This is a genomic window from Microlunatus kandeliicorticis (genome assembly GCF_014137855.1).
Taxonomy (GTDB): Bacteria; Actinomycetota; Actinomycetes; order Propionibacteriales; family Propionibacteriaceae; genus Microlunatus; species Microlunatus kandeliicorticis.
The window spans coordinates 400,096-457,766 of record NZ_JACGWT010000005.1; the positions used below are offsets into that span (position 1 = coordinate 400,096).

Here is a 57,671-nt window from a genome sequence, read left to right on the forward strand (position 1 = left end):
TGCGCGCCCCGGAGCGGAGCGCAGCCTCCACGACCACCGTCCCGCCGGTGAGCGCCGCGATCAACCGGTTGCGGGACAGGAACCGCACCCGGGTCGGATGGGCCCCCGGCGGCAGCTCGGACACGATCAGGTGGTCGCGGGCCATCGCGGTGAAGAGGGCCGCGTTCCCCGGCGGGTAGGCGACGTCGACCCCGCAGGCCAGCACAGCGATCGTGTGGCCACCCGCGGCGGCCATGGCCCCGCGGTGAGCCGCCGCGTCGATCCCGAAAGCGCCACCCGAGACGACCGTGACGCCGGCGGAGGCGAGGTCGAGTGACAGGTCACCGGCCACGGTGTCGCCGTAGGCGGTGGAGGCACGCGAGCCGACCACGGCGGACGACCGAGCCGTCCAGGCGTCCAACCGGCCCGGTCCGCTCAACCAGAGTCCGAAGGGCTCGCCACCCCGGCGCTGCACCGTGCCGCAGAAGGCGAGGTCGCCGAGCGAGTCGGGCCACTCCGGGTCCCCGGGGACGACGAACCGGAACCGGCCACGGTCGACCTGTCGTCGCAGCGGGGCCAGGTCGAGCCGCGCCGCCCGCTCGGCCGGGGCGGCACCGTAGCGAGCGCGGCGGAGCTGTCGCCAGACCTCCGGTGCGCCGAGCCGGCCGACCTCGGCAGCGAGCTCGGGGTCTCCGGCCTCAGCAACACAGCTCAGCCCCATCCGGGCCATCCGCTCGTCCTCGGGAACAGCGGTCGGGGCCTCCGAGCCGCGGGTGGAACCGGCAGCGCAGGCGGTCGCCCGCGCCGCTCCTTCGGTCCGGCCGGTCACGGGAGTGCCTCCTCGACCGGAGCCCACGACTCGTCGAACGCCGCACCGGGTTCGGTGGCGACGTCCTCCGCGGCGGAGATCCCGCCCGGCAGGACCGCCGGAGTGTCCAGCCAGCTCTCGACCAGCTCGGACGACACGGCTCGGCCGTCCGCCGACGGGTCGCCCGAACGGAGCGCGAGCGCCGTGCGGACGTGGGCGCGGTTCGGGACGTCGCAGCCGTCGAGGTCGGCGAGGGTCCAGGCCACCCGGAGCACCTTGTCCACCCCGCGGGCGCTGAGCCGTCCGGACTCGCTGGCCCGGTCGATCAGTTCGGTGCCGTCGGGCAGCGGCAGGCGGCCGCGGAGGTAGGGGCCGGCCACTTCGCCGTTGCAGCTCCAACCGGTGCCGCGGAGCCGGTGCCGCTGCCGTTCGCGGGCCTCCTGCACGCGTTCGGCGACCGCAGCGGTCGTCTCCCGCTGGGCGAGCGCGGCGTCGAGCAGGGCGCGTCGGATCGGAAGCAGGGTGATCTGCAGGTCGAGCCGGTCGCGGATCGGCTCGGACACCTTCTCCCGGTAGCGACGGATCGCCTGCGGCGCGCACCGGCACCGGGCCCCGGGTGTGGCGGCGAGCCCGCACGGGCACGGGTTGGAGGCGAGCACGAGCTGGAACCGGGCCGGATAGCGCGTCTGGTTCTCACTCCGCCAGATGCTCACGGTGCCGGACTCCAGCGGAGTGCGCAGCGAGTCGAGCACCTTGCTCGGGAACTCCGGCGCCTCGTCCAGGAAGAGCACGCCGCGGTGCGCGAGCGAAACCGCTCCCGGCTTGGCGATCCGCGGGCCGCCGCCGACGATGCTCACCATCGAGGCCGAGTGATGCGGATCCGCATACGGCGGCACCCGGATCAGACCGCTCTCCAACGGACGACCGGCCAGCGAGTGCAGCGCCGACACCTCCAGTGCCTCGGCCACGCTCAAGCGCGGCAGCAACCCGGGCAACCGCTCGGCCAGCATCGTCTTCCCCACCCCGGGCGGCCCGAGCATGCCGAGATGATGCCGACCCGCGGCCGCCACCTCCAGCGCCCAGCGAGCCTCCGGCTGGCCCACGACGTCGAACAGGTCGAGCGGTTCACCGTCCTCGACCGCGGCCGACTCCGGGTGCGGCTCGTCCGGTGCCGCCTCCGGCACCGGCTCGCCCCGGAACAGCGCAATCAGCTGAGTCAGCGTCGCGATCCCGAAGACCTCGAGCTCACCGACCAGAGCCGCCTCCCCCGCCTGCTGCTGCGGCACCACCGCCCGCCGGAACCCGGCCCGCGAGGCCGCCAGCAACGCCGGCAGCAACCCCCGGACCGGACGCAACCGCCCGTCCAGACTCAACTCACCCAGGAACACCGTCCCCGCCAACTGCGCCTCGGGCAGCACGTCATCGGCGGCCAACACCGCCGCGACCACGGCCAGGTCGTAGTGCGCGCCCGCCTTCGGCAGCGCAGCCGGGCTCAAGTTGATCGTCACCAGCCGGTCGGGCCAACGGTGCCCGCTGTTGCCGATCGCCGCCTTGCACCGGTCCCGGGACTCGTACAGCGCGGTGTCGGGCAACCCGACCATCACCGTCCGCGGCAGACCCGCACCGATGTCGGCCTCGACCTCGACGATCCGACCCTCCAGACCCAGCAGCGCCACCGACCAGCTCGACGCCAGCCCCATCAGCCGACCGCCTTCACGTGATCGATCTCCGGGGTGCCGGTGCCGCCGTCGAGCAACACCCCCACCACATCGAGCCGGATCTCCGCCCACTCCCCGCCACCAGCCCGCCCACCCCGAGCCTCCAGCCAGTGCCCCGCGAGGCGGCGCAGCCGCTGCAGCTTGGCGTAGGTGACGGCCTCGAGCGGCGACCCGTAACCGCGGCCCGAGCGGGTCTTCACCTCGCAGAAGACCAGTCGCCGCCGGCCGTCCGGGACCGGCTCGGCGGCCACGATGTCGATCTCGCCCCACCGGCAGCGCCAGTTGCGGTCGACGATCGCGAGGCCCTCGGCCTCGAGGTGGTCGACCGCCAGCTGCTCGCCGCGAGCCCCGAGCGTCGGTCGGTCCGCGGGTGGCTTCCGATGGGGACCGGGTGGTCTGGGAGTGCTCACGACTGCACCTTGGGCAGGTGTGGCCGGCGGTGCCGACGGAGGCGGGGGGTCTGTGGACGGAGCTCCAGAGCGGCCCGGGTCTGTGGACGGGGCGGCGCGGCCGGCAACACCCCCGGCGCTTCGACAGGCTCAGCGCGCGTGGTGGGGCTCAGCGCACGTGGAACCGCCGCTTCGACAAGCTCAGCGCACGTGGAACCGTTGCTTCGACAAGCCCAGCGCACCTGGTCCGGCCCGGCGCACGTGGGACCGGCGCTTCGACGGGCTCAGCTCACGTGGGACCGGCGCTTCGACGGGCTCAGCGCACGTGGTCAGGCCCAGCGCACGTGGGACCGGCGCTTCGACAGGCTCAGCGCGCGTGGGCGGGCGCTTCGACAGGCTCAGCGCACGTCGTCGGGCGCTTCGACAGGCTCAGCGCACGTGGTCAGGCTCAGCGCACGTGATCAGGCTCAGCGCACGTGATGAGGCTCAGCGCACGTGATCAGGCTCAGCGCGTGCGGCCAGGCTCAGCGGCCGTCAGGAGTCCTTGGGGACCTCGAGGTCGCTGTGGGCGATCTCCTCGATCGAGACGTCGTGGAAGGTGAGGACCTTGGCGCTCTTGACGAAGCGGGCGGGGCGGTACATGTCCCAGACCCAGGCGTCGGCCATCGAGACCTCGAAGTAGGCGTCAGCGCCCTCGGTCCGCACCTTCATGTCCACCGCGTTGCACAGGTAGAAACGCCGCTCGGTCTCCACCGCGTAGGTGAAGATCCCGACGACGTCCTTGTACTCGCGGTACAGCTGCAGCTCGAGTTCGCTCTCGTACTGCTCCAGGTCCTCAGCACTCATCGCGGATCACCTTAACCATCGGCGGATAGACCCCTCGCTCCCGTCCGACCGCGGCGGTGCGGGAGACGTTCTCGTAACGCATGCGGTGGATGGGGCTCGGCCCGTAGGCGTCGAGCCGCTCCTGGTGCAGCGGCGTGCAGTAGCCCTTGTGCACGTCGAAGGCGTACTCGGGGTAGGTCTCGTGCAGCTGCGCCATCATCGCGTCCCGGGTCACCTTGGCCACGATCGACGCGGCCGCCACGCAGGCCGCCACCCGGTCGCCCTTCCAGACCGCGAGCCCGGGCGCGCCGAACCCGTCCACCGGGAACCCGTCGGTCAGCACGTACGCCGGCTCGACGTCGAGCCGGAGCAGCGCCAGCCGCAGCGCGGTGATGTTGGCAACGTGCATCCCCATCGCGTCGCACTCGCCGGGCTCGATGCTGACCACCGCCCAGGACAGCGCCTTCTCGACGATCTCGGCGTAGCACCGCTCACGCTGCGCCGCGCTCAGCAGCTTGCTGTCCCGGAGCCCCCGGATCTGCTTGCTCTTGGCGTCGGACAGGATCGCGGCGCCGGCGACCAGCGGCCCGGCGCAGGCACCGCGCCCGGCCTCGTCGGCCCCGGCCACCGGTGCGAGCCCGACCCGCTTGAGCGCACGCTCGTAGCCGTACAGCCCGCTGTCCTTGCGCACCACCACCCGGGGGACCTCGGTGATCGCCATCAGCAGCCCGCGTTCGGGGTGTTGATCTTGGGCTCCGCCGGCGCCGGGGAGGCTGGCGCCGGGACGCCGTCGAAGGTCGCCGGGGTGTGCAGGATCGTGGCCCGGCTGAACGGGAAGACGATCGCGAACGCGGGACCGACCACGTCGGTCTCGGGGACGAACGCGTTCGATCCGCGGATGCCGTCGAGCGAGACGTCGTTGAGGTGACACCGGGAGTCCGCGCTGTCGTCGCGGTGGTCGCCCATCACCCAGATCCGCCCGGCGGGCACCACCACGTCGAAGCGGGTGTCGGAGGGCCTGACCTGGTCGTCGCCGTCGCGGTAGAGATAGCTGGTCTCGTTCAGCGGGTAACCGTTGACCGTGATCCGGCCCCGGCTGTCGCAGCAGACCACGTGGTCACCCGGCATCCCGATCACCCGCTTGATCAGGTGGTTCGTGCTGGTGTCGGGCAGCACGCCGACGAACTCGAGCGCCTTGCCGACGGGGCCGCGGGGCTGGGCCTGCTCGTCCGCGCCCAGCCAGCCTCCCGGGTCGGCGAAGACGACGATCTGACCGCGGTGGAAGTGGGTCACCTTCTGCACGGCGACCCGGTCACCGATCTCGAGCGTGTGCTCCATCGAGCCGGACGGGATGACGAACATCTGCCCGAGGAACAGCCGGATCAGCGACGAGATGATCACCGCACCGACCACCACGATCAGCAGTTCCTTGATCAGGGACCCCACGCCGCGGCGCGGTGCGGGCTCCGCAGCGGTCTCGGCGGTGACGGTCTCCTCCGGACCGCGGCTCAACAGTCCGCGTCCGGTCCGGCCTGCACGCTGGCCCGTGACGGCGCCGGCGTCTGACCGGCGGGGACGTCCGCGAACGTCGACGGGATCTTCAGCGTGTCCAGGTGGGACAGCGGCCAGTAGATCGCCACCGCCCGTCCCACCACCAGGTTGATCGGCACGAAGGCATTATCTCCCCGCGGCTGACCGGGTCGGCGGTCGTCGAGGTGGCAGCGGGAGTCGCGGCTGTTCGAGCGGTGGTCACCCAGCACGAACACCCGGCCCGCCGGGACGACCACCGAGAAGCGGATGTCGGAGGGCCGGTCCTGCCGGCCGTCCGGTGCCGCGTAGAGGTAGGCGTCCTCGTTCAGCGGGTGCTCGTTGACCGTGATCCGGCCCCGGCTGTCGCAGCAGACCACCTGGTCGCCCGGCAACCCGATGATCCGTTTGGTCAGGTGGTCCGTGCCGGTGTCGGGCAGCAGCCCGACGAACTCGAGCGCACGGCCGACCGGCCCGCGCTCGTGGTGGGTGGTGGGCGGTAGCCAGCCACCCGGGTCGGCGAACACGACGACCTCACCGCGCTTGACGTCGCTCAACTTCTCGACGACCACCCGGTCGCCGATGCCGAGCGTCCGCTCCATCGATCCCGAGGGGATCTCGAAGGCCTGGCCGACGAAGGCACGCACCACGGCGGAGACGATCAACGCCCCCACGACGACGACCGCGATCTCCTTGACGAAGGTCAGCAGCCAGCGCAGCGGACCCCGAGGTCGGGTCCGCCCGCTCACCCCACCACCGCCGCGTCGCGGCGCGGTCGGTGATCAGCTCGCGTTGTCGCGCTTCTCCTTGATCTTGGCGGCCTTGCCGCGCAGACCACGGAGGTAGTAGAGCTTGGCCCGGCGGACATCACCACGACGGTCGACCTCGATCTTCTCGATGATCGGGCTGTGCACCGGGAAGGTCCGCTCGACCCCGACCCCGAAGCTCACCTTGCGCACGGTGAACGACTCGCGGACGCCGTCGCCGGAGCGCGCGATCACCACACCGGTGAACAGCTGGACGCGGGAGCGGTTGCCCTCGACGACCTTCACGTGCACCTTGACGGTGTCGCCGGGTCGGAAGTCCGGGACGTCGGTGCGCAGGCTCGCGCCGTCGAGCTCGCCGATCAGGGAACCGGTCGCCAACTTGGCCATGATGTTGTCCTCGCCGGGTGCCACAGGTCACCACAAGAATGTGTCCGACACGACAGTCGTCGCGCTGCGGACGATCCCCCTGTGGCAGGAGCCGCGACACGACGACAACAGCCGACCAGTCTGCCACAGCCGACCGGAGGCGACGAAATCGTCGTCGCCCGCCCCGATGCCGCCCAGCCGGCGCCAAGGTATTGACTTACCTGATCGGTGCCGCTTAGGTGAAAAGGCAACATGCCACAGCCGCCGGTTGTCGGTCCACGCGACGGCGGTGCCCGCGGGGGGATGTGGCGTGTGCCGTGCGGCGGCGGCGCACGGGTCCGGCCTGAAGGTGTCGACGGGGGTCGACCGGTGGTCCGGCGCCGTCGCCCGGCCACGGTCGAGCCGACCGACACCACCTTGACGACCTCCGGCTGCTCAGTCCGACCGCCGGAAGCTGCGCTCCTCCACGTCGTAGCCGACCGTCGTGGTGATGCCGATGTCCTCGAGGAACCGGGGGTCGTGGCTGACCACCAGCAGCGCGCCCGGGTAGGCCCGCAGCGCGCCGGTCAGCTGACCGAGGCTGGCCAGGTCGAGGTTGTTGGTCGGCTCGTCGAGGATCAGCAGCTGCGGCGCCGGCTCGGCCAGCATCACCGCCGCCAGCGTGGCCCGGAACAGCTCGCCGCCGGAGAGCGTGGCCACCCGCCGGGTGACCACGTCGGCGCCGAGCAGGAACCGGGCCAGCCGGCCGCGCAGCGTGGCGGTGTCCGCGCTCGGGGCGAGCGCGCCGACCGCCTCCAGCACCGTCCGCTCGGCGGGCAGCAGGGTCAGCCGCTGGGGCAGCTCGCGCCACGGCACCCGTAGCTCGGCCCGCCCAGCGACCGGCTCGAGCCGACCGGTGAGGGTGTCGATCAGGGTGGTCTTGCCGGACCCGTTCGGGCCGACGAGCGCCAGCCGCTCCGGCCCGCGGACCGGGAGGTCGGCGCGGACGCCGTTCCGGAGCACCAGGTCCTCGGTCCGGAGCACCTCCCGCCCCGCAGGCAGCTCGGAGGCGGCCAGGTCGACCGAGATCGCGTCCTCGTCGCGGAGCCGCTCCTCCGCCGCGGCGAGCTCCTCGCGGGCGTGCTCCACCTCACCGCGGTGGGTCTCGGTCAGCTTGGCCGCCGAGACCTGGGCCGACCGCTTGAGCGCGTTCATCGCGATCCGGGGCTGACGCTTCTCCGCGTACGCCTTGTCCGCCACCTTCTTGCGCCGGGCCAGCTTGGTCTGGTTCTCGATCAGCTCGCGCCGCTGACGGTGCAGCTCGGCCTCGGCACTGCGGACCATCCGCTCGGCGGCGGCCTGCTCGAGCTCGACCTGCTCGGTGTAGGCGACGAAGTTGCCGCCGTAGGTCGCGGCGCGGCCGTCGCGGAGCTCGACGATCTGGTCGCAGCGCATCAGCAGGTCGCGGTCGTGGCTGACCACCACCGCGATCCCGGACCACCGGGCGAGCCCGGCGTACAGCCGCTCCCGCGCCCCGGAGTCGAGGTTGTTGGTCGGCTCGTCGAGCAGGATCGCCGGGCAGCCGCGGAGGAACAGCGCGGCCAGCGCCAGCAGCACCGCCTCGCCTCCGGACAGCGTCCGGATCGGCCGGTCGAGAACGAGGTCGTCGAAGCCGAGAGCTGCGAGCTGCGCGGTGGCGCGCTCCTCGACGTCCCACTGGTCGGCGACCCGGTCGAAGTCCTCCGGACTCCCCTCGCCCGCCTCGATCCGCCGGAGCACCCGCCGGGTCTCGGCGATGCCGAGCACGTCGGCGACGCTGCTGCGGACGTCGAGGACGAGGTCCTGCGGCAGGTGGCCGAGGTCGTCGGGCCGGGTGACCGAGCCCGCGGTGGGCGTGAGCCGGCCGGTGAGGAGGCCGAGCAGGGTGGTCTTGCCGCTGCCGTTGGCCCCGATCAGCCCGGTCAGACCGGAGGGGAAGGCGAGCGTGAGGTCGTGGAGGACGGTCTGGCCGTCGGGCCAGCCGAACCCGAGGTGGTCGACGGCGAGCGCGGACAGCGCGGAGTGGCCGGAGGGCATGGTGCTCCTGAGGTCGATCGACGAGTGCCCGGGCGCAACGGCACCACGGGCGAGGTCAACGGGCCTCAGACCAACACCGGCGACTCCTCGGTCGACAACAGGACGGGGACGACGTTAGACCCGCCGCCACCGCCCGGCAACGGGTTTTCGCTCCGGACGCAGCAGAGCCCGGCGGAGGTCCGCCGGGCTCTGCTGGGAATGCGTGTGCTGGACTGCCGCTGCCCCGGTCAGCCGCGCGCTCGGTGGCGCCGGCTCACTCGTCGCCGCCGCGCACCAGTGCGCCGAGCAGGTCGCGGTTGAGCCGCGAGATCGTCTCGAGCGGGATGCCCTTTGGGCAGACCGCGGTGCACTCCCCGATGTTGGTGCAGTTGCCGAAGCCCTCGGCGTCGTGCTGGCCGACCATGCTGAGCACCCGCGACCGCCGCTCGGGCTGGCCCTGCGGCAGCAGCCCGAGGTGGGTGATCTTGGCCGAGGTGAAGAGCATCGCCGAGCCGTTCGGGCAGGCTGCCACGCAGGCGCCGCAGCCGATGCAGGTGGCCGCGTCGAACGCGTCGTCGGCGTCCTCCTTGCGGATCGGGGCGGCGTGCGCGTCGGGCGCGGCACCGGTCGGCGCGGAGATGAAGCCGCCGGCCTGGATGATCCGGTCGAACGCGCTCCGGTCGACGATCAGGTCTTTGAGCACCGGGAACGCCTCGGCCCGCCAGGGCTCGATGTCGATGACGTCGCCGTCGGAGAAGCTCCGCATGTGCAGCTGGCAGGTCGTCGTCTGCTGCGGACCGTGGGCCTTGCCGTCGATGACGACGCCGCAGCTGCCGCAGATGCCCTCACGACAGTCGTGGTCGAAGGCGATCGGGTCCTCGCCCTGCGTGGTCAACCGGTCGTTCAGCACGTCCAGCATCTCGAGGAACGACATGTCCTCGCTGACGTCCGGCACCTCGTAGGACACCATCCGGCCCTTGGCGGTGGCGTTGGCCTGTCGCCACACCCGCACCGTGATCTTCATTGTCTACTCCTTCGTCCTCGCTCGCGCCCGCTCGGCGCCTCACGTCTCCGTCTTCCTCGCTGCGCCCCGGGTTGTCCCGACCGGCTCCGCGGACGGCAGCTGCTGCTGCCGGGCCCGGGACCCGGGTGCTCACTCGTCCAGACGGAGCCCGGCGCCTCGCTCACCGACGCTCGCGAGGAGTGCTCCAGCACCTACTTGTAGCTGCGCTGCTTCATCTCGACGTACTCGTAGTGCAGGTCCTCCTTGTGGAGGACGGGCTTGCCCTCCCCGCCGTACTCCCAGGCCGCGACGTAGGCGAACTCGTCGTCGTGACGCAGCGCCTCGCCGTCCTCGGTCTGGCTCTCGGCGCGGAAGTGCCCGCCACAGGATTCGCGCCGGTGCAGCGCATCGATGCACATCAGCTCGCCGAGCTCGAGGAAGTCGGCCACCCGGCCGGCGCGCTCGAGGGCCTGGTTGATCTCCTCGTTGGCACCCAGCACCTTGACGTCGGACCAGAACTCGTCACGGAGCTCGCGGATCCGGCCGATGGCCTTGCACAGGCCCTCCTCGGTCCGTTCCATGCCGCAGTAGTCCCACATGATGTGGCCGAGCTCCTTGTGGAAGGAGTCGACGGTCCGGGTGCCCTGGATCCCGAGCAGCGTCTCGATCCGGCCCTTGACCGACTCGACCGCCTCGACGACCGCCGGGTGGTCCTCCTCGACCTTCGGGTACGGACCGCTGGCCAGGTAGTCGTTGATCGTGTTCGGGAGCACGAAGTACCCGTCGGCCAGGCCCTGCATCAGCGCGCTGGCGCCGAGCCGGTTGGCCCCGTGGTCGGAGAAGTTCGCCTCGCCGGCCACAAACAGACCCGGGATCGAGCTCTCCAGGTCGTAGTCGACCCACAGACCGCCCATGGTGTAGTGCACCGCCGGGTAGATCCGCATCGGCGTCTCGTACGGGTTCTCGCCGGTGATCTGGGCGTACATGTCGAAGAGGTTGCCGTACTTGGCCTCGACCGCCTTGCGACCCATCCGGTCGATGGCGTCGGCGAAGTCGAGGTAGACCCCGAGCCCGCCCGGCCCGACCCCGCGACCCTCGTCGCAGACGTTCTTGGCGGCCCGGCTGGCGATGTCGCGCGGCACCAGGTTGCCGAAGGCCGGGTAGATCCGCTCGAGGTAGTAGTCGCGCTCGTCCTCGGGGATCTCCCGCGGGTCGCGCTTGTCCTCGCCGCTCTTGGGCACCCAGATCCGGCCGTCGTTGCGCAGCGACTCGCTCATCAGAGTCAGCTTCGACTGGTAGTCGCCGCTGACCGGGATGCAGGTCGGGTGGATCTGCGTGTAGCAGGGGTTCGCGAACAGCGCGCCCTTGCGGTGCGCGCGCCACGTGGCGGTCACGTTGCAGCCCATGGCGTTGGTCGAGAGGTAGAAGACGTTGCCGTAGCCGCCGGTGCACAGCACCACCACGTCGGCCAGGTGCGTCTCGATCTCGCCGCTCACCATGTCGCGGACGACGACGCCGCGGGCCCGGCCATCGACCACGATCAGCTCGAGCATCTCGTGCCGGGTGTGCATCTCGACGGTCTTGGCCGCGATCTGCCGCTCGAGCGCCTGGTAGGCGCCGATCAGCAGCTGCTGGCCGGTCTGACCGCGTGCGTAGAAGGTGCGGGACACCTGGACGCCGCCGAAGCTGCGGTTGTCGAGCAGGCCGCCGTACTCGCGGGCGAACGGGACGCCCTGCGCGACGCACTGGTCGATGATCTGGGTGCTGACCTGGGCCAGCCGGTAGACGTTGGACTCCCGGCTGCGGAAGTCGCCGCCCTTCACCGTGTCGTAGAACAGCCGGTAGACCGAGTCGCCGTCGTTGCGGTAGTTCTTCGCCGCGTTGATGCCGCCCTGGGCGGCGATCGAGTGCGCCCGGCGGGGGCTGTCCTGGTAGCAGAAGCTCTTGACGTGGTACCCGGCCTCGCCGAGGGTGGCCGCCGCCGAGGCCCCGGCGAGCCCGGTGCCGACGATGATGACGCTCAGCTTCCGCCGGTTCGCCGGGTTGACGAGCTTGGCGTTGAACTTGCGCTCATCCCAGCGCTTCTCGATCGAGACGTGCGGCGCCTTCTTGTCCTCGATCGGCGCCCCGGCCTCGAAGACGCTGTCGGCGTCCAGCGAGCGGAAGCTGCTGCTGCCGTGCGAGCCGGTGGCCTGCGTGGAGGTCTCCATGGTGGTCCCCGTCCCCGAGTCGGTGGCGGTTGCGGTGCCGCCGCCGGTCGCGTCGCCGTCGTGGTGCTGCGCGAAGTCCTGCGCGGGTTCGCGGCGGTGCCGGTGCGGCAACCCGAAGCGACGACGCTGCTCACCGGTCGGAGGTGTGCTCATCATGACCATCCCTTCACTTCACGAGCCCGAAGACGATGCTGTAGGGCACCGACAAAAATCCGATCGTGATGATCGCGGTGACCACGTGGGCCAGGATGTTGAGCCGCTTCCGCGCCAGCGCCGAGGCGTTCGCGCCCAGCGTGGTGAGCGCGCTCCACACCCCGTGCCGCAGGTGGAAGCCGACCGCGAGCAGCGCCACCGTGTAGGCGAGCACCACCCACCAGACCTGGAAGCCCGCCACCAGCCGGCCGTAGGGCGTGTCCGCCGGGCCACCGGGGTTGACCACCCCGAAGGTCAGCTGGAGCAGGTGGAAGATGACGAACAGGATGATGACGATCCCGCCCCAGCGGAGCGTGAACGAGGCGTAGGTGCGCTGGACCCCGCGCTTGGCCTTCGGGCTGTGGTAGCGCTGGACGCCCCCGCGGGCCCGGGTCGAGCGGGCCCACAGCCGGAACGCCGAGAACATGTGCGCCAGCACCGCCGCCACCAGCACCACGCGGATCACCCAGAGGGCGCCGCCGTAGGGCAGGATCGGCTCGCCGATCGTGCGCAGGTGGTGGGAGTAGTCGTTGAACGCCTGCGCGCCCGCGTACGCCTTGAGGTTGCCGTACATGTGGGCGAGCAGGAACAAGATCATGATCACGCCGCTCACGGCCATCAGCACCTTGAGCACCACGGTCGAGCGGGCCGCTCTCTGATGAGCGGTCAGGGTCATCGTCGCCACGAACGTCAACATTAGCCCCAGGCTTCTCAGCCTCCCTCATCGCGAGGCGCTCAGCGCGGGCGGTGTGGCGAACGCCTCACTCCCGGTGGGCGCACACCTCACCCCGGGTGTGGCGCGGGTCTCACCGGCCGGGGTGCAACCCGCCCGGACGCAGCGGGGCGTGCGGGCTGACCCGGATCTCGGGCACCACGCCGCCGCTCCACTCGGCCGCCCGGATGGCCTCCTCGGCCGCGCGACGGGTCGCGGGGTCGAGCCGGTCGACGAACAGGATCCCGTCGAGGTGGTCGGTCTCGTGCTGGATGATCTGGCTCAGCCGGCCGTTGCCGTCCAGCCGCAACGGCTCGCCGTCCATGGTGAAGCCGGTGGTGACCACCTGCAGGTGCCGCCGGCAGTCGAACGGCAGCCCCGGGATCGACAGGCAGCCTTCCTCGGCGAGCTGCTCCTCGTCCCCGACGAACTCGACCGTCGGGTTGACCACGTGGCCGATCTCGTCGCCGAGCCGGTAGGTGAACACCCGCAGACCCACGCCGATCTGCGGCGCCGCGATGCCGCCGCCGTCGGCGTCGACCATCGTGTCCACCAGGTCGGTGACCAGTGCGCGGAGCTCGGCGTCGAAGTCGACCACCGGTGCCGCGCGCTCGCGCAGCACCGGGTCGCCGAAGAGTCGGATGCGACGGATCGTCATGGGGTCCTCCGGGAGTCGGGGGTCGACGGGTCAGCAGTCTGCTCGGTGGTCCGGCCGGCCGGGGTCACCGGGGTCACCGGGGTCGCCAGGGTCGCCACCGGCGCCGCGGGCCGGTCCGGCTCGGGCTCGCGGAGCGGGAAGTGGCACGCGGCCGCGTGCCCGGGTCCGAACGGCCGGAGCGGCGGCAGCTCCTCCGCGCAGATCGCCTGCGCGGCCGGGCACCGGGTGCGGAACCGGCACCCGGACGGCGGGTGCACCGGGCTCGGCAGCTCCCCGCGGACGCCGTCGCGCGGCTTGGACCGCTCGGCCCGCGGGTCCGGCACCGGGATGGAGTCGATCAGACCCGCGGTGTAGTGGTGCGCCGGGGCGGCGTAGATCTCCGCGGCCGGCCCGACCTCGACCAGCCGGCCGAGGTACATCACCCCGATCCGGTCGGCCAGGTACTTGACCACCGCGAGGTCGTGCGAGATCACCACGTACGAGAGCTCGTGGGTGGCCTGCAGCCGCTTCATCAGGTTGAGCACCTGCGAGCGGATCGAGACGTCGAGGGCACTGACCGGCTCGTCCGCCACGATCAGCGCCGGGCTGAGCGCCAGCGCCCGGGCCAGCCCGATCCGCTGCCGCTGTCCCCCGGAGAACTCGTGCGGGTAGCGGTCGACCGCCGAGCCGGGCAGCCCGACCTCGGCCAGCAGCTCGCGGATCCGCCGGTCCTGCTCGCGCCGACTGCCGATGCCCTGGATCTCGAGCGGTTCGCGCAGGGTGGCCCCGACCCGGACCCGCGGGTCGAGCGAGGCGTACGGGTCCTGGAACATCAGCTGGAGGTCGCGGCGCCGGCGGCGCAGCGGACGGCCGCCGAGGGTGGCGAGGTCCTCGCCGCGCAGCGCCACCGCGCCGCGGTCCGGGCGGTCGAGAGCGACCACCATCCGGCCGATCGTCGACTTGCCGCAGCCGGACTCCCCCACCAACCCGAAGGTCTCGCCCCGGCGCACGGTGAACGACACGTCGCTGACCGCCTTGACGCTGAGCCCGGAGCGCCCGAACAGCCCGCTCCGGACCGGGAACTCCCGGACCAGTCCGGTGACCGCCACCAGCTCGGCGCGCTCGTCCTCCTGAGGCCCGGTCGCCGGCCCCGGCGCCGGCTCGGTTGCCGGCCGGGCCGTCGCGGTCGGGCCCGGGGTCGGGGTCGCCGACGGCGCCGGGGTCGGTGCGGCCAGCCGCGGCAGCGGTCCCTCGACCGGGTGCCAGCAGGCCACCTCGTGCTCGGCGCCGGCCCGGGCGGGTCCGGTCACCGCCAGCGTCGGCTCGGTCTCGCACCGGGCGTCCGCGTACGGGCACCGGGCCGCGAACCGGCAGCCACGCGGCGGGTCGGCGAGGTCGGGCGGGATGCCCGGGATGCTGTAGAGCGTCGAGGCGGGCGGCTGGTCGAGCTGCGGGATCGAGGCGAGCAGCCCCTGGGTGTAGGGGTGGGCCATCGCGTCGAACAGCTCGGTGGTGCCGGCGCGTTCGACCAGCTGGCCGGCGTACATCACGTGCACCCGGTCGGCGCGGCCGGCCACCACCCCCATGTCGTGGGTGATCAGCAGCACGGCCATGCCGAGCCGCTTCTTGAGGTCGTCGAGCAGGTGCAGGATCTGCGACTGGATGGTGACGTCCATCGCGGTGGTGGGTTCGTCGGCGATCAGCACCTTCGGCCCGCAGGCCAGGGCCATCGCGATCAGCACCCGCTGCCGCAGCCCGCCCGACAGCTGGTGCGGGTAGTCGTCCAGTCGTTCGGCCGGGCGCGGCAACCCGACCAGGCCGAGCACCTCCAGAGCGCGCTCGCGGGCCTCGGCCTTGCCGGCCCCGAGGTGGCGGCGGACCGGCTCGGCGACCTGGTAGCCGATGGTCCGGGTCGGGTTGAGCGAGGTCATCGAGTCCTGGAAGACCATCGCGACCTCGTTGCCGCGGACCCGCTGCAGCTCCGGCTCGGGCAGCCCGACCAGCTCGCGGCCGTCGACGCGGACCGAGCCACCGACGATCGAGCCGCCCGGCGGCAGCAGCCCCATGATCGAGAGCCCGGTCATCGACTTGCCGCAGCCGGACTCGCCGACCAGGCCGAGCGTCTCGCCGGCCTCGATGTGCAGCGACAGGTCGCTGACCGCCTGCACGACGGAGTGGCGCAGGCGGATCTGGGTGCGCAGGTTCTCGATCTCCAGCGGGTACGACACGGCGCTCCTGCTCGACTCGGGTGACGGGAGGACGGGTGATCAGCGCCGGCGGAGCCGGACGTCGACGGCGTCGCGGAGGGCGTCGCCGATGAAGTTGGAGGCCATCACCACCAGCACCAGGCACAGCCCGACGGGGTAGATCAGCCACCAGTAGCCGGAGAGCAGATAGCTGATGCCGTTGGAGAGCATGTCGCCCCAGCTGACCTGCGGGTAGTTGAGCCCGAAGCCGAGGAACCCGAGTGCGGACACGGCCAGCAGCGCGTCGGCCACCTGGAAGGTGATGTTGACCACCACCACCCCGAGCGCGTTCGGGATCAGGTGCCGACTGATCAGCCGCCACCGGCCGGCCCCCATCACCCGGGCGGCCGAGACGAAGTCGCGGCTCCGCAGACTGAGCACCTCACCGCGGACCAACCGGGCCGGCACCAGCCAGGAGAAGGCGCCGAGCAACAGGCTCAGGCTGAGCACCGAGGCGTTGAACCGGGTCGCGATGATCAGCACGATGAACAGGAACGGGATGGCCAGCAGCACGTCGACCAGCCGCATCATGGCGGCGTCGAGCAGCCCGCCGGCCAGCCCGGCGAGCGCCCCGTAGAGGGTGCCGATCACGGTGGCGATCACCGCCGACAGGAAGGCGATCTCCAGCGAGGACTGACCGCCCTTCATCAGCCGGCCCAGCACGTCGAACCCGTGGCTCTCGGTGCCCAGCGGGTTGCCCGGCTGGGGTGGCAGGAAGGTGTTCGCGATGTCGGTGTCGACCTGGTTGGTGTGGTACAGCAGCGGGCCGACGAAGCTGAACAGCACGAAGAAGACCAGGATCACCACCCCGGCCACGGCGAGCCGGTTCTCGACGAACGACCGCAGCGCGAGCCGCCAGATCGGGATCGAGACGTGCACCGGGCCGCCCTCGGGGGCCGCGGTCAGGGTGGGTGGCGTGCCCGGCGGTTCGACGCCGGCGGTGATGCTCATGCGTGCGCTCCCATCAGTGCAGCCGGATCCGGGGGTCGGTGAAGGCCAGGGCCACGTCGGCGACGAGGTTGCCGAGCACAGTCAGCACCCCGACGATCAGGCTGTAGGCCATCAGTACCGGGTAGTCCTCCTTCTGCAGGCTGTTGAAGAACAGCAGCCCGAGCCCGGGGAAGTTGAAGACCGTCTCGACGATCAGGTTGCCGGCCAGCAGGGCGGGCAGCGACAGCCCGACCAGCGTGATGATCGGCAGGCAGGAGTTGCGGAGCAGGTGCCGCGACAGCACCTGCCGCTCGGTCAGGCCCTTGGCCCGGGCGACCCGGATGTAGTCCTGGGCCAGGTTGTCCAGCGCGGACGACCGCATGTACCTGGAGAACGCCGCCACCGAGACCGCGGTCAGGGTGACCACCGGCAGGATCATCGAGACCGGGTCCGCGACCACCCCGAGCACGGTCGTGGCCTGGCTGGCCTCGCTGGGCAGCAGGTTCAGCCGGAGGCTGAAGAACTCGATCAGCACCAGGCCGAGGAAGAACGCGGGGATCGAGTAGAGCACGAAGGCCAGCCCGGTCAGGCTGTTGTCGATCACCGTGTTGCGCTTGACCGCCTGGAGGATCCCGAGCGGCACCGCAATCACCACCGAGAGCACCAGGGAGACCGCCGACAGGAACGCGCTCCGGCCGGCGTTCTCGCCGAGCAGCGCGGTGACCGGCTGGTTGAGCTTGTAGGAGTAGCCGAGGTCGCCGTGCAGCAGGCTGCCGAGATAGCTCAGGTACTGCAACGGCAGCGGGCGGTCGTAGCCGTGGGCGTGGTTGAACGCGGCGACCGAGGCGGCCGAGGCCTGGACCCCGAGCACCGCCCGGCCGGGTGAGCTGGAGATGGCGTGCAGGAGCACGAACACCAGCACCGAGATGCCGAGCAGCACCACGAGCGAGACACCGGTCCTGCGGAGCAGGTAGACGCCGATGGGAGATCCTCCGTCCGGGTTGGCGAGTGCGGGCGACCGGTGACGACTACTGCTTGAAGTACCAGTACTCGGGGTTGAGCCGGTACTGGCTCAGCGCCGAGAAGCTTCCGGGCGGGCCCGAGAGCTTGCCGCTCCAGGCGTAGACGCTGTCCACGTTGGGCTGGAAGATCGCCGGCACGTCCTTGCTGAGGAAGGAGGCCTCGGTGGCCACCGCGTTCCGGTCGCTGCCGAAGACCGAGGCCTGGATCAGCTTGTCGGCCTGGGCGTTGCTGTAGCCGCCCTCGTTGTAGGAGCCGGTGGTGTTGAAGATCTGGTTGGTGGTCGGGTAGTTCGAGACCGAGAACCCGCCGAAGTCCATCATCGCCCACTTGTCGTTGTTGGACGGCGCGGACGGGACGCTGAAGTTCTGGATCAGGTAGTTGAAGGTCTTCGAGGACGAGTCGATCGTGATGCCGACCTGCTTGGCCGCGGAGATCAACGCGGTCACCTGCTGCTCGATCACCGCCGGCTGGTTGCCGTAGTAGATGTTCCAGGTCAGGGGGGTGCCGGCCGGGATGCCCGCGCCGCACTGGTTGGCACCGGTGCCGGGCGAGGTGCAGGTGGTCTGTCCGCCCGGGACGACCTTCCAGCCGTGGCTGGAGAGCAGCTTGCTGGCGGCGTCGATGCTGTACGGGTAGGGGTTCGTGCTCGCGTCGGCCGGGGTGAACTCGGTCTTCGGCACCGCCGGGACCGGGCCGTAGGAGGGCACCGCCGCGGTCCGGAAGACGCCCTTGATCAACCCGGGCTCGTCCTGCAGGTGCGCCAGCGCCTGCCGGACGTAGGACTGGGCGATGATCTTGTCGAAGTGCCCGGTGCTGTCGTGGAAGTTGAACACGACGTAGTTGAAGCCGAAGCTCGGGTAGCCGTAGACCGCGTAGCCCTTCTGCTGCAGCGTCGGGGCCTGCGCCAGGTCGGTGAAGGGCACGGCGCCGACCTCGAGCTGGCCGCTCCGCAGCTGGCTGAATTGGGCCGACTCTGAAGTGAAGGCCACCTCCTGCAGCTCGGCGATCTGGGCCTTCTGCGGGCCGGTGTACTTCTCGTTCGGCTTCATGGTCAGGCCGCTGGTGTTGGCGTTGTAGGCCGTCAGCCGCCAGGGTCCGTCCACCGTCTGCCAGAGCGGGTTGGTCGCGTAGGTCGCCACCTGCCCGGCCTGCTTGGCGAGGTAGTCGTAGATCGCCTTGGCGTTCTTCGGCTGGGTGAAGTCCAGGTGCGCGCCGCCGGTCGAGGCGACGTTCCAGACCGTCGAGGGCATCGGGGTGATCAGGGACAGCTGGTTCTGCAGGAAGAACTCGGGGTTGAACGCCTTGGTCAGCTTGAGGACCACCGTCTGGGAGTCCGGTGTCGAGACCGAGGCCACGCTGTCCGGGAAGTAGCCGGGGGTGTAGTTGCCGAAGTTGGCGGCGTTCTCCTTCACCGCGGCCTTGAGCACGTCGATGAAGAAGACCACGTCGGCGGCGTCGACCTTCTTGCCGTCGCTCCAGGTGTAGGTGTCGTTGAGCTTGATCGTCACCGTCTTGTTGCCGTCGCTGTAGGTGGGCAGCGCGGCGAGGCTCTGCGCGAGGTCGATCTTCGGGTCGACCCCGATCGCGTTGCCGTAGAGCGGCCGGAACATCAGGTTCTGGAACTGGTAGCTGTTGTAGACCGAGCCGTTCGCGGCCGGCGTCACCGGGAAGATGTAGTTCGGTCCGGCGCCGGGCGACTCGGCCACCCGCACCACCCCGCCGGGCTTGGGGGTGCCGCTCTGGGCGGGCAGGGTGCCGAAACCGGCACCGTCGGCGGCCACCTGCGGCTTGGGGGCGGTCGAACCGCTGCAGGCCGCCAGCAGGCCGGCGGCGGCGGTGGCGACGACCGCGGTGATCAGTCCGTGCGAGCGCTTCATCAGGGCTCCTTCCTGAAGACGACGCCCGGGCGCCAGATCATGGCGCGCGGGCACGACTCGGTGACGCGTGTCGATCCGTGGTCGCGGTGCGACCGGCGGACGACCGCGCGCGTCGGGCGTGAGGATGGGTGCCAGGTTCCGTCGGCATCGGGAGCCGGGGTCGGGACGTCCGTGATGCGGGCGATTCCGGTACGGAGGTCACCGGCTCGCCTGCGACTCCCAGCGCGGTCGGTGGCCGCACGGCGGCGGCGGTCACAACCTCCCAACTCGCGCAACCCGTGTCAACGGTCGTCGGTTACGAACGGGAGTCGAATTCTGAGAGACGCTCAGGGGAAGTGGAGGTGACCGGACCCACCCAGCCGTGAGGCGACCGCCGGTCGGACGTCGAACGAGGTTCAACCTCAGGTCGAAGCCGAGATGAAACGGGTGTGAAAGTAGTGACGGATCGGCACCGTCGTGCTTACCCTTCGTCCCGACCCGCTGCGCACGGGGAACGCGAGCTCATCGATCTGGGGAGATGTCGAGCTCGTTCGCGCCCGGGTCACACCGACACCTGTCCCAACTTAAGGACCATGATGCCCCCTACCCCCCTGTCCCCCGTGTCAAGCCTGCGCCGACGGCGTGTCGCACGTCTCGGCCTCGTCCCGCTGGCGGTCGCTCTGACCGCCGGCTCGCTCGGCCTGGCCGGCGCCGGTGCTCCGGCCTCGGCCGCTCCCGCCGGCGGCCCGACCCGCACCAACGCCTCGGCCCTGCCCTTCGGCTCCGGTTCGATGGGCTGGCGCTCCGAGGTGCGGCTCAACGCCTCCGGCGCCCAGGCCCGCTACAGCTACGCCGACAACGCCCGCACCGCCCTCCGCCGCGCCCCCAGCGGCGTCAAGGGCATGGACGTGTCGTCGTGGCAGGGCCGGGTCAACTGGTCGAACTGGCGGTCCGCCGGGATGCGGTTCGCCTACGTCAAGGCCACCGAGGGCTCCAGCTACCGGAACCCGTACTTCTCCAGCCAGTACACCGGTGCCGCCGCGGCCGGGATGCTCCGCGGCGCCTACCACTTCGCGGTGCCCAACCGCAGCAGCGGCGTGACGCAGGCCAACTACTTCGTCAACCGCGGCGGCGGCTGGACCGCGGACGGGCGCACCCTGCCCGGCGTGCTCGACATCGAGTACAACCCCTACGGCGCGACCTGCTACGGCAAGAGCAAGGCCGCCATGGTCACCTGGATCCGCAGCTTCGTCGTGCAGTACAAGAAGCGGACCGGCCGGGACGCGGTGATCTACACCACCGCGGACTGGTGGAGCCGGTGCACCGGCAACAGCACCGCCTTCAACCGGACCAACCCGCTCTGGGTCGCGCGCTACTCGAGCTCGGTCGGCACGCTGCCCGGCAAGTGGCCGTTCTACACGTTCTGGCAGTACTCCTCGAGCCCGATCGACCAGAACGTCTTCAGCGCCAGCGCCTCACGGCTGGGGCTGCTGGCCCGGGGCTGAGCCCACCGGTGGGTTCCCGGCGCGCCGGGGCGGTTCTCAGCATCCGCCCCGGCGCGGCCACCTACCCTCGGCGCGATGCCGACTCCCCGACGTTCGACCCCTCGGCGCACGGCCCGGCGCCGTGCGCTGGTGGTGATCCCCTCCCTCGTCCTCGTGCTGCTGGTCGGTGTGGTCGGCGTCGCCATCGCCCGCCGGCTGCACCAGTCGGTCGACTGGTCCGGCGCCGGCTCGCGGCCGACGGTCGTCGAGACGCCCACCGAGCGGGCCAGCCCGTCGCCGACCGCGACCGACAGGTCCCCGCGACGGACCGTCGCGCCGAGCAGCGACCCCACTCCCAGCGCGAGCCCGTCGCCCGCCGACTACCACCAGGTGCTCGGGCTCGGTGACTCGGTCACCGCGGGCACCAACTGCGGCTGCACCGACTTCGTGACCCAGCTCGCCGGGATGCTCGCCGACCAGCAGGACACCGACGTGTCGGCGGTCAACCGCGGCGTCAACGGTGCCACCGCCGCCGACCTGCTCAGCGACCTCAAGAACGACGACGACCTGCGATCGACGGTCGCCCAGTCCGACGTGATCGTGGTGACGATCGGGGCCAACGACCTGTCCCCCAGCCTGGACACCTACCAGCAGAACGGCTCGTGCTCCTCGTCCTGCTACCAGTCCGGGATCGACCAGATGGGGTCCGACCTCGACGACCTGCTCGGGGTGATCCGTCAGCTCCGGCACGGCAAGGCGACCGCCCTGCTGGTCACGAACTACTGGAACGTGTTCGAGGACGGCTCGGTCGGTGCCAAGGACGACGGCGGCCAGGACTATCTCGACTGGAGCGACGCGATCACCCGCGCCGCGAACACGGCGATCTGCGACGCCGCGGCGTCGAACAGCGCGACCTGCGTCGACCTCTACGGCCCGTTCAAGGGCGACGGCAGCCAAGACCCCACGGACCTGCTCGCCGACGACGGCGACCACCCGAACGCGGCCGGCACCAAGCTGATCGCACAGGTGCTCGACGCGCAGCTCGAGCGTCCGACGCCGCACGCCACCACCCAGTAGGACGCCGGTTCCCCGGCCCTGCGGCCGGCCGTCCGACGGTCCGCGGGAGGCTTCCGGAGGGGGTGACCCAGCCCCGGCTGTGAGGGGACCGGATTCACAGGGTCGACTCAGCGGGGCTCGCTCAGGATGAGGCTGCCCGGAGCGCGCGTCCGATGGGAAGACGCGACGCGGGCGGAGATCGGAGGATCGAACATGCGGGTGCTGGTGGTCGAGGACGAGCGGCGGTTGGCCGAGTCGATCCGGGTCGGGCTGACCGCGGAAGGCTTCATCGTCGACGTGCAGCACGACGGCGCGACCGGGCTGTGGGCGGCCACCGAGAACCCCTATGACGTGATCGTGCTCGACATCATGCTGCCGGCCAAGAACGGCTACGACGTGCTCAAGGAGATCCGCCGGCGCAAGATCTGGACGCCCGTGCTGATGCTCACCGCCAAGGACGGCGAGTACGACCAGACCGACGCGTTCGACCTCGGCGCCGACGACTACCTGACCAAGCCGTTCAGCTTCATCGTGCTGGTCGCCCGGCTGCGCGCGCTGATCCGGCGCGGGGCGCCGGAGCGCCCGAACAAGATCACCGTCGGCACCCTGATGCTCGACCCGGCCAAGCGCTGCGTGATGCGCGGCGACACCGAGCTGCAGCTGACCGCCCGCGAGTACGGGCTGCTCGGCTACCTGATGCGGCACGCCGGGGACATCGTCACCAAGGCCGAGATCCTCGACAACGTCTGGGACCCCGCCTACGAGGGCAGCGAGAACGTCGTCGAGGTCTACATCTCCTACCTGCGCAAGAAGATCGACATCCCTTTCGACCTGCACACCCTGCTGACCATCCGCGGGATGGGCTACCGGCTGGTGGCCGACCAGGTGCCGGCCAAGCAGACCGGCGAGGTGCAGACCGCCTCGGTCTGAGCCCCCGCTGCCCCGGGCCGCGGCCTCAGGGGTGGTGCTCCTCGATCTCGGTCTCGGGGTCGTAGCGGGCCACCTCGGCCAGCGGCAGGGTGATCGCGAACCGGCACCAGCCCTGCTCGGTCTCGCCGGTCTCGATCCGGCCGTGGTGCGCGTCGACGATCGCCGCGCTGATGGCCAGACCGAGCCCGCTGCCGCCGCTGTCGCGGTCGCGGGCGTCGTCCAGCCGGACGAACCGCTGGAAGATCCGGCCCCGCTCGGCCGGCGCGATCGGCGGGCCGTCGTTGTCGATGGTGATCACCGCCTGCACCTGGTCGGTGCGGACCGCGACCGCGATCGTCGAGACCGCGTGCCGGACCGCGTTGTCGGCGACGTTCCGGATCACCTGGCCGAGCCGGTCCGGGTCGCCGGTGACCCGCGCGGGCACCAGGTCGGACCGCACGGTCAGCCCGGACGCCTTGCGCAACCGACGGACCTCGATGTCGAGCAGGTCGTCGAGGTCGACCTCGACCTGGCGCAGCGCCAGCCCCTGCGCGTCGACCTTGGCCAGCACCAGCAGGTCCTCCACCAGCGCCCGCATCCGGCGGCTCTCGTCGAGCACGATGTCCTGCATCTCCACCCAGGTGCGCCCGGTCGGGTCGGCCGCGGCCACCTCACCGGTGATCACGAGGGTGGAGATCGGGCTTCGGAGCTCGTGGCTGGCGTCCGAGACGAACGCCCGCTGCGCCCGGTCGGAGGCCTCGATCCGGTCGAGCATCGTGTTCATGGTGGCGGCCAGCAGCTCGATCTCGTCCCGCGACGGCGGCACCGGCACCCGCTCGTTCAGCCGGGCGCCGTCGATCCGGGCCACCTGTTTGCGGATCCGGTCGACCGCCCCGAGCGAGCGGCCCACCAGCACCCAGACGGCGACCGCGACCACCACCAGCAGCAGCGGTGCCCCGCCCACCAGCAGCAGCCCGACGGTGCGGATGGTGTCGGACTGGATCTGGATCGAGCCGGCCACCTGCACGACGTACGGCTGCCGGTCGCGCTCGAACCCGTAGGCGACCACCAGGTAGTCGTCCTCGTCGCCGATCTGCGCGATCCCGGTGAGCCCGAGGTCGCGGTACTGGCCGGTGCTCGGGTGCAGCCCGGGCGCCAGCGCCGCGGCCAGCCGCTGGTCGCTGGTGGCCACCACCGCACCCTGGCCGTCGAGGATCTGCACCTCCTGGCCGCGGATCCGGTCGCGCTGCAGCTCGCTGCCCACCGCCCGCAGCCCCTGCTCGCTGGCCAGGATGGCCACGTCCCGGGCCCGGGCCTCGAGCGCGCCGCGGGTGGTGTTGGTGAGCGCCGACTGGAGCGCGAAGAGCAGCAGTCCGCCGCCGGCGAGCAACGCCAGACCCACCACCACCACTGCACTGAGCACCGACTGCTGCCGGACGCCGAGCACCACCCGGGTCGGCCGTTCCGTCCGGTCCGGCGTGGAGGTGGTGGCGGCCTGCGACATGGCGCCAGTCTCCCCCACCACGCCCTCGGATCGCTGTGACGCCGCGGCCCGGGCGGGCCCGCGGGCGAACGACGGCACGCAGCGCTGAGCCGAGCTGACGTCGGGCCCTGCCCTTCGACAGGCTCAGGGCGCGGTGGTGGGCGCTCAGGGCACGGTGGTGGGCGCTCAGGGCGCGTCCTCCCGACCACGGTGCCCTGAGCCTGTCGAAGGGCGTGCGAGGCGATTCAGCCCAGGGGCTTGCCGAGCACCACGACCGCGACGCCGCTGGCGGGGTCGACCTCGCGGCGGAGCTCGGTGTAGCCGTGCCGGGCGTAGAAGGCGAGGTTGTGGGTGCTGGCGGCTCCGGTGACCAGCTCGACGCGGGTGCAGCCGACGGCCCGCGCCTCGATCGCGGCCAGCAGCCGCGAGCCGAGTCCCTCGCCCTGGCGGTCCGGCACCACCATCAGCCGGCCGACCCGCCAGGTGTCGCCGTCGGCGCGGCCGCGGACGGAGCCGATCAGCCGGCCCGCCTGCCGGGCCGTCAGCACCAGCTGGTGCGGCAGCTCGGCGGCGACCTCGGCGAGCTCCTCGACCAGCGGCGGGATGGTCCAGCCCTGCAGCCGGCCCTCGGCGAGGTAGGCGGCCCGTTGCAGCGTGAACAGCTCGCCGGCGTCGCCGGGTCCGGCCTCGGCCACCACCACCGGCTGCTCGGCCGGCGGCAACAGGTCCGGACGCCGCTCGCGGGTCCGGGCCCGGGCCTGCTCCTGGCGCCAGGCGGCGATCCGGGCATGGTGTCCGCGGAACAGCTCGGCGGGCACGTCGAGCCCACGCCACGACGGCGGCTTGGTGTAGACGGGGTACTCGAGCAGCCGGTCGTGGCCGGGCGCGTGCGACTCCTCGGTCAGCGACTCGGGGTTGCCGATCACCCCGGGAACCAGCCGGACCACGGCCTCGATCACGGCGAGCGCGGCCACCTCGCCGCCGTTGAGCACGTAGTCGCCGACGCTGACCTCGTCGGTCCGCACCCGGGTCCGGGCGTGCTCGGCGATCCGGGCGTCGAAGCCTTCGTAGCGTCCGCAGCCGAACAGCAGCCGGCGCTCATCGGCCAGCTCGGCGGCCAGCGCCTGGTCGAACGGCCGTCCGGACGGAGTCAGCAGGATCAGCCGCGGCCCGTCGGCGTCTGGTGCAGTGTCGGGCCCGAGCAGCTCGTCGAGCGCCTCGCCCCAGGGTTCGGGCCGGAGCACCATCCCCGCCCCGCCGCCGTAGGGGGTGTCGTCGACGGTCCGGTGCCGGTCGTGGGTCCAGGTGCGCAGGTCGTGCACCCCGAGCTCGACCAGTCCGGTCTCGATCGCGCGGCCGACCAGCGACAGCCGCAACGGGCTCAGGTAGTCAGGGAAGAGGGTGAGGACGTCGATCCGCACGCGGTCACTCCGCCGCGGGCCCGTCGGCGTCGCCGAGCAGCCCGGGGACGTCGGCGAGCGTGATGGTGCCGGCGGCCAGGTCGACCCCGGGCACCAGCGCGGTGACGAACGGCACCAGCGCGAGCCCGTGCGGGGTGTCGACCTCGAGCAGGTCCTGCTCGGGCAGGTGCAGCACCGACCGGAGCGTTCCCGCGGGAACGCCGTCGGCGGTCCGCACGCTGAGCCCGATCAGCTGCCGGTCGTAGTACTCCGTCTCGTCCTCGGGACGCTCGTCGGCCGGGACGTCGGTGACCAGCACGGTGCCCCGCAACGCCTCGGCGGCGGTGCGGTCGGCGACGCCCTCGAAGGCCACCAGCAGCCGACCACTGTGCCACCGGGACGCGGAGACGACGAAACGCCGGTTCCCCGTCTCTGCGCGCAACTGCGCGCCGGCGGCGAACCGGCGATCGGGTTCGTCGGTGCGGGGCACCACGGCGAGCTCGCCGCGGACCCCGTGCGCCCGGCCGACCACCCCGACCGTCACCTCGACGGTGCCGGTGCGGGTGTCGTCAGCGCTCAGCGTCGGCCGTTCCGCGAACGGCCGTACCCGCGTCCGTCGCGCTGCGGCCGTCGGTCCACGTCGACGAAGTCGACCCGGACCTCCTCACGACCGGCCAGCGCACCGATCACGGTGCGCAGCGCGGAGGCCGTCCGACCGTTGCGGCCGATCACCTTGCCGATGTCCTCGGGGTGCACCCGCACCTCGAGCAGCCGGCCGCGGCGCAGGTCCTTGTCCCGCACCCGGACGTCGTCGGGGTTGGTGACGATGCCACGGACCAGGTGTTCGAGCGCGTCGGACAGCATCAGGACTCGGTCGAGCTGTCGGTCGCCTCGGCGTCGGTCGCGGCCGGAGCCTCGGCGGACTTGGCGGTGCGACCCCCACGGGTCCGCGGCTCGTCACCCTTGGCGGCGAGCGCGGCGTTGAAGGCGTCGGTCTTGTTCGGGCGCTCCGGCTGCGGGTCGATGCCCGACGGCGAGGTGTCGCCGGAGAACTTCTGCCAGTCGCCGGACCGCTTGAACAGCGCCACGACGGCCTCGGTCGGCTGGGCCCCGACCGACAGCCAGTACTGCGCCCGCTCCGAGTCGACCTCGATCAGCGACGGGTCGTTCTTCGGGTGGTACTTGCCGATCTCCTCGATCGCCCGACCGTCACGCTTGGTGCGCGAGTCGGCGACGACGATGCGGTAGTGCGGCGACCGGATCTTGCCCAGCCGCTTCAGTCTGATCTTGACAGCCACGTGGGTGGAAACTCCTGTTGGGAAACGACCGGGAACGGCCCCGGTCGAGTGCGGGTCGAGACGCTTGACCCGAGGTGGGGACCCAGCAGCGTCTCGGAGGACTCCGGGTCTCGCGGCGATGAGAGGGCGCCGCTCGACACAAAGCGCCCTCCATTCTGCCAGACCGGCAGCACCGGACGCGAACCGAGCCGACGCGACCTGACCGTCCGCCGAGAACGCGGGCGCTGCGACCCGGTCGCACGTCCTACCGTAAGCGCATGCAGACCCGACGGACCGAGCTCGCCATCGACCTGCCGGCCACCGCCGGCGGCGAGGCCGACCACGCCCGGGCCGTGCTGGTGCGGCCCGACGACGACCGCCGCCACCCCGGGGTGGTGATGCTGCACGAGATCTTCGGACTGGACGAGCAGGTGCTCCGTCAGGCCGACCGGCTGGCCGCCCGGGGCTATCTCGTCTTGGTGCCCGACCTGATCGGCGAGGGCAACCGGCTGGGCTGCATGATCCGGGTGTTCCGGTCGATCGCCGCCGACCAGGGACGGCCGTTCGACGTGATCGAGGCCTGCCGGCAGGTGCTGCTCACCCACCCCGACTGCACCGGACGGATCGGGGTGATCGGCTTCTGCTTCGGCGGCGGGTTCGCGCTGCTGACCGCGCGCCGCGGTTTCCAGGCCAGCGCGGTCAACTACGGCCGGCTGCCCGACGACCTCGACGCCGCGCTGGTCGGCAGCTGCCCGATCGTGGCCAGCTACGGGCTCGCCGACAAGAGCCTGCCCGGGGCCGCCCGCCGGCTCGGCGAGGCGCTCAAGGAGGCCGAGATCCCGCACGACGTCAAGGAGTACCCGGGCGCCGGGCACGCCTTCCTCAACGACGAGATGTCCGGCCCGAAGATGCTCCGCCCGGTGTTCCGCGCCACCGGTGTCGGTCCGGACCCGGAGGCTGCCAAGGACGCCTGGGCCCGGATCGAGCGCTTCTTCGAGCGCTACCTCGGCGACTGACGCGCTTCGACAGGCTCAGCGCGCGGTTCTCTCGACCCACCCACGGTGCCCTGAGCCTGTCGAAGGGCGGGAGGGCGCTTCGACAGGCTCAGCGCGCGGGGTCCGTGCCGCCCCGTCGGCGAGCGTCCTCTGAGCCGCGCCGGGTCGTTCTGCACGACGCAGGATCGCGGGACACGCTTTTGGTCCCGCGATCCCAGGAGGAAGAACGAGCCGTCACAGCGCGGCGTGCGCGAGCCGGCCCGCTCAGGACGTGACGTCCTTGCGAAGGAAGTGCCACCACGAGAGGGCCAGCAGGACGACGGTGTAGCCGACCGACCAGAGCGCGCCGGTGATCATCTGCGAGGGGTCGACGGTCGGGTTCAGGGCATCGGCCCAGGCGTAGGCGTAGTGGCCGGGGAGCGCGTCACGGAGCGAGCCGAGCGCGGTGATCGAGTCGAGGATGGCGCAGACGATCATGATCAGCACCGCCCCGCCGACCGCGGCCAGCGGCGCGTCGGTCCGGGTGCCGATGGCGAAGGCGATCGCCCCGACCACCGCGAGATCGACGATCAGGTAGGCCACGATCACCAGCAGCCGCAGCCCGAAGGTGGTCACCGGCAGCTGGTCACCGGTCGGGCCGACGTAGGGGCCGAAGCCGTAGGCCAGCCCGCCGATCACGAACGTCCAGGCCGGCAGCACGACCAGCGCGACCACCGAGCTCAGCGCCGCGACCAGCAGCTTCTGCCGCAGCAGCCGCTCGCGCCGCACCGGGGCGGCGAGCAGATAGCGCAGGCTCGACCAGCTGGCCTCCGCGGGCACCGTGTCGCCGGCGAACAGCGCGACGATCACGATCACCAGGAAGCTGGTCGAGGCGAACAGCGCGAAGACGGTGAGGTTGGCCCCGCTCTCCTGGGCCAGGTCGACGAAGCCCGGGGTGGCCGACGGCGTTCCGTCCCGGCCGAGCCAGAAGGCCAGCAGCAGCACCAGCGGCAGCACCGCGATGATCGCGAAGACGCCGATGGTCCGGCGGCGGCGGAGCTGGCGGAGGATCTCGGCGCGGAGCGGCAGCGAGCCGCGGACCGACGCCGTTGCCCGGTCCGGCCGGTCACCGGCCGACCCCTCGGCGGGCGGCACGGCGGGCGGCACGGTGGTGGCGGTCATCGCGCGGCTCCCGGTGACATCAGCCCCATGAACACGTCCTCCAGCGGCTGGCGGCCGTCGACGAAGTCGACCCCGATCCCCGCCTCGACGAGCGCGGCGACCAGCACCGACCGGTCCTCCGCGGCGACGACCCGGATCCGGTCGTCGGCCTCGGGCTCGGCGGTCCAGCCGCGCGCGGCGAGCAGCGCGAGAGCCCGGTCGCGCTCCCCCGGCCCCACCCCGATGAGCGCGACGTGGTCCCCGGCGGTCAGGTCGTCCATCGACCCGGTGAGCACCACCCGGCCGCGGTTCATCACCACCACGTCGCTGCAGGTCTGCTGCACCTCGGCCAGCAGGTGGCTGGACACCACGACGGTGCGGCCGGTGGCCGCGTAGTCGCGGAGCACCTGACGCATCGCCCGGATCTGTGGCGGGTCGAGCCCGTTGGTCGGTTCGTCGAGCAGCAGCAGGTCGGGCAGGCCGAGCATCGCCTGCGCGATCCCCAGCCGCTGCCGCATGCCCTGGCTGTAGCCGCGGACCCGGCGGTCCAGGGCGGCCACGAGGCCGGCGATCTCGAGCGCCTCCTCGAGGTGCGCCTCGGCCTCCGGCCGGCCGGTGGCCGCCCAGTAGCCGGCCAGGTTCTGACGTCCGGTCAGGTGGGGCAGGAAGCCGGGACCCTCGATGAACGCGCCCACCTCGCCGAGCACGTCGGCGCCGGCGTGCACCGGGCGTCCGTTGACCCAGATCGCCCCGCCGTCGGGCCGGATCAGCCCGACCAGCATCCGCAGCACCGTGGTCTTGCCCGCACCGTTGGGGCCCAGCAACCCGACCACCTGCCCGGCCTCGGCGCGCAGGCTCACCCCGTCGACCGCGCGGACGGCGTCGGTGCTGCCGCCGGAGACCCGTCCCCAGAGCCGGGACGGCCCGCGGCGCGGGTTGTAGGTCTTGACCAGCCCGTCGACCACCAGCGGGACGTCCGCGAGCTCGGCCACCGGGTGCACGGCCCGGCGCCGCAGCCAGAGCAGCACGAGCCCGACCGCGGCGGCGAGCACCAGCGCGGCCACCACCACGACCAGGGCGATCGGGACGTCCAGCGGCGTCGGGGCGGCGACCCCGCCGACCTGCGGCAGCAGCACCCCGCCACCGGTCAGGCCGACCGTCGCGGTGGCGCCGGTCCGGGAGCCCGCGTACGCCTGGTCGGTGGTCGAGACGACCAGCTGGACCCGGTGCCCGATCGGCACCTGGTGGACGACGGCGGGCAGCGCGACCTCGACCGTGGTGGGCCGACCGGGGGTGAGGCCGGTCAATCGGAGCGGCGCGACGGCCAGCCCGGGCAGCACCGCGGTCGCGGGCCGGCCGTTGCGGTCGGGCCCGAGGTCCCAGGCGCTGACGAAGAGGGTGAGGTCGGAGCTGCTGCTGGTGACCTGGAGCCGGGCGCGGCCCGCGCCGACCATCCGCAGCGGGCTGGTGAGCGCCGCGCTGGTGAAGGTGGCCGACTGTCCGGGCAGGACGCCGAGCTGGTAGCCGCCGAGGCTGGCCACCGCGGCCAGCGCCTGACCGGTGCCGGGCAGGTTGGTCAGGGCGGCGGGGCTGCCGCCCGGCGGGGCGAGCACCGGCTGGCTGCCGCCGGTCAGGGCCAGGGTGCGGGTCGGGACCGGGTCACCGCTCAGCCCGGGATAGCGGTCGAGCGAGACCTTCTCGGGCGGGCGGCCACCGTCGCCGTCCCGGCCGACCAGGGAGTCCTGGGCGATCGTGTAGCGGAAGCCCTGGTCCGGCTCGCCCCCGGTGCCGGGCTGGTCCTTGAGGTAGCGGTCGAACCAACCGGTGACCTCGTCGAGCACGCCGTCGAGGTCGATCCCGGCGTCGTGCCCGCCGGTCGTCCAGACCATCCGCTTGAGCGTGCTCGCCGGCAGCTCGCGGAAGGTGGCGTCGGCCTGGTCGAGCCCGAAGAGGGTGTCGTCCTCGCCCTGGATCAGCAGGGTCGGGGCGCGGACGCCGGACAGCCGTCCGGTCGGCCCGGAGGCCCGCAGCAGCGCGAGCAGCGCGGCGTCCGGACGCCCGCTGGCGGCCGCCTTCTGGTAGTCGGCGCAGAGCGCCGGGGCGAACCGGCCGCACGAGGACGTCGCCGCCGACCCACCGCCGTCGCCGGCGGTCGAGCCGCCGCTCGAGCCCGTCCGGCTGCCGGCACCGAGACCGCTGAGGAAGAGCAGCGAGGTCCAGCGCTGCTTGAACACCCCGGGGCTGTCGTCGGGCGGGACGTCGGCGGCGGTGCTCGGTGCGGTGCCCGCGTCCGCGGACAGCGCGTTCTGCGGGAACAGCGCCTGGGCCAGGTCGTTCCAGGTGTAGGCCGGGACCACGGCGTCCACCCGCGGGTCGAGCTCGGCCGCGAGCAGGGCCGCGCCGCCGCCGTAGGAGGCGCCGGCGACCCCGACCACCGGGTTGCCGCCGCGCTTCTCGACCTCCGGCCGCCCGGCGGCGAAGTCGATGATCCTGACCACGTCGCGGCCCTCGTAGTCGGGGCTGTCGAGGTGGATCAGCCCGCCGGAGGCACCGAAGCCGCGGGCCGTGTAGGCGATCACCGTGTAGCCGGCCCGGGCCAGCGTCCGGCCGAGCGGGATCGAGTCGGCCTTGGTGCCGCCGAACCCGTGGGCGAGCACGATCGCCGGCCGCGGCACCGACGGGTCGGTGGTCAGCAGCGCGACGTCGAGACGGACCGGTCGGCCGTCGGGTTCCGGCGTGCCGGGGACGAACAGGTCGGTCTCGACCACCGGCGCCTCGTCGGCCGCAGCCCGGGTCGCGGTGCCCGGCAGCACGCCGAGCAGCGGCAGCAGGGCCAGCGCCAGACCGGTGACCAGCAGGAGCACCCGGCGTACGGGCGGGACGCCGCGTCTCTCCTGCATGGCTCCATCCTGCGCGATGACCGAAACCGCGCCCCGCCCCGTCCGCAGCAGGACCGGTCGCGTCCGACGGGTGTCGACCTTCGGGTGGGGGTTGCCGTCGGTCCACCGACCTGGCTAGGTTGCTTTTGATCGTTCAAAAGACCGCTGCACGGGGCCTGCCTGCGCGCCGCGACCCGCACGGTCGACCGTCCAGAACACAGGAGTTGTGGATGCCGGATCACATCCGTCCGCCGATCGCGTCCCCCGCGCCCACCCGGCGCCGCCGCCGACCGCGCCGGCTGGTCACCACCGCGTGCGCCGTCACCGGCGTCGCCGCCCTGGTCGCCGGGTCGCTCCAGCCGCTGCCCACCCATGCCGCGCCCGCGGCCGAACCCGTCCTCGATGCCGCCCTGGTCCGCTCCCCCGAGCTGTCCGAGACCACCCGGCTGGCCGACCGGCGGTTCGTGGTCACCGGCGACCGGGCCTGGGAGCTCGGCGCCGCCGACGGTCGCTACCCGGCCGCCGGCTTCCACACCCGCGGCGAGATGGGTGGGTTCTGGACGCCGAGCATGAAGATGCTCGACGGGATGTGGTTCGGCATCGACGGCTCCTGGATCGGCGACGGCACCCGGACGACCTCGGGCTGGGGCTACGTCCGCACCGACCTGCCCACCACGCAGGGCGTCGCGGCCAGCCGCACCGACTTCGTCCCCGACGGTGTCGGCGGCGTGGTGGTCGGGCTGAGCCTGCGGTCGTCGACGGCGAGGACCGTCACGCTGAAGGTGGACGCCCACTCCGAGCTGATGAGCGCCTACCCGTGGGGCGAGAGCACCCCGAGCCAGAAGACCGAGAACCTGCCGGACACGGCCAGCTCCACCGGACGCAGCCTGCTGTTCCGCGACCGCGGCACCAACCAGGCCGGCTTCCACGACTGGGCGGCGGCCGTCGGCTCGTCGCTCGACCCGACTGGGGCCAGCACCGGCACGAACTTCCGCGGCCCGCAGAGCGGGGACGTCGTCTGCCCCGCCTCCGACAGCGGCGCCAGCCAGCCGACCTCCTGCGACGACACCGCCTACGGCCGGGGCGCGGGCGGCCAGCTGCGCTACCGGGTCCGGCTGACACCGGGCGCCACCCGGACCGTCTGGTTCGCGGTCGGCGGCTCGCAGAACGGCCCGACCGAGGCGCGGCAGCAGCTCGCCGCCGCGTTGCACCGACCCGCCGAGGCGCTGGCCGCGAAGGTCGCCGCGCGTCGTGCGGTGCAGGCGGCCAGCCGGGCCAGCCTGCCCGACGCCCCACTGCTCCAGCAGAGCTTCGCCTGGAGCAAGCAGATGCTCGCCGCCTCGGTCCAGCAGTCCGAGGACGTCCGGCTGCGGGTCACCAAGGCCGGCACCGCCTATCCGAAGCCGGTGGCCACGCTGCCCGAGATGCGCTGGATCGGGGCCGGTTGGCCCGACTACACCTGGCTCTTCGGCACCGACGGTGAGTACACCGCGTTCGCGGCCGTCGCCTCCGGTCAGTTCCAGGCCATCGAGGACCACCTGCGGGCCCTGCGCGACGTGTCGGACGCGGTCAACGACCGCAGCGGCAAGATCGTCCACGAGGTCACCCCGAACGGCGCGGTCTACTTCGGCGCCAACGCCGACGCCGGCAACACCGACGAGACCGCGAAGTTCCCCTCCACCGTGGCCCTGGTCTACCGGTGGACCGGCGACAAGCGGTTCCTGGCCGACATGTACCCGGCCAGCGTCCGGGCGATGCGCTACATCGACACCAGACTCGACGCCGACCACGACGGCTGGCCCGAGGGTCTCGGCAACGTCGAGCGTCCGGGGATGGGTCCGGAGAAGCTCGACAACGCCGTCTACACCGTCCGCGGGTACGCCGACCTGGCCGAGCTGGCGCGGGCCCGCGGGGACCGCGCGACCGCCCGCTGGGCCACCGGCAAGGCGCAGACCCTGATCGCGAAATTCGAGCGCGACTGGTGGTACGGCAAGGACGGCGCCCGCAGCTACGCCGACTCGCTCCAGGCCGACAACGCCAAGACCTTCCAGCGGCACTGGATCGGGCTGACCCCGACCGACGCCGTGCTGCCGGCGCTGCCCGCGGCCGCCGGGGCGACAGCGCGTCCGGCCGGCCCGCTGGCGTCCTCGGCGCACGCGAACACCACGCTCGACCAGCACGAACGCTCCTGCTACACCGGCGCGCTCGGGCTCTACCACACCGGAACCGGCGCGACCACGGACCCGGCCGGCAACCCGGGCGACACCTGCGACTCCGTCGTCTCCGCGGTGCCGTCGCTGACCGACGTCTTCACGCTGAACTCGTCGATCGCGGCGGTCAGCGAGGGCAACTACGGCCGGCTCGGGCTCGACCAGCAGCGCCGGTACCTGACGGGCAGCGCCAGGGCCCAGCTCGACCCGTCGCTGTGGGAGATGCCGGGAGCCATGCCGGAGATCGTGCCCGGCGGGGACGGCGACGCGAACATCGACAAGCTGTTCACCGAGCGGTCGATGGTGATGCAGGCCTGGGGCGCGTACGGCATCCTCTGGCCGGTCGTCCACCAGTGGCTCGGCGTCTCGCCCGATCTCGGCCACGGCCGCGTCGCGGTGGTGCCGCAGCTGCCGGCCGACCAGCAGCGGGCGGCGCTCTCCGACGTCCGGCTGGGCGGCAGCCGGGCCCTCGACGTCAACGCCCGGCATCTCGGGAACCGCTGGACCACCACGGTGACCCGGCACGGTCGGATCGGTCTGACGGTCGGCGCCGTGTTGCCCGCTGGTACTCAGGTGGTGCGTGCCACACTGAACGGAAAGGCAGTCCGGGTGCAGTCGACCCGCACGACCCGTGGCCTGGAGGTCACCCACAAGCTGCCGGAGGGACGTGGCACCACGCAGCTGGTCATCGTGACCCGCTGACGCCCGTCCCGGTCTCCGGCGAGTCTGGCGGGGGCGGTGGTCGATCGCCAATCCCCCGGCGACAGTCCCCACCCAGGAGCCACTCGCGGACCGCGGGCTCGCCGGAGACCACCGGTATCAATTCTCGTTCGCCTGCTCCCTTCGACAGGCTCAGGGCACGGTGGTGGGGCGCGCTCAGGGCACGGTGGTGGGGTGCGCTCAGGGCACCGTGGTGGGCAGGGCTCAGTACACGGTGGCGGAGCGCGCAGTTCCTGATGTCGGTCAGGGGCCGACCCGCACGCCGCGGAGCAGCACGTGCCGCGGACGCCGCAGGGCGGAGAGGTCGGCCCGCGGGTCGGTGTCGAGGACCAACAGGTCGGCGGGCGCGCCCGGGGCCAGTCGAGCGGCCCGGCCGAGCCAGGCCCGGGCAGCCCACGAACCGGCGGCGAGCGCACCGGCCGGGCCCAGCACCGTGCTCAACGCGTCGATCTCGTCGCGGATCCGACCGTGCGGTTGGTAGCCGCCCGCGTCGGTGCCGGCGTAGATCGGCACCCCGGCGTCGCGGGCCTGCCCGAACCGGTCGAGCCGGCTGCGGTAGAGCGACCGCATGTGCGCGGCGTAGGTCGGGAACCTGGCCTCGCCCGCGGCGGCGAAGCTCTCGAAGTTCTCCAGCTGCACCAGGGTGGGCACCAGCGCCACCCGGCGCTCGGCCATCCGCGCGATCGTCGGTGCGGTGATCCCGGTGCCGTGCTCGAGCCCGTCGATGCCCGCCTCGACCAGCTCGGCCGCCGCCTGCTCACCGAACACGTGCGCGGTGACCCGGCAGCCGAGTTCGTGCGCCCGGGCGATCGCCGCCCGGGCCACCTCGGTCGGCCACAGCGGCGCCAGGTCGCCCCCGGTCCGGTCGATCCAGTCCCCGACCAGCTTGATCCAGCCGTCCGAGCGGGCGGCCTGCCGCTCGACCGCGGCCACCAAATCCTCGGGGTCGACCTCGTCGGCGTAGTGGCGGATGTAGCGCTTGGGCCGGGCGATGTGCCGACCGGCCCGGATCAGGTGCGGCAGGTCGTCGCGGGCGTCGATCCACCGGGTGTCGGCCGGTGACCCGGCGTCGCGGAGCAGCAGCGCGCCGGCGTCGCGGTCGGCGAGCGCCTGCCCCTCGGCCTCGGCCCGCGGCACGGCCCCGGACGCGTCGAGCCCGACGTGGCAGTGCGCGTCCACCAACGCGGGCAGCAGCCAGCCGCCGTCGAGGGTGGTCGCGTCAGCGACCGGTTCGTCGGTCAGCGTCCCGTCGACCACCCAGAGCTCACGGTGCTCACCCTCGGGCAGCACCACCCCGCTCAGCCGCAGTCGCGCGGGCACCGTCCGTCCCGACCCGTGGTCGCGGTCGACCGGTCAGCCGCGCTTGCTCTGCTGGTCGAACATCTTCTGCAGCTCGGGCGGCAGCTCGAAGTTGCCCATCTGCTCGGCGAGCTCGGCCTGGCTGGGCTGTCCGAACGCGGAGCCCGGATCGGCGGCACGCGCCGCCGCCGGGGCGTTGCGCTTCGCCGGGTTCCCCGAGCCGCGCTTGGCCTTCTTCTTGGCCTGCTGCTTGGCGGGCCGCCGGGCTCCGTTGCCGCCCATGCCGGGCAGTCCGGGCATCCCCGGCATCCCCTTGCCGCCGGCCATCGCGCTCATCATCTTGCGGGCGTCGAAGAACCGGTTGACGAGGTTGTTGACGGCCGACACCTCGACCCCGGCGCCCCTGGCGATCCGGGCCCGGCGCGAGCCGTCGATGATCTTGGGGTCGTCGCGCTCGGCCGGCGTCATCGACTGGATGATCGCCTCGATCCGGTCGACCTCGCGCTCGTCGATGCCGGCGATCTGGTCCTTGATCTCGCCCATCCCGGGGAGCATCCCGAAGATCTTGCTCAACGGGCCCATCTTGCGGACCATCTGCATCTGCTGCAGGAAGTCGGCCAGGCCGAACTCCTTGCCGCCGGAGGCGAGCTTGGCCGCCGCCTTGGCCGACTGCTCGGCGTCGAAGGTCCGTTCGGCCTGCTCGATCAGGGTGAGCATGTCGCCCATCCCGAGGATCCGGCTGGCCATCCGGTCGGGGTGGAAGACGTCGAAGTCGCCGACCTGCTCGCCGTTCGAGGCGAACATGATCGGCTTGCCGGTGACCCGGGCGATCGACAGCGCGGCACCACCACGGGCGTCGCCGTCGAGCTTGGTCAGCACCACCCCGTCGAAGCCGACGCCCTCGGCGAACGCGTTCGCGGTGTTGACCGCGTCCTGGCCGATCATGGCGTCCACCACGAACAGCACCTCGTCCGGGTGCACGGCGTCGCGGATGTCGGCGGCCTGCTGCATCAGCTCGGCGTCGATGCCCAGCCGGCCGGCGGTGTCGATCACCACCACGTCGAACAGCCGGCGCTCGGCCTCCTCGATCGAGCGGCGCGCCACCCCGACCGGGTCGCCGACGCCCACCCCGGCGGCCTCGCTGGCCGAGGTGTTGCCGGGCTCGGGGGCGAAGACCTGGACGCCGGCGCGCTGGCCGACGACCTGGAGCTGGGTGACCGCGTTCGGCCGCTGCAGGTCGGCCGCCACCAGCAGCGGGCTGTGGCCGGAGTCCTTGAGCCAGCGCGCGAGCTTGCCGGCCAGCGTGGTCTTGCCGGCGCCCTGGAGGCCGGCGAGCATGATCACCGTCGGCGGCCGCTTGGCGAACCGGAGCAGCCGGGTCTCGCCGCCCAGGATCGCGACCAGCTCGTCGTTGACGATCTTGACGATCTGCTGGGCGGGGTTCAGCGCCTGCGACAGCTCCGCGCCGCGGGCCCGCTCCTTGACGTTGGCCACGAACTCCTTGACCACGGCCAGGTTGACGTCGGCCTCGAGCAGGGCGATGCGGATCTCGCGGCAGGTGGCGTCGATGTCCGCCTCGGAGAGGCGTCCCTTCCCCCGCAACGACTTGAACGTCGCGGAGAGCCGGTCTTGCAGGGTGTCGAACACGGGACTTCTCACCTCAGGGAGTGCGCGGGCGCGGGCGAATCCGACTCAGCCTACCCAAGCGGTGTGGCCGCGACGCCCGCCCGACCGGCACGGATCTGAGACAGTGGGGCCGTGCCGGAACACGATCTCGCCGTCGCGCCCGCCCCGACGGCCGCCCGCCCCTCCTCCCCCCGCCCCCGCGGCCGCCGCCTCACCGTGCTCGCCGCCGTCCTGGCCGGGACCGCCACCGCCCTGGTCGCACCCGCGGTCAGCCCGACCACCGCGGCCGCGGCGAGCTGCAGCGGCGACCCGGTGAGCAAGACCTACGCCCAGCCGCGGACCCTGGTCGTCGGCACCAAGGAGACCCAGACGACCACCCTGATCGTGGCCACCCGGACCGGTTGTGGGGTGAAGAAGGTCAAGGCCGAGGTCAGCAGCCCGCTGTTCGACGACAGCTTCACGCTGAGCAAGTACGACACCCAGGACGGCAAGGACTACTGGGGCGTGACCTACAGCCTGTCCCCGGACTCTCTCTACGACGTCGAGGCGGGCAGCTGGGGCGTCCGCTACGAGGTCACCGGCGACTCGCCGGACCACCTGCACAGCGCGGCCTCGCTGATCGTCCGGCGCGCCTCGCGGCTCACCACCGACGCCGGCCCGGAGCCGGTCCGGCGTGGGCGGACCCTCACCGTCAAGGGCACGCTGACCCGCGCCGACTGGGAGGACGGCAAGTACCGCGGCACGTCCAAGGCCAAGGTGCAGCTGCAGTTCCGGGCCGGGAACGGCAGCTACCGGACGCTCAAGACGGTGACCAGCAGCACCACCGGACAGCTGAGGACCACGGTCAAGGCCGACCGCGACGGCTGCTACCGCTATCGCTTCACCGGCTGGAAGAGCACCCAGCAGGTGACCTCCGCGGCCGACTGCGTCGACGTCCGGAGCTGACCTCGCGAGCCCGGCGCCACCCGCCCGGGCATGGCCCCGTCGACTGCCACACTGCGCGGGAACCGGGCCGGAGCGGGGTGCGTCCGATCCTGGTCGGCCCCCGCACCGGGCGGGGTGCCGGAGCGCGAGAGGACACGACGTGAAGATCAGCTGGCACCGCCAGGCCACCCCCTACCTGCAGCTCCCGCCGGTGTGCGCGGTGACCGGGCAGCCGACCCAGACGCGGATGCCGATCATCTACCGCAACAAGATCGCCACCTACGTCCCGCGGATCGGCTGGATCCTGGCCCTGGCCAACAAGCCGGTGGTGATGCCGACGCCGGTGCTGCCCGAGGTGCAGCAGCGGGTCACCAAGCTGCGGCTGCTGGCCCTGGCCGGGATCCTGGGCGGACTGGTGCTGGCCATCCTGCTCGCCGTCGCGGTCAACGGCGCGAGCGGCGCGGGCGCCCTGGTCGGTCTGGTGCTGTTCGTCGTGGTGATCGGCGGCTACGCGCTCTATCTGGTCTGCACCGTCAAGGCCGACGTGCTCAACACCGACGTCCGGGGTGACTCGATCTCGATGGGCAACGCGCACCCGGCCTTCGTCGAGGCGGCCGTCCGGATCAACCCGCCGGGCACGTTCCGGGTCGAGGACGCCCCGGCCGGGCAGCCGGCCGTCGCCGGTGCCCCGCAGGGCTACGCCGGTCCGTCGTACCCGCAGGCCGGCTACCCGCAGCAGGGCTACCCGCAGCAGGGCTACTCCCAGCCGGGCTACCCGCAGCCGAACGCGCAGCCGGGCTACCCCCAGCAGGGCCAGAGCTACGACCCGGTGATGGGCTACCGCGCCCCCGAGCAGCGCTGAGACCGGCCCACCCCGGGGAGGGCGCTCAGCCCTCCCCGCGGGTGAGGCCGTGGTAGACGCCGGCGAGGTCGTCGTCGCCGTGACCGCCGTCGGCGGCGCGCTGGAAGGCGCCGCGGACGGCGTCGACCACACCGGCGTCGATCCGCCCCTCGGCCGCGGCGCGGATCAGCCCGAGGTCCTTGAGCCCGCCCTCGACCGGGAACGAGGCGGTGAAGTCGCCCGAGAGGATCGCGCCGCCCTTGACGTGGGCGTACGGGCTGTCGGTCGCGGTGCCCTGGATCGCGTCGAGGAACAGCCGGCCGTCGAGCCCGAGCGCCTGGGCCAGCGCGATCGACTGGGCCGTCCCGGTGGTGAGGGTCAGCACCCAGGCGTTGGCGGCCAGCTTGAGCGCGGACGCCGGCCCCGGACGGTCGCCGACCCACACCGTCCGGCTGCCGATCGCGTCGAGCACCGGGCGGGCCCGGTCGGCCAGCGCCGGGTCACCTGAGGCCAGCACCACCAGCGCGCCCTCGGCCGCCGGCTTCTTGGTGCCGAGCACCGGGGCGTCGAGGAGCGCGACGCCGTGCTCGGCCGCCCAGGCCGCGATCCGGTCGCTACCCTCCAGCCCCACCGTGCTGGTCTGCAGCCACACCACGCCGTCGGGCAGCGACGGCCGGGCCCGCTCCATCACGTCGAGCACGGCGTCGGTGTCGAACAGCATGGTGATCACCACCTCGGCGCCGGCCACCGCCGACGCCGGGTCGTCGGCCACCGCCGCTCCCGCGTCGGCCAGCGGCGCCGCCTTGTCGCGGCTGCGGTTCCAGGCGGTCAGCTCGATGCCGTCGGTCCCGGCGAGCACCTCCGCCATCCCGTAGCCCATCAGTCCGGTCCCGAGGATCGCTACCTTCACGCCAGGCATTGTGCTTCCCATCAGCGGCTATGCATCGGGCGGGTCGGCTGTTAGCGTCGGCTCGCCGTACGTCGGGTGCGGCCCGCTCCGAGGAGAACCATGCGCCGTACCGCGCCCGTCGTCGCCGCCCTGGCACTGAGCCTCCCGCTCGCCTCGCTCACCGTCACCGGCCTGCCGGCCTCAGCGGCGGCCGTCCCGAAGGGCGGGTCCCCGGGCGCCACCTCGATCGGCGACCCGCTGTTCCCGACCATCGGCAACGGCGGCTACGACGTCCGGCACTACGACATCAGCCTCGACTACCGCAGCAACACCTCGATCCGCGCCACCACGACCATCGCGGCGCGCGCGACCAAGCGGCTGTCGCGGTTCTCGCTCGACCTCGAGGGTCTGCACGTCGACGCGGTCACCGTCGACGGGCACACCGCGCGCTTCCGCCGCGCCGGCACGAAGTTGATCATCACCCCGTCGCACCCGCTGGTCGGCAGCTTCACCACGAAGGTCCGCTACCACGGCGCGCCGGTCACCCACACCGACCCCGACGGCAGCCCGGACGGCTGGATCCGCACCACCGACGGCGCCACCGTGCAGAGCGAGCCGGTCGGTGCGGCGACCTGGTTCCCGAACAACAACACCCCACAGGACAAGGCCGGTTTCCGGGTCTCGGTGACCGCCCCGTCGGCGCTAGCGGTGGCCGGCAACGGCACCCTGGTCAAGCACCGGCACGGCGCCCGCACCACCTGGACCTGGACGCAGCCCAGGCCCATGGCCACCTACCTCGCGATGATCTCGGTCGGCAGGTACCAGGTCACCCACACCAGCGTGCGGCTGCGGTCGGGCAAGCGGATCCCGGTCTGGAACTTCGTCGACCCGATCTTCGGCAGCGCGAAGAGCGAGCGTGACCTGGTCGGCCCGATCATCCGGTTCGAGGAGGGCTTCTACGGCCCGTACCCGTGGAACAGCGCGGGCGTGGTGATCGACAACTCGAAGTCCGGCTACGCGCTGGAGAACGCCGGCCGGCCGGTGTTCGACGGCCTGCCCGACGTGCTCACCGAGGTGCACGAGTACGGCCACCAGTGGTACGGCGACTCGGTCACCCCGAAGCGCTGGATGGACGTCTGGCTCAACGAGGGCTTCGCCGACTACACCGAGAAGCTCTGGACGGCCAAGCACGGCGGCCAGAGCGTCCGCGCCCAGTACCAGACGATCTACGACGACACCCCGGCCGGCGGCCGGCTCTGGTCGCCCGCCCCGGCCCGGTTCAGCGACCCGGCCGACCTGTTCGGCGACCCGGTCTACACCCGCGGCGGGATGACCCTGGCCGCGCTCCGGTTCGAGATCGGCGACACCGCCTTCTTCTCGCTGCTGCGCCGGTGGGCGGCCGACCACCGGTACGGCTCGGGCACCACCGCGGAGTTCATCGCGCTGGCCGAGCGGGTCTCGCACCGTCAGCTCGACGGCTTCTTCACCACCTGGCTCTACACGGCGAAGAAGCCCGCGCGCTTCTGAGCCTCCCGACGTCCGAACCGGGCCCGGCCGGTCGGCGCTCAGCCGGGACGGTGGCCGGCGCCGAGGCAGACGAACCCGGCCGCGGTCGCCCGCGCCTGCGGCCCGTCGTCGAGCCGGGCCTGCTGCTCGGCGGCCAGCGCCGCGGCCGGCGAGGCGCCGGCCCGCAGCCGGCGGTGGTAGCCGGTCATCAGCCCGACCGTCTCCGCGTCGGTGACCGGGACCACCGGGGCGACCAGCGTGGCCGTCTGCCGGGTGAGCAGCGCCGCCGAGAGCCCGAGGATCTCCGGCCCGGCGGTGGTGTGGGCGAGCGCGGTGTTGCAGGCCGCCAGCACCACGTGGTGCGGGGTCGCGGTCAGCGCGTCGAGGTCGTGGACGGTGTACGGACCGTCGGCCAGCAGCACCGCCGAGAACTGCGGGTTGTCGGCCCGGACCAGACCGTGCGCGGCCAGGTGGGCCAGCGAGGCGCCGTCGAGCGCGGGCGCGACCCGGCCCGCCACCGCGGCGGCCCCGGTGAGCAGCCAGGCCCCCGGGTGCAGTGCAGCCACCTGCGCGGCCTCCCGGACGGCCCCGGGCAGCTGCGGCCCGGCCACCACCGTCACCGGCCCGGGCGCCGGCGTGCGCTCGACCGCCGCCTGCCAGAGCGCCGTCGACGGCGTCACCGCCACCGGTCGCCCGCGGGAGCGGGCCAGGAGTGCCCACGGCACCGACTGGAGCCAGCCGGTCGGGACCAGCACCAGCGGCCGGTCACCGAGCAGCCGGTCGAGCGGGGCCAGCAGCAGGGCGTCGAGCACCCGGGCCGCGCGGTCGACCACCGGGGCGGCCGCGGTCAGCTGCCGTTCCGGGGTGGCCGGATCGGCCATCCGGTGCAGCGCGAACGGCAGGTGCCGCATGGTGTCGTGGAGCGTCTCGGTCGACCCGAGCGTCCGGAGCCGGGCCACTCCGTCGGTGACGGTGACCGCGTGCAGCACCCCGTCGGACTCGACGTACTCGACCAGCGCGGTCTCCCCCAGCGCGGCGGCCAGCTCGGCGACGCCGGGCGGACGCCGCCACCGCAGACCGTCGCCGGGGGCGAGCCGGCGGGTGCGGTCCCGGATCGCGTGCTCGAGCTCGACCTGACGGGCCAGCAGCCGCGCGGTCGGGGCTCCGGCGCTGCGGGCCTGGTCGAGCTCGGCCACGGTGGTCCGGAGGTCCTGGAGCTCGGTGGCCAGCTCCGGGTCGGCGGGCGGTCGGGCCGGCCGCAGCTCGAGCGCGCGGGTGCGGCCGTGCTCGCTCCAGGTGTGCACGCCACGGGCGTCGCGGTCCTCGAGCGCCATCGCCACCCCGAGTCGCGCCAGCGCCCCGCGGTGCACCGAGGCGTGCGCCCGGAGCTCGCTGGCCCCCAGCGTGGCGCCGAACTCCTCGAGCACCCGCAGGCCGGCGCGGAGCGCGGCCCGGGCCCCGAGCCTCGACCCCTGCGAGCGTCGCAGCAGCGCCTCGCCGAGCCACGCCCGGGCCCGGACGTCGGCCGGCATCCCGCGCCGGACCCTGGCGGTCCGGGCCAGCGCGACCTCGGCGATCTCGACCCGCCCGAGGTCGAGGGCGAGCCGCGCGGCCAGCAGCCGGAGCTCCTGCGCCGGCACCAGCCAGCCGACCCGCTCGGCCTCGGCCGCGCCCTCGGTCAGCCGGTCGAGCAGGGAGGCCCGCGCCGCCTGGTCGGGGGCCTCTCCCCGGGGCTCGGCGGTCGCGCGGGCGGTCCGGCGGTACCCGGCCTGGAGCAGCGCCACCACGGCGAGGGCCCGCCACTCGGTCCGGTCGAGCCGGCTGAACGCCTCGACCGCCGCCCGCGCGGCGGCGGCCGCTCCGTCGGGGTCGTCGCCGAGCAGCGCGGCGGCCGAGGTCAGCAGCTGGGCCTCGGGGACGTTGAGCGCGCGGCCCTGGCGGGTGAAGACGGCGACGGCCTGCTCGGCGGCCGCCCGGCCCTCGCCGACCAGCCGGACCGCGAGCAGCGCCCTGGCCCGGTCGACGGACAGCGAGCCGACCTCGACGCCGAGCTCGCGGTAGCGCGCGGCGGCCCGGTCGAAGTGGGCGAGCGCGGCCGGGACGTCGCCGCGGTCGGCCCGGACGCAGCCGAGGTTCTGCTCGATGTAGCCGCTCTGCAACAGCAGCCCGGCCTCCAGGCACAGCGCGCGGGCCCGGACCAGGTCCGCCTCGGCCGCGGCGAACTGCCGGCGGGCGGTGAGCATCAGGCTCCGATTGGACAGCGCCTGCGCCTCCCACTGGGCGTCCCCGGCGCGCCGCAGCACCGGGAGGGCCAGCCGCAGGTCGGCGAGGGCCTCGTCGAGGTGGCCGAGCTCCTGGGCGAGCGCCGCACGCTGGGTCCGGGCCCGGGCCGCGGCCACCGGGTCGACCGGGCCGAGGTCGGCGAGGGCGGCGCCGATGGCCGCGCTGGCCTCGTCCGGACGTCCACGCAGCATCAGCGTCGAGGCCAGGCTCATCCGCGCCTCCCCGGCCAGGGCAGCGTCGTCGGCCGCCCGGGCCTCGGCCACCGCGGCCCGCAACCGGCGTTCGGCCTCCTCCAACCGACGGAGCTGCAGCGCGGCGACACCGGCGGCCCGGTGGGCCCGACTGGCCACGCCGTGGCGCCGGCGTGTCCCGTGGCCGTCGCGGACACGATCATCAGCGTCATGATCATCAGCGTCATGATCATCGGCGGCATGATCATGGTCACCGAGCGCGGCCAGCGCCCGGTCGGCGAGCGCGGTGGCGGCGGCCGGATCGGACAGCGCCAGCCGGAGCGCCTCCCGCGCGAGCGCGTCCGCACCCGCGGCGCCGTCCCTCGCGGGGACCGGCGTCGCGGCGGCGCGGCCGACGAGGTCGGGCACCGGCGGCTACCAGGCGGCCAGCGGGACGAACGGGGGCGCCGGGACCCGGCCGTCGGCGGCGACGGTGGGGGTGCCCCCGAGCCGGGCCAGCGCGGCGCGGAAATCGGCCAGGGCCTCCCGGGCACTGACCCGCCCCGGGTCGGTGCCCGCGGCGATCGCGCCGGTGACCAGCGCCGCCGCGAAGGACGTCCCGCTCCAGCGCGCCCAGCCGTCGAAGGCCGGAGCGGACCCACCGGCGACCACCCGCAGGTAGGTGCTGCGGACGTCGACCCCGGGTGCCAGCACGTCCACCCACGGCTGGTCGGGTGAGAACGGCGCCCGCCGACCCTCGGCGTCGCCCGCGCCGACCGCCAGCACGCCGTCGAGCGCGGCCGGGAAGGCCGGCAACGACCGCACCGGCACCCCGGCGACGTCCCCGGGCAGCGCACCGTGATTGCCGGCCGCGGCGACGACCACGAGCTGGGCGCTCAGCCGTTCGATCGCCCGGGCGATCAGCAGCGGAGGCTGGCCGTCCTCGGTGTAGCAGGCCAGCGACAGGTTGAGCACGTCGATGCCGCTGCGGGCGAACCGCACCGCCTCGGTGGCCACGGTCCAGGTGTCGGCGGAGCCGTCGGGACCGCGCAGCGCGCCGCGGACCTCGACGGTGGCGGCCGGAGCCTGGGCCAGCACCAGCCCGGTGACGAAGGTGGCGTGACCGTCGGCGTACCCGGCGCCCTCCGCGCCGAGCAGGTCGGAGAACCGCGCCCGCCAGCCGCCGGCCAGGAAGGGCTGCGGATAGAGGCCGGTGTCGAGCACACCGACGCGGACGCCCTGGCCGGGCCCGCCGGGACGCCGGGTCGGCGCCGTCCAGTCCCCCACGGCAGACGGGTCGCCGGCGCTGCCGTGGATGATCTCGCCGACCCCGTGGACGCGCCCCATCAGCCGGTTCTTGCCCAGCGTCGGCGTCCACCCACCGTGGTCGTGACCGGTGAGGTGGCGCAGGCCCCAGAGCAACCGGTCGAGCGGGCGGTCGGCGCCCGGGCAGCCGTCCCGCCAAGCATCCGGGTCGCCGGCGTGCCGGTCCGCACACCGGGTGAGCACGGCGTCCGCCGCCTCGGCGGTCGGACGCCGGAGCCGGACCCGGGCCAGGTCGAGGACGTCGTCGACGTCGGGCGGCGCGGTCGCCACGCCGAGTCCGTCGAGGAGGCCGAGCACCAGGGGCAGGTGGCCGGCCCCGACGACCAGTTCGTCGCCCCGGTAGCCGGTGCCCGCCAGGTCATCCGGGCTCGGCTCGGCGCTGTCGTGATCCGTTCTCGCCGGTGGTCGGGTCACGGCGTCCTCGTTTCTCTGGGCGGGGCGGCGGAGGTGGTGGTCGTGGGCGGCGGCTCGGTCACGGGTGGTGCGGCGGCAGACTGGTCCACTCGGTGAAGGTGATCGTCCGGTTGTGGCTGACCCGGAAGCGCAGCGGTGCCCGGCGGCCGCCTGGCTCGGTCCGCGGCAGGTCGAAGCTGAAGCAACCGAGCTCGTCGGTCTGCAGGGTCAGCCACTCCTCCCCCGGACGTTCGACGGTGATCGCGAAGTCCCCGGGCGGGGCGATCTGGCCGACCGCGACGTCACCGACGATCTCGATCTCGATCGACAGCGTCTCGGTCTCGAAGACCACGAAGCGCGAGCCCTCGGCGGCGCGCGCCCCACCAGCGGACGGCTCGAGCAGTGAGTCGTAGACCAGCGCGGCCACCTCGTCCTCGAGCCGGGCCAGCCCGAACGCGTCGGAGGCGTTCGCGACGATGAGCCGGCTCTGCGGGTGTCGGGCGGTGGCCAGCGCGTCGGCGAGCGCGGCGAACAGCTCGTCGTCGTCACCCAGCGGTGCTGGATCGGTGTGGGCCATGATCATCAGCCTTCCTGTCCCGGTCCTAGGCCCGGTCGTCCTGGAGCAGCGCCACCAGCGCGGGGGTGCGCCGGAGGCGGTCGAGCGCGCGGGCCCGGGTGGGACCGATCGCCCCGACCGGCATCCCGAGCCGGGAGCCGATCTCGGCGTAGCTCCACGGCGGATCGGCCAGCAGGAGCAGCAGCAGCTCGCGCTGCCGGGCCGGCAGCTCGGCGAACCCGGCCAGCAATGCCTCGTGCCGTTCGAGCCGGAGCAACCGCTCGTCGACGTCCGGCTCGTCGCGGTCGGCGGTCTCGAGCCGGTGGTCGGTGAACGGGTCGACGGCGCGCAGCCGGTCCCGGGCGCCGAGCGTGCGCAGGCACTCGTTCCGCGTGGTGGTGACGATCCAGCCGGGCAGCGCGTTCGGTTCGCGGAGCTCCCCCAGGTGCTGGAGCAGCCGCAGCCAGACCGTCTGGGCGACGTCGGCGGCGTCCGGCGGGTTGAGCCGGTACCGGTGGGTGACCGAGAGCACGAGCGGGGTGTAGCGGCTGACCAGATCGTCCCAGGCGCAGCGGTCGCCGGCCAGCGCTGCGCTCACCAGCGTGCTCACGGGGCTGTGCTCGTCCACGGGCGGGCTCCTGGTCGACGGGGGCAGGTGGCGAGCGCCCGGTCGGCCGCTCACCACCACAGATCGCCGTCGGTCCCGGCTGATACCTCGCGCGGAGTTTTCTCCCGGTCCCGGCGGTGACGGAGCGTGTTCGCTGGTCATGATCCCGCGCCCATCGGCCCGCTGACCAGAACCTGAGAGGCAGGACATTTCCCACCCCGGCCTGGGATCAGGGGTGATCGGTTGACCCGAGCGGGGTTGGGGGCCTCGACGTATCAGCGGGGCTGTCGGCCGGTCCGACCCAGCAGCAGGGCCGACAAGGCACGTCGGATCGGGAGGTCGACATGGACGCGGTGGACAAGCTCGGGGGCCAGCAGACGCTCTGGCTGGTGGGCGCGGCACTCGGGCTGGTGATGGTCTCGGGAGCCGTGGTGGTGCTCGGCCGCGTGCTGCTCGACCCGAAGCCGCGGAACGAACGCGACGGCGCCGCCAGCCTGATCCGCAGCACGGTGTTCATGACGCTGGTCGGGGCGCTGGTGCTCTTCGGCGCGGTCTCGTTCGGGCTGACCGACGCGACCCTGCGCAACACGTTGGTCGGTGGGCTGCTGGCCAGCTCGGGGACGGCCACCGCCTTCTACTTCGCCTCGCGCGCCTCGGACCAGGCGCGCAAGGACATCCTGGGAGCGACGACGGGTTCGGCCGCGTGGGTGCCCGAGCTCCGCGGGTCGACGGTGGCGACGGCGAAGACGCTGCTCGCCGCCTCCCCGCTGGTGCTGACGCTCGCCCCGGGTGTTCCCGACGACGCCGTGATCGCCGAGCAGCAACCCGCACCGGGCTCCTCGGTCGCGCGCGGTTCGGCGATCACGGTGTCCTCGGCTCCCGCCCCGGTGTCCTGAGCCGCACCGCGTGCCCCGAGCCACACCTCGTGCCCGTGCCCTGAACCGCACCCCGTGCCCTGAGCCTGTCGAAGGGCACTCGCGCCCGATCCACGCGCTTCGACAAGCTCAGCGCACGACCGACGCCAACACGCGCTTCGACAAGCCCGGCGCACGACCGACGCCAACACGCGCTCCGACAGGCGCAGCGCACGTCCTGGGCAGCCCGCGCTTCGACAGGCTCAGCGCACGTCCCACGCCAACACGCGCTTCGACACGCTCAGCGCGCGTCCGCGTCAGGCGTCGAGAAGGGCGCGGATGTCGTCGCCGTCGAGGGCGCCGGCGGGGAGACCGTCGGCGTCCATCACCGCGCGGAACAGGTCGGCCTTGCGGGCCTTGAGCTCCATCACCTTGTGCTCGATGGTGTCCTGGCTGACCAGCCGGTAGACCATCACCGGGCGAGTCTGGCCGATCCGGTGGGCGCGGTCGACGGCCTGGGCCTCGGCGGCCGGGTTCCACCAGGGGTCACAGACGAAGCAGTAGTCGGCCTCGGTGAGGTTGAGTCCGAACCCACCGGCCTTGAGGCTGATCAGGAACACCCCGGTCCGGCCGGACGTGAACTCCTCGATCACCGCCGCCCGGTTCCGGGTGCTGCCGTCGAGGTAGCTGTAGGCGACCCCCTCGGCGTCGAGCCGGTCGGCGATTCGCTGCAGGAAACCGGTGAACTGGCTGAACACCAGCGCCCGGTGCCCCTCCCCCAACAGCTCCGGGAGCATCTCGAGCAGCAGGTCGATCTTGCTCGACGGCACCCCGTCGTGCAGGTCGTCGACCAGCGCGGCGTCGAGGCTGAGCTGCCGCAGCAGGGTCAGCGAGGCGAGGATGGAGAACCGGTTCTCCTCGAGGTCCTCGATCAGCCCGAGCACCTTCTGCCGTTCGCGCTGCAGGTGGGTCGAATAGATCCGCGCGTGCCGCGGGTGCAGCGCCAGCTCGAGCGTCTGCTCCTGCTTGGCCGGCAGCTCGGCGGCCACCAGCTCCTTGGTGCGCCGCAGCATCACCGGGGCCACCCGGTGCCGCAGCCGCGCCAGCCGTTCGACCCGCTCGGCGTTGTCGCCGCGCTCGATCGGTGTCCGGTAGAACTCGGCGAACCGGTTCGGGCTCGGGAACATCCCGGGTGCGGTGAGCGACAGCATCGACCACAGGTCCATCAGGCTGTTCTCGAGCGGCGTGCCGGTGATCGCCACCGTGAATTCGACCCCGAGCCGGCGGATCGCGGCGTAGGTCTTGGCCTGATGGTTCTTCACGAACTGCGCCTCGTCGAGCACCATCCCCGACCAGTCGAGCGCCGCGTAGTGCTCGGCGTCGATACGCAGCAGCGTGTAGGTGGTGATCACCAAGTCGGCCTCGGCCACCGTCTCGGCCAGCTCGCGCCGGCTCTTGCGGGTCGAGGACTCGATGGTCACCACCCGCAGCCCCGGGGTGAACCGGGCCGCCTCGGCCGCCCAGTTGGGCACCACGCTGGTCGGGGCCACCACCAGGAACGGCGGTCGGCTCTCCCGGCTGGCCTCGTGCACGGCGCAGACTAGGGCCAGCGCCTGCACCGTCTTGCCGAGGCCCATGTCGTCGGCCAGGATCCCGCCGACCCCGGCGTTCCACAGTCCCCAGAGCCAGCCGAAGCCGTCGCGCTGGTAGCCCCGCAGCTCCGCCTTGAGCCCGGAGGGGACCGGCGGCAGATCGCTCGCGCCGCCGGCGGCCTCGAGGCTGCGCAACGCCTGCCGCCACCGCTCGGCCTGCGCCCCGACCGTGCCGCAGGCCACCAGGTCGTCCCACAGGCTCTGCTGGCTGACGTTGATCCGCAGCCCGCGGCGCTCGCGGTCCTGCAGCGCCCGGGCCTCGTCGATCAGCGTGGCCAGCTCGGCGAACTCGGGGCGGTCGAGGCTGAAGAACACCCCGGTTTCGAGGATGAGGTGATCATCACCGCGGGCCAGCGCGGTGAACAGCAGGTCGAAGGGCACCAGCTCGCCGTCGATCTTCACGTCGACCACCAAGTCGAACCAGTCGGAGGCCGCGCCGCCGTCCTCGATCTCCACGGTGCTGAACTCGATCACCGGCGCCGAGTCACTGCGCCGGTAGTCGCGCTCCGGCCCGAGCTGGCTGACCTCGACCCCGGCGGCGACCAGCGCGGGCAGCGTCTCGGCGCAGAACCGGGCGCCGTCGAGCCCGTGCAGGGTGGCGTCCGGACGCGGCTCGGGGTGGCCGCGCCGGTTGAGCAGCCTGGGCCAGTGCTCGAACAGCCCGGTCTCCTCGGCCACCCGGTGCCAGCCCCGGGTCTCCGCCGGCAGGTCACGGAGCGTCGTGCCGTCGGCGCGGTCGACCGGGTCGAGCCGGTGCACCACCTCACCCACCCGGTAGACCACCGACCACCCGAGCCGCACCTCGCCCGCCGCCCCGTGCCGGAGCTCGAGGCCGATCCGGGGCGCCGGCAGCTCGGGCAGCGGCACCGAACGGTCGTGGCTGGTCAGCGGTACCCGCCGGCCCAGCCGCGGGACGTACTCGGTCAGCAGCCGGTCGCGATCGGTGCCGGGCACCCGCAGCGACCCCTGTTGCTCCAGCCACTCCTGGAGGGCGGCGTCGAGCCCGTCGGTGAAGGCGACCAGCCGGAGCGAGCCGCGCTCGTCCTCAAGGGCGGCGCCGTGGGCGGGGTGGCCGACCAGGCCGAGCCGCTGCCAGCCCTGTTCGACCCCGTCGATCCGGACCAGCGGGGCGAGTTCGACGTCGCCGTCGAGGGTGATCGTCCGAAGGTCGAGGCTGAGCTCGGCCGGTTCGTCGACCAGCGCGACGGTGGCGTTCTTCCGGCCGCCGGCCGGGACCAGCGACACGCCGGCTTCGCGGAGCTCGGCCAGCACCGCCCAGACCGACCGGGTGGAGTCCGAGAGCTCGACCCAGTCGCCGCGGCCGTAGTAGGTGTAGCGGTCGGCGGCCCGGCCGAGCCGCGAGAGCTGGACCAGCAGGTCCCGCTGACCCGGGTCGTGGCGGGAGTCCCAGTCGTACTCGAGCAGGCTCCACGAGATGCCGTCCTGCACCCAGTTCCCGCTCGGCCCGCGCCGTACCGGGCGGCAGCGCAGCCGCAGCGGGCGGTCGGGGCCGCGGTCGGTCGCCTCGACCCGCAGCGCCAGGTCGTCGCGGACCACCGGGGTGGTGGTGCGGAACGCGGACAGCTGCTCCAGGCTGCGTTCCCAGGCCGGGCGGACCGCGGCCGGCGCGGCGGGTTCCGGTCGCGGCCGGGACTCGGCGAGCACCATCCGGAACCGCAGCAGCACCGCGGCCACGTGCTTGCAGTTCTGCCCGATGTAGCAGGAGCAGGTGCCGTAGTGCAGGCCCTTGCCGGTCAGGTTGACGTCCACCTCGACCGCGTACGGCTTCTCCACCGAGCCGGTGACCGAGCCGGTCAGCAGGTGTCGCTCGCGGTCGTACGCGAGCCCGTCCACCGCGCCCTGCTGGGCGTAGACGAAGCCGCGGGCGAGCGCCTCGTGACCCACGCACCGCGCGACGAAAGCGTCGCTGAGTGCGTAGCTGAGGTTCACCCTTCGAGACTAGTGCCGGCCACCGACAGCCCGGCCGGGTCGCGGACGGCGGCGGGCCGCGCCGGTCACGACCTGTCGGACCCGCTGTGAGACGGTGGCCGCGATGTCGCCGCTGCTGCTCCGCCCCACCCGCTACGACGCCCCGGCCGCGGTCGAGCTGACCGCGCTGGTGCAGGCCTGGTACACCGAGATCTACGGCGGGACCGACGACAACCCGATCGATGCGGACGAGTTCGTCCCGCCGCACGGTGAGTTCCTGGTGGGGTTCCAGCCGGACGCCGGCCGGCCCGGCGGCGAGCTCGCGGTGGCGATGGGCGGCTGGCGGGCCTGGACCGAGCCCTTCCCGATCACGGGTGCCCGGCCCGCCGAGCTGCGCCGGATGTTCGTCCGCGCCGAGCACCGGGGTCGCGGCCACGCCCGCACCCTGCTCACCGAGCTCGAGCGCCGGGCCGCCGCGCACGGGCACGACCTGATGGTGCTCGAGGCGGGCCGGGTGCAGACCGCGGCGCTCGGGCTGTACGCCGCCTGCGGCTACCGTCCGGTCCCCCGTTTCGGCTACTACGCGGCCTCGTCCGGGGCCGTCCACCTCGGCAAGCCGCTCGGCTCGGACCGGTGAGCCGACCGGTGCGTCGAGCCCGCCTAGGCTGACGACGGCCGGCGCCCCGGCCCCGTCGATGGGAGACCGCGTGAGCCCGGACCATGATCACCGACCGTCCGACCTCGACCGGACCGAGCGCCCCCCGCACGCGCTGGTCAGCGGGGCCAGCATCGCCGGCACCGCCACCGCGTTCTGGCTGCACCGGCTCGGCTGGCGGGTGACGATCCTGGAGCGCGCGACCGGCTTCCGCGCCGGCGGACAGAACATCGACGTCCGCGGCAGCGGTCGCGAGGTGCTCGACCGGATGGGGCTGACCGAGGCGGTCCGCGCCCGCACCACCACCGAGGTCGGCACCCGTTTCGTCGACGAGCACGACCGTCCGGTCGGCGAGTTCCCGACCGTCCCGGGCGAGGGCGACGGGCTGACCGCCGAGCTCGAGATCCTCCGCGGCGACCTGGCCACGTTGGTCGCCGACACCCTGCCCGCTGAGGTCCGCTGGCTCTACGGCGACCGGATCACCGCGGTCCGCGAGACCGCCGACGGTGTCGAGGTCGACCTGGCCGGCGGCGGCCGGGAGAGCGCCGATCTGCTGGTGGTGGCCGAGGGCGTCCGGTCGAGCACCCGTGACCTGATCATGGACGACGTCGTCCACGACCCGCTCGGGCTCTACCTGGCCTACGGCACCATCCCGCGGACCGACGACGACGACCGCTGGTGGCGCTGGTACACCGCACCCGGCAGCCGTCAGGCCACCCTGCGACCGGACAACCGCGGCACCGTCCGCGCCACCCTGGCCTACCTGTCGGACTCGACCGGGCTGGAGACCGCCGACCACGACGCGGTGGTCTCCTCGCTGCAGCAGACCTTCGCCGACGTCGGCTGGCAGGTCCCGCGGATCCTCGACGGGTACGCCGACACCGACGACCTCTACGTCGACTTCCTGGAACAGATCCGGCTGCCGCACTACGCCCGTGGCCGGGTGGTGATCACCGGCGACGCCGCCTGGTCGGTGACCCCGCTGGCCGGTGGCGGGGCCACCCTGGCCCTGGTCGGCGGTTACGTGCTCGGGGCCGCGCTGTCCCGGTGGGACGGCACGTCGGCCGGGCTGGACCGCGCGCTGTCCGGTTACGAGCAGTGGATGCGGCCGTTCGTCGACCAGGTGCAGAAGCTGCCGCCCGGGGTGCCGCGGCTCGCCTACCCGCACTCCCGGCTCGGTGTCAGCCTGCTCCGCGGCGCCACCACGCTGGCCGGCACCCGGCCCGGGCGGAAGGTCGGCCGGCTGCTGGGTTCGGGTCCGCAGGCGGACCAGCCGCTCCCCCCGTTCGGCTGAGGCGCCCCGACGCCTGGCCGGCGTCGGTCCGGCGAGCGCTCAGGCGACCTGACCGCGGTCGAAGTAGGCGATCAGCTCGGGGTCGAGCGGCGGCACCGGCCGGGTCGAGCCGTCGGTCCGCAGCGACTCGGTGGCCACGCAGCCGGCCGCGACCGCCTGCCGGGCGGCGATCGGCGAGGTCTGGGTCGGGCCGCCCTCGGCCGCGAACCGGAGGAACTCCGCGATCAGCACCGGGTCGGCACCTCCGTGCCCGCCCTCGCGCTCCTCGATGGTCACCGTCTCGTCGGCCGGCTCGTAGCCGTCGTGCCGGCGGTCCCAGATCTCGATCCGGCCGCCGGGTCCGTCGCCGATGTTCTCCAGCCGGCCCTCGGTGCCGATCACGGTGTAGTTGCGCCAGTAGTCCGGGGTGAAGTGGCACTGCTGGTAGGAGGCCAGCACCCCGTTGTCGAGCCGCATCTGCATCATCGAGACGTCCTCGACGTCGACGACCGGGTTGAGGCCCCGGAGCGTGGCCGGCGGCCAGTTGGCCAGGTCGAGCCACTCGGTCATCCGCTCGTCGCTGCGGTCCCGACGGTCGGTGATGTCGCCGTAGACCATCAGGTCGCCGATGGCCGACACCCGGTCGCTGTAGCCACCGGCCAGCCAGTGGATGACGTCGATGTCGTGGGCGCCCTTCTGCAGCAGCAGCCCGGTGGACCGACGCCGGTCGGCGTGCCAGTCCTTGAAGTAGAAGTCGCCACCGTTGCCGACGAAGTGCCGGCACCAGATGACCTTGACCTCGCCGATCCGGCCGGCGGTGATCAGGTCGCGCATCTGGGTGATCGCCGGCATGTGCCGCATGTTGTGCCCGACGTAGAGCCGGGTCCCGGTCTCGCGGGCCGTGGCCAGCACCGCGTCGCAGTCCTCGATGGTGATGGCCAGCGGCTTCTCGCAGAACACCGCCACCCCGGCGCGCAGCGCAGCCAGCGCGATCGGGGCGTGCACGTCGTCGGGGGCGGTGATCAACACCGCGTCGATCCCCGAGCCGAGCAGCTCGTCGAGGTCACCGGTGATCCGCGCCTCGGGCAGGGCCTCCGCCGCGTCGCGGCGGCCGCGGTCGCTGACGTCGCAGACCGCGGTGACCCGGCTCGGCCGCTCGGCGTCGTCCGGACGGTGGGCCCAGCGCCACAGACCGGCCCGCTGGCCGAACCCGACGACGCCGACGGACAGTTCGCGGCTGGTCATGATCACTCTCGTTCCTGGTCGCTGCTGCTGGTCGGGTGGCGCACGGACCTGGTGGTCCAGACCAGCACCGATTCAAGCACCCGCGGTCCGACCGCGAGAATCGGGTGATGACCGACCTGCCGCCGATCCGCCTGCACCGCGAGCCCGGCGCCTCCGTGGCGACCGGGTCGACGTCCGTCCGGTTCGCGCCCGGGGCTCCGGACTGGGTGCCGGTGCCGCTGGCGCTGCCCGACGGCGTCGCCGCGCTGACCGTCCGCTACGACTACCCGCGGGTGAAGGTGCCGGCCGGCCGGGCCGGGAACGCCTGCGACCTCGGGGTCCTCGACCCGGAACGGTTCCGCGGCTGGTCCGGCGGGGCCCGGACCGGCTTCACCCTGGCCGGTGACACCGCGACGCCGGGTTACCTGCCCGGTCCGTTGCCCGCCGGGACCTGGCAGCTGCTGCTGGCGCCCTACCAGGTCTCCGCGGGCGGTTTCGAGGCCCGGATCGAGGTCGAGGCCCGTTTCGGGCCGACGGCGCCCACCCCGGCGCCGGCCTACCCGGCCGAGTCGGTGCCCGGCCGCGGACCCGGCTGGTACCGCGGCGACGGCCACCTGCACTCGGTCTACTCCGACGGCCGCCGCCCCCCGGCCGAGATCGCCGCACTGGCCCGCGCGGCCGGGCTGGACTGGATCATCTCGACCGAGCACAACACCCCGGCCGCCCACCCGGTCTGGGGTCCGCTGGCCGGCGACGACCTGTTGATCATGGTCGGCGAGGAGGTGACCACCCGGAACGGTCACCTGCTGGCCGCCGGGATCGACCCGGGCACCTGGATCGACTGGCGGTTCCGCGCCCGGGACCACGCGATCGGCGCAACGGTGCAGCGGATCCGTGATCACGGCGGGCTGGCCGTGGCCGCCCACCCGCACTCCCCGATCGTCGCCGGACGGTGGAAGTTCGGCTGGGACCCCGTCGACCTGATCGAGGTCTGGAACGGCGTCTGGACGCTCGACGACGAGGCCGCGCTGGAGAGCTGGGACGCCCAGCTGGTCCGCCCGGACGGACGCTGGCGACCCGCGGTCGGCGACAGCGACGCGCACAGCGACCCGGACGTCGTCGGGCTGCCGCAGACCGTGGTGTGGGCGGAGGCCCTGAGCCGGCGGGCGGTGCTGGCCGGACTGGCGGCCGGCCGCTGCTGGATCGCCGACGCCGCCGAGGTCGCGGTCGGGCTGACCGCCACCGACGGCGAGCGCACGGCGGGCATCGGCGAACGGCTGGCCGTCGGTCCGACCGACCCGGTCACCGTCCGCGCCGAGGTGGCGTGCGTCCCCGACGGCGTGCTGCGGCTGATCACCGACGAGGGCGAGGCGCTGGCACAGCGGCTCGGCCCGGACGGGACGGCGACCGTGGCGTGGCGGACGTCCGCCGCGGTCAGCAGCTACGTCCGGCTCGAGGTCCGGCGGCCGCGGGCCGACGGCGAGGTCGGTCCGGGGACGCTGGAGACCCGCGAACTCCCGTACGGGCCGATGGCCGCCCTCACCAACCCGGTGTTCCTCGACCCGCGCTGAGCCGGGTGACCCTCGGTCCGGCGCCCTTCGACAGGCTCAGGGCACGGGGTCGGGCTCAGGGCGCGGGCCCTTCGACAGGCTCAGGGCACGGGGTCGGGCTCAGGGCACGGGGTCGGGCTCCATGATCACCAGCGCGGGTGGATGGCCGCGCGGAGGTGCCGGTCGTAGATCGCCTGCACGCCGTCGCGGAAGCCCTGCGGGAGCTCGGGGAGGTCACCGGCGGCCGCGTTGGCGCGGACCTGCTCCTCCGAGCGCGCTCCGGGGATCACCGTGGTGACGCCCGGCGTCTGCACCACCCAGGCCAGCGCGGCCTGCGCCGGGGTGACGTCGCCGGGCAGCTCGGCGACCAGCGCGGCGAACTCCTGCGCGGCGGCGACCCCGGTCTCGTAGTCGACCCCGGAGAACGTCTCACCGACGTCGAAGGCCTCGCCGTGCCGGTTGTAGGTGCGGTGGTCCTCGGGCGCGAAGGTGGTCTCGGCGGTGTAGCGGCCGCTGAGCAGCCCGCTGGCCAACGGCACCCGGGCCACGATGCCCACCCCGGCGGCCTGCGCGGCCGGCAGCACGTCGTCGAGTGGCTTGAGCCGGAACGCGTTGAGGATGATCTGGACGCTCGCGGTGCCGCGCCGGGCGATCGCGGTGAGCGCCTCGTCGCAGGTCTCGACGCTGACGCCGTAGGCGCCGATCACGCCCTCCTCCACCAGGGTGTCGAGCGCGTCGTAGGTCTGGTCGGCGGAGTAGACCGCGGTCGGCGGGCAGTGCAGCTGCACCAGGTCGAGCTGCTCGACGTTGAGGTTGCGCCGCGACCGGTCGGTCCAGGCGCGGAAGTTCGCCAGCGTGTACTCCGCCGGGTCGAGCGGCGCACGCCGACCCATCTTGGTCATCACCAGCACCGGCGGCGTGGTCCCGGCGGCCAGGAACCGCCCGATCAGCTGCTCGCTGCGCCCGTCGCCGTAGACGTCGGCGGTGTCGAAGACGCTGATCCCCGACTCGACCGCGGCCGCGAGCAGCCGCTGGGCGTCGGTCTCGTCGACCTCGCCCCAGTCGCCGCCGAGCTGCCAGGTACCCAGACCGATCACCGAGACCGGACGTCCGGTGCCGCCGAGGATGCGTTCGGGGAGCGTCGCCATGGGCCCGACCCTACGCACTGCGTCCGGACGCGGGCCCGGTGGCTAACCTCGCTGCATGAGCGATGAGCCGAACAACCAGGACGAGGGCGTGCAGAAGGTCGCGGAGCTGCTGGACAAGGCCAGGATCGCCCTGGTCACCACGGTGGGTCCGGAGGGGCAGCTGCTGAGTCGGCCGCTCGCGGTGCAGGAAC

47 protein-coding genes (2 of these 47 only partly in view) are annotated in these 57,671 nt (G+C 73.0%); 13 read left to right on the top strand and 34 right to left on the bottom strand.

The features are described 5' to 3' along the window. The 17 genes from FHX74_RS16500 to FHX74_RS16580 form a co-directional block, all read right to left on the bottom strand. Positions 1-808: the 5' portion of a DNA-processing protein DprA gene (locus tag FHX74_RS16500; protein ID WP_182561274.1), read on the bottom strand. 419 nt of this gene lie to the left of the window's left edge; 808 of the gene's 1,227 nt are visible here — the first part of the coding sequence; the start codon lies at positions 806-808; the stop codon falls past the left edge of the window. Then, positions 805-2,487, bottom strand: a complete 1,683-nt coding sequence (locus FHX74_RS16505; protein ID WP_182561275.1) for a YifB family Mg chelatase-like AAA ATPase — start codon at positions 2,485-2,487, stop codon at positions 805-807. Before FHX74_RS16505 ends, FHX74_RS16500 begins: the two co-directional genes overlap by 4 nt. Beyond that, positions 2,487-2,915, bottom strand: coding sequence for a YraN family protein (locus FHX74_RS16510; protein ID WP_182561276.1), 429 nt, complete (start codon positions 2,913-2,915; stop codon positions 2,487-2,489). Before FHX74_RS16510 ends, FHX74_RS16505 begins: the two co-directional genes overlap by 1 nt. A gap of 513 nt (positions 2,916-3,428) precedes the next feature. Continuing rightward, complete coding sequence (locus tag FHX74_RS16515) at positions 3,429-3,740, bottom strand: DUF2469 domain-containing protein (RefSeq protein WP_182561277.1); 312 nt, start codon at positions 3,738-3,740, stop codon at positions 3,429-3,431. Then, the gene (locus tag FHX74_RS16520; RefSeq protein WP_220484063.1) at positions 3,730-4,440 is read right to left on the bottom strand and encodes a ribonuclease HII; all 711 of its coding nucleotides are present in this window, start codon (positions 4,438-4,440) and stop codon (positions 3,730-3,732) included. Before FHX74_RS16520 ends, FHX74_RS16515 begins: the two co-directional genes overlap by 11 nt. Beyond that, positions 4,440-5,231 (bottom strand): signal peptidase I, encoded by a 792-nt coding sequence (lepB, locus tag FHX74_RS16525; RefSeq protein ID WP_182561278.1) that lies wholly within the window; start codon positions 5,229-5,231, stop codon positions 4,440-4,442. Before lepB (FHX74_RS16525) ends, FHX74_RS16520 begins: the two co-directional genes overlap by 1 nt. Continuing rightward, a complete protein-coding gene (lepB, locus tag FHX74_RS16530; RefSeq protein WP_182561279.1) occupies positions 5,228-5,995 on the bottom strand; it encodes a signal peptidase I in 768 nt (255 codons plus the stop codon). The genes lepB (FHX74_RS16525) and lepB (FHX74_RS16530) overlap by 4 nt, the downstream gene beginning before the upstream one ends. A 33-nt stretch (positions 5,996-6,028) precedes the next feature. After that, positions 6,029-6,400 (bottom strand): 50S ribosomal protein L19, encoded by a 372-nt coding sequence (gene rplS, locus FHX74_RS16535; protein WP_182561280.1) that lies wholly within the window; start codon positions 6,398-6,400, stop codon positions 6,029-6,031. Between the two features lie 414 nt (positions 6,401-6,814). Further along, the gene (locus tag FHX74_RS16540; protein ID WP_182561281.1) at positions 6,815-8,434 is read right to left on the bottom strand and encodes an ATP-binding cassette domain-containing protein; all 1,620 of its coding nucleotides are present in this window, start codon (positions 8,432-8,434) and stop codon (positions 6,815-6,817) included. A 253-nt stretch (positions 8,435-8,687) separates the two neighbouring features. After that, positions 8,688-9,437 carry a succinate dehydrogenase/fumarate reductase iron-sulfur subunit gene (locus tag FHX74_RS16545; RefSeq protein ID WP_182561282.1) on the bottom strand — a complete coding sequence of 250 codons (750 nt, stop codon included), beginning with the start codon at positions 9,435-9,437 and terminating at the stop codon, positions 8,688-8,690. Between the two features lie 191 nt (positions 9,438-9,628). Then, complete coding sequence (locus FHX74_RS16550; protein WP_407941493.1) at positions 9,629-11,779, bottom strand: fumarate reductase/succinate dehydrogenase flavoprotein subunit; 2,151 nt, start codon at positions 11,777-11,779, stop codon at positions 9,629-9,631. 13 nt (positions 11,780-11,792) lie between these two features. After that, positions 11,793-12,494 carry a succinate dehydrogenase cytochrome b subunit gene (locus tag FHX74_RS16555; protein WP_235970883.1) on the bottom strand — a complete coding sequence of 234 codons (702 nt, stop codon included), beginning with the start codon at positions 12,492-12,494 and terminating at the stop codon, positions 11,793-11,795. A gap of 130 nt (positions 12,495-12,624) precedes the next feature. Next, on the bottom strand, positions 12,625-13,188 hold the full coding sequence (gene def / locus FHX74_RS16560; RefSeq protein WP_182561284.1) for a peptide deformylase: 564 nt from the start codon (positions 13,186-13,188) through the stop codon (positions 12,625-12,627). Further along, complete coding sequence (locus tag FHX74_RS16565; protein ID WP_182561285.1) at positions 13,185-15,395, bottom strand: ABC transporter ATP-binding protein; 2,211 nt, start codon at positions 15,393-15,395, stop codon at positions 13,185-13,187. The genes def and FHX74_RS16565 overlap by 4 nt, the downstream gene beginning before the upstream one ends. 39 nt (positions 15,396-15,434) lie before the next feature. Continuing rightward, positions 15,435-16,364 (bottom strand): ABC transporter permease, encoded by a 930-nt coding sequence (locus FHX74_RS16570; RefSeq protein ID WP_182561286.1) that lies wholly within the window; start codon positions 16,362-16,364, stop codon positions 15,435-15,437. Positions 16,365-16,377: 13 nt separating this feature from the next. Beyond that, positions 16,378-17,325, bottom strand: coding sequence for an ABC transporter permease (locus FHX74_RS16575; protein WP_182561365.1), 948 nt, complete (start codon positions 17,323-17,325; stop codon positions 16,378-16,380). 46 nt (positions 17,326-17,371) lie between these two features. Beyond that, positions 17,372-19,243, bottom strand: a complete 1,872-nt coding sequence (locus tag FHX74_RS16580) for an ABC transporter substrate-binding protein (RefSeq protein ID WP_182561287.1) — start codon at positions 19,241-19,243, stop codon at positions 17,372-17,374. A gap of 575 nt (positions 19,244-19,818) precedes the next feature. Here FHX74_RS16580 and FHX74_RS16585 point away from each other — a divergent pair. From FHX74_RS16585 to FHX74_RS16595, 3 genes are all read left to right on the top strand, one after another. Continuing rightward, entirely contained in the window at positions 19,819-20,727 is a 909-nt protein-coding gene (locus FHX74_RS16585) for a lysozyme (RefSeq protein ID WP_182561288.1), read from the top strand. Between the two features lie 129 nt (positions 20,728-20,856). Then, positions 20,857-21,783 carry an SGNH/GDSL hydrolase family protein gene (locus FHX74_RS16590; protein WP_182561289.1) on the top strand — a complete coding sequence of 309 codons (927 nt, stop codon included), beginning with the start codon at positions 20,857-20,859 and terminating at the stop codon, positions 21,781-21,783. A gap of 192 nt (positions 21,784-21,975) precedes the next feature. Beyond that, on the top strand, positions 21,976-22,692 hold the full coding sequence (locus tag FHX74_RS16595; RefSeq protein WP_182561290.1) for a response regulator transcription factor: 717 nt from the start codon (positions 21,976-21,978) through the stop codon (positions 22,690-22,692). A 25-nt stretch (positions 22,693-22,717) separates the two neighbouring features. Here FHX74_RS16595 and FHX74_RS16600 read toward each other — a convergent pair whose 3' ends face one another. The 5 genes from FHX74_RS16600 to rpsP all read right to left on the bottom strand — a co-directional run bounded on the left by FHX74_RS16600 (position 22,718) and on the right by rpsP (position 26,852). Next, a complete protein-coding gene (locus FHX74_RS16600; protein ID WP_182561291.1) occupies positions 22,718-24,175 on the bottom strand; it encodes a sensor histidine kinase in 1,458 nt (485 codons plus the stop codon). Positions 24,176-24,399: 224 nt separating this feature from the next. Beyond that, on the bottom strand, positions 24,400-25,575 hold the full coding sequence (gene trmD / locus FHX74_RS21170; protein ID WP_182561292.1) for a tRNA (guanosine(37)-N1)-methyltransferase TrmD: 1,176 nt from the start codon (positions 25,573-25,575) through the stop codon (positions 24,400-24,402). 4 nt (positions 25,576-25,579) lie between these two features. Then, a complete protein-coding gene (rimM, locus tag FHX74_RS16610; protein WP_328823877.1) occupies positions 25,580-26,098 on the bottom strand; it encodes a ribosome maturation factor RimM in 519 nt (172 codons plus the stop codon). 32 nt (positions 26,099-26,130) lie between these two features. After that, positions 26,131-26,418: an RNA-binding protein gene (locus FHX74_RS16615; RefSeq protein WP_182561293.1), complete on the bottom strand. Its 288-nt coding sequence runs from the start codon at positions 26,416-26,418 to the stop codon at positions 26,131-26,133. Continuing rightward, positions 26,418-26,852, bottom strand: coding sequence for a 30S ribosomal protein S16 (gene rpsP, locus FHX74_RS16620; protein ID WP_182561294.1), 435 nt, complete (start codon positions 26,850-26,852; stop codon positions 26,418-26,420). Before rpsP ends, FHX74_RS16615 begins: the two co-directional genes overlap by 1 nt. 257 nt (positions 26,853-27,109) lie before the next feature. Here rpsP and FHX74_RS16625 point away from each other — a divergent pair, with 257 nt between their 5' ends. Continuing rightward, complete coding sequence (locus FHX74_RS16625; RefSeq protein ID WP_182561295.1) at positions 27,110-27,847, top strand: dienelactone hydrolase family protein; 738 nt, start codon at positions 27,110-27,112, stop codon at positions 27,845-27,847. A 243-nt stretch (positions 27,848-28,090) separates the two neighbouring features. On the opposite strand, the gene FHX74_RS16630 is transcribed toward FHX74_RS16625, so the two are convergent. Then, positions 28,091-28,987, bottom strand: a complete 897-nt coding sequence (locus tag FHX74_RS16630) for an ABC transporter permease (protein ID WP_182561296.1) — start codon at positions 28,985-28,987, stop codon at positions 28,091-28,093. Beyond that, the gene (locus FHX74_RS16635; RefSeq protein WP_182561297.1) at positions 28,984-31,866 is read right to left on the bottom strand and encodes an alpha/beta fold hydrolase; all 2,883 of its coding nucleotides are present in this window, start codon (positions 31,864-31,866) and stop codon (positions 28,984-28,986) included. The genes FHX74_RS16630 and FHX74_RS16635 overlap by 4 nt, the downstream gene beginning before the upstream one ends. Before the next feature lie 209 nt (positions 31,867-32,075). On the opposite strand from FHX74_RS16635, the gene FHX74_RS16640 reads away from it, so the two are divergent. Continuing rightward, the gene (locus tag FHX74_RS16640) at positions 32,076-34,757 is read left to right on the top strand and encodes a glucosidase family protein (protein ID WP_235970805.1); all 2,682 of its coding nucleotides are present in this window, start codon (positions 32,076-32,078) and stop codon (positions 34,755-34,757) included. Positions 34,758-35,018: 261 nt separating this feature from the next. Here FHX74_RS16640 and FHX74_RS16645 read toward each other — a convergent pair whose 3' ends face one another. Together FHX74_RS16645 and ffh are read right to left on the bottom strand one after the other, a co-directional pair. Further along, complete coding sequence (locus FHX74_RS16645; protein WP_182561298.1) at positions 35,019-36,095, bottom strand: amidohydrolase family protein; 1,077 nt, start codon at positions 36,093-36,095, stop codon at positions 35,019-35,021. A gap of 33 nt (positions 36,096-36,128) precedes the next feature. Beyond that, complete coding sequence (ffh, locus tag FHX74_RS16650) at positions 36,129-37,721, bottom strand: signal recognition particle protein (RefSeq protein WP_182561368.1); 1,593 nt, start codon at positions 37,719-37,721, stop codon at positions 36,129-36,131. Positions 37,722-37,832: 111 nt separating this feature from the next. Between ffh and FHX74_RS16655 the strand changes: the two genes are divergently transcribed. Beyond that, positions 37,833-38,645, top strand: coding sequence for a hypothetical protein (locus FHX74_RS16655; RefSeq protein WP_182561299.1), 813 nt, complete (start codon positions 37,833-37,835; stop codon positions 38,643-38,645). 139 nt (positions 38,646-38,784) lie between these two features. After that, positions 38,785-39,486 carry a hypothetical protein gene (locus tag FHX74_RS16660; RefSeq protein WP_182561371.1) on the top strand — a complete coding sequence of 234 codons (702 nt, stop codon included), beginning with the start codon at positions 38,785-38,787 and terminating at the stop codon, positions 39,484-39,486. A gap of 25 nt (positions 39,487-39,511) precedes the next feature. On the opposite strand, the gene FHX74_RS16665 is transcribed toward FHX74_RS16660, so the two are convergent. After that, the gene (locus FHX74_RS16665) at positions 39,512-40,375 is read right to left on the bottom strand and encodes an NAD(P)-dependent oxidoreductase (protein WP_220484066.1); all 864 of its coding nucleotides are present in this window, start codon (positions 40,373-40,375) and stop codon (positions 39,512-39,514) included. 99 nt (positions 40,376-40,474) lie between these two features. Here FHX74_RS16665 and FHX74_RS16670 point away from each other — a divergent pair, with 99 nt between their 5' ends. Continuing rightward, the gene (locus tag FHX74_RS16670) at positions 40,475-41,881 is read left to right on the top strand and encodes a M1 family metallopeptidase (protein ID WP_182561301.1); all 1,407 of its coding nucleotides are present in this window, start codon (positions 40,475-40,477) and stop codon (positions 41,879-41,881) included. Positions 41,882-41,919: 38 nt separating this feature from the next. Here the strand turns inward: FHX74_RS16670 and FHX74_RS21175 are convergent, their stop codons facing one another. The 4 genes from FHX74_RS21175 to FHX74_RS16690 are packed head-to-tail and all read right to left on the bottom strand — an operon-like array spanning position 41,920 to position 47,198. Then, entirely contained in the window at positions 41,920-44,742 is a 2,823-nt protein-coding gene (locus tag FHX74_RS21175) for a CHAT domain-containing protein (protein ID WP_182561302.1), read from the bottom strand. Between the two features lie 6 nt (positions 44,743-44,748). Next, the gene (locus tag FHX74_RS16680) at positions 44,749-46,053 is read right to left on the bottom strand and encodes a S8 family peptidase (protein ID WP_182561303.1); all 1,305 of its coding nucleotides are present in this window, start codon (positions 46,051-46,053) and stop codon (positions 44,749-44,751) included. Between the two features lie 58 nt (positions 46,054-46,111). Then, entirely contained in the window at positions 46,112-46,609 is a 498-nt protein-coding gene (locus FHX74_RS16685; protein ID WP_182561304.1) for a hypothetical protein, read from the bottom strand. A 25-nt stretch (positions 46,610-46,634) separates the two neighbouring features. Further along, the gene (locus tag FHX74_RS16690; RefSeq protein WP_220484067.1) at positions 46,635-47,198 is read right to left on the bottom strand and encodes an RNA polymerase sigma factor; all 564 of its coding nucleotides are present in this window, start codon (positions 47,196-47,198) and stop codon (positions 46,635-46,637) included. A 341-nt stretch (positions 47,199-47,539) separates the two neighbouring features. Between FHX74_RS16690 and FHX74_RS16695 the strand changes: the two genes are divergently transcribed. Then, positions 47,540-48,091 carry a PASTA domain-containing protein gene (locus FHX74_RS16695; protein ID WP_182561306.1) on the top strand — a complete coding sequence of 184 codons (552 nt, stop codon included), beginning with the start codon at positions 47,540-47,542 and terminating at the stop codon, positions 48,089-48,091. A 275-nt stretch (positions 48,092-48,366) separates the two neighbouring features. On the opposite strand, the gene FHX74_RS20800 is transcribed toward FHX74_RS16695, so the two are convergent. Further along, a complete protein-coding gene (locus tag FHX74_RS20800) occupies positions 48,367-51,651 on the bottom strand; it encodes a DEAD/DEAH box helicase (protein WP_182561307.1) in 3,285 nt (1,094 codons plus the stop codon). A 103-nt stretch (positions 51,652-51,754) separates the two neighbouring features. Between FHX74_RS20800 and FHX74_RS16705 the strand changes: the two genes are divergently transcribed. Beyond that, positions 51,755-52,267, top strand: coding sequence for a GNAT family N-acetyltransferase (locus FHX74_RS16705; protein ID WP_182561308.1), 513 nt, complete (start codon positions 51,755-51,757; stop codon positions 52,265-52,267). A gap of 70 nt (positions 52,268-52,337) precedes the next feature. Beyond that, entirely contained in the window at positions 52,338-53,579 is a 1,242-nt protein-coding gene (locus tag FHX74_RS16710) for an FAD-dependent monooxygenase (RefSeq protein WP_182561309.1), read from the top strand. A gap of 39 nt (positions 53,580-53,618) precedes the next feature. Here FHX74_RS16710 and FHX74_RS16715 read toward each other — a convergent pair whose 3' ends face one another. After that, positions 53,619-54,803: a Gfo/Idh/MocA family protein gene (locus FHX74_RS16715; protein ID WP_182561310.1), complete on the bottom strand. Its 1,185-nt coding sequence runs from the start codon at positions 54,801-54,803 to the stop codon at positions 53,619-53,621. A gap of 107 nt (positions 54,804-54,910) precedes the next feature. Here FHX74_RS16715 and FHX74_RS16720 point away from each other — a divergent pair, with 107 nt between their 5' ends. Then, a complete protein-coding gene (locus tag FHX74_RS16720) occupies positions 54,911-56,353 on the top strand; it encodes a CehA/McbA family metallohydrolase (protein WP_182561311.1) in 1,443 nt (480 codons plus the stop codon). A 125-nt stretch (positions 56,354-56,478) separates the two neighbouring features. On the opposite strand, the gene FHX74_RS16725 is transcribed toward FHX74_RS16720, so the two are convergent. Next, positions 56,479-57,480 (bottom strand): aldo/keto reductase, encoded by a 1,002-nt coding sequence (locus tag FHX74_RS16725; protein WP_182561312.1) that lies wholly within the window; start codon positions 57,478-57,480, stop codon positions 56,479-56,481. 55 nt (positions 57,481-57,535) lie between these two features. On the opposite strand from FHX74_RS16725, the gene FHX74_RS16730 reads away from it, so the two are divergent. Further along, positions 57,536-57,671: the 5' portion of a pyridoxamine 5'-phosphate oxidase family protein gene (locus tag FHX74_RS16730; RefSeq protein ID WP_182561313.1), read on the top strand. 362 nt of this gene lie beyond the right edge of the window; the window shows 136 of its 498 coding nt (coding positions 1-136); its start codon is at positions 57,536-57,538; its stop codon lies beyond the right edge, outside the window.

Coding starts and splice junctions, on each gene's coding strand:
- FHX74_RS16505 (WP_182561275.1), bottom strand. CDS start 2,487: ATGGGGCTGGCGTCGAGCTGGTCGGTGGCGCTGCTGGGTCTGGAGGGT.
- FHX74_RS16515 (WP_182561277.1), bottom strand. CDS start 3,740: ATGAGTGCTGAGGACCTGGAGCAGTACGAGAGCGAACTCGAGCTGCAG.
- FHX74_RS16520 (WP_220484063.1), bottom strand. CDS start 4,440: ATGGCGATCACCGAGGTCCCCCGGGTGGTGGTGCGCAAGGACAGCGGG.
- rplS (WP_182561280.1), bottom strand. CDS start 6,400: ATGGCCAAGTTGGCGACCGGTTCCCTGATCGGCGAGCTCGACGGCGCG.
- FHX74_RS16540 (WP_182561281.1), bottom strand. CDS start 8,434: ATGCCCTCCGGCCACTCCGCGCTGTCCGCGCTCGCCGTCGACCACCTC.
- FHX74_RS16545 (WP_182561282.1), bottom strand. CDS start 9,437: ATGAAGATCACGGTGCGGGTGTGGCGACAGGCCAACGCCACCGCCAAG.
- FHX74_RS16550 (WP_407941493.1), bottom strand. CDS start 11,779: ATGAGCACACCTCCGACCGGTGAGCAGCGTCGTCGCTTCGGGTTGCCG.
- FHX74_RS16555 (WP_235970883.1), bottom strand. CDS start 12,494: ATGACCCTGACCGCTCATCAGAGAGCGGCCCGCTCGACCGTGGTGCTC.
- def (WP_182561284.1), bottom strand. CDS start 13,188: ATGACGATCCGTCGCATCCGACTCTTCGGCGACCCGGTGCTGCGCGAG.
- FHX74_RS16570 (WP_182561286.1), bottom strand. CDS start 16,364: ATGAGCATCACCGCCGGCGTCGAACCGCCGGGCACGCCACCCACCCTG.
- FHX74_RS16580 (WP_182561287.1), bottom strand. CDS start 19,243: ATGAAGCGCTCGCACGGACTGATCACCGCGGTCGTCGCCACCGCCGCC.
- FHX74_RS16585 (WP_182561288.1), top strand. CDS start 19,819: ATGCCCCCTACCCCCCTGTCCCCCGTGTCAAGCCTGCGCCGACGGCGT.
- FHX74_RS16595 (WP_182561290.1), top strand. CDS start 21,976: ATGCGGGTGCTGGTGGTCGAGGACGAGCGGCGGTTGGCCGAGTCGATC.
- FHX74_RS16600 (WP_182561291.1), bottom strand. CDS start 24,175: ATGTCGCAGGCCGCCACCACCTCCACGCCGGACCGGACGGAACGGCCG.
- FHX74_RS16615 (WP_182561293.1), bottom strand. CDS start 26,418: ATGCTGTCCGACGCGCTCGAACACCTGGTCCGTGGCATCGTCACCAAC.
- FHX74_RS16625 (WP_182561295.1), top strand. CDS start 27,110: ATGCAGACCCGACGGACCGAGCTCGCCATCGACCTGCCGGCCACCGCC.
- FHX74_RS16630 (WP_182561296.1), bottom strand. CDS start 28,987: ATGACCGCCACCACCGTGCCGCCCGCCGTGCCGCCCGCCGAGGGGTCG.
- FHX74_RS16635 (WP_182561297.1), bottom strand. CDS start 31,866: ATGCAGGAGAGACGCGGCGTCCCGCCCGTACGCCGGGTGCTCCTGCTG.
- FHX74_RS16640 (WP_235970805.1), top strand. CDS start 32,076: ATGCCGGATCACATCCGTCCGCCGATCGCGTCCCCCGCGCCCACCCGG.
- FHX74_RS16670 (WP_182561301.1), top strand. CDS start 40,475: ATGCGCCGTACCGCGCCCGTCGTCGCCGCCCTGGCACTGAGCCTCCCG.
- FHX74_RS16685 (WP_182561304.1), bottom strand. CDS start 46,609: ATGGCCCACACCGATCCAGCACCGCTGGGTGACGACGACGAGCTGTTC.
- FHX74_RS16695 (WP_182561306.1), top strand. CDS start 47,540: ATGGACGCGGTGGACAAGCTCGGGGGCCAGCAGACGCTCTGGCTGGTG.
- FHX74_RS16705 (WP_182561308.1), top strand. CDS start 51,755: ATGTCGCCGCTGCTGCTCCGCCCCACCCGCTACGACGCCCCGGCCGCG.
- FHX74_RS16715 (WP_182561310.1), bottom strand. CDS start 54,803: ATGACCAGCCGCGAACTGTCCGTCGGCGTCGTCGGGTTCGGCCAGCGG.
- FHX74_RS16720 (WP_182561311.1), top strand. CDS start 54,911: ATGACCGACCTGCCGCCGATCCGCCTGCACCGCGAGCCCGGCGCCTCC.
- FHX74_RS16725 (WP_182561312.1), bottom strand. CDS start 57,480: ATGGCGACGCTCCCCGAACGCATCCTCGGCGGCACCGGACGTCCGGTC.